This is a genomic window from Actinomadura terrae (assembly GCF_022751215.1).
GTDB lineage: Bacteria > Actinomycetota > Actinomycetes > Streptosporangiales > Streptosporangiaceae > Spirillospora > Spirillospora terrae.
On sequence record NZ_JAICDG010000001.1, the window covers coordinates 2,176,820 to 2,233,862 of the forward strand.

50 protein-coding genes and 1 pseudogene (2 of these 51 cut by a window edge) are annotated in these 57,043 nt (G+C 71.7%); 19 read left to right on the forward strand and 32 right to left on the reverse strand.

Features of this window, described 5'->3' with window-relative positions; all coding sequences use genetic code 11:
* The 3 genes from K2F47_RS09595 to K2F47_RS09605 form a co-directional block, all read right to left on the reverse strand.
* Nucleotides 1-628 carry the 5' portion of a Sco1979 family transcriptional regulator gene (locus K2F47_RS09595; RefSeq protein WP_372490827.1) on the reverse strand. Its footprint begins 296 nt before the window's first position, so 628 of the gene's 924 nt are visible here — the first part of the coding sequence; its start codon is at nt 626-628; the stop codon falls past the left edge of the window.
* A gap of 694 nt (nt 629-1,322) precedes the next feature.
* On the reverse strand, nt 1,323-2,102 hold the full coding sequence (locus K2F47_RS09600) for an ABC transporter permease subunit (RefSeq protein ID WP_242902410.1): 780 nt from the start codon (nt 2,100-2,102) through the stop codon (nt 1,323-1,325).
* A complete protein-coding gene (locus K2F47_RS09605; RefSeq protein WP_242902411.1) occupies nt 2,099-3,208 on the reverse strand; it encodes an ABC transporter ATP-binding protein in 1,110 nt (369 codons plus the stop codon). Before K2F47_RS09605 ends, K2F47_RS09600 begins: the two co-directional genes overlap by 4 nt.
* 168 nt (nt 3,209-3,376) lie before the next feature.
* Between K2F47_RS09605 and K2F47_RS09610 the strand changes: the two genes are divergently transcribed.
* Nucleotides 3,377-4,546 carry a sensor histidine kinase gene (locus K2F47_RS09610; RefSeq protein WP_242902412.1) on the forward strand — a complete coding sequence of 390 codons (1,170 nt, stop codon included), beginning with the start codon at nt 3,377-3,379 and terminating at the stop codon, nt 4,544-4,546.
* Between the two features lie 2 nt (nt 4,547-4,548).
* Nucleotides 4,549-5,211, forward strand: coding sequence for a response regulator (locus K2F47_RS09615; RefSeq protein ID WP_242902413.1), 663 nt, complete (start codon nt 4,549-4,551; stop codon nt 5,209-5,211).
* A gap of 897 nt (nt 5,212-6,108) precedes the next feature.
* Here K2F47_RS09615 and K2F47_RS09620 read toward each other — a convergent pair.
* Nucleotides 6,109-7,011, reverse strand: coding sequence for a TIGR03620 family F420-dependent LLM class oxidoreductase (locus K2F47_RS09620; RefSeq protein ID WP_242902414.1), 903 nt, complete (start codon nt 7,009-7,011; stop codon nt 6,109-6,111).
* 92 nt (nt 7,012-7,103) lie between these two features.
* On the opposite strand from K2F47_RS09620, the gene K2F47_RS09625 reads away from it, so the two are divergent.
* Nucleotides 7,104-8,510 (forward strand): DUF4291 family protein, encoded by a 1,407-nt coding sequence (locus tag K2F47_RS09625; protein ID WP_242902415.1) that lies wholly within the window; start codon nt 7,104-7,106, stop codon nt 8,508-8,510.
* Between the two features lie 390 nt (nt 8,511-8,900).
* Here K2F47_RS09625 and K2F47_RS09630 read toward each other — a convergent pair whose 3' ends face one another.
* The 3 genes from K2F47_RS09630 to K2F47_RS09640 form a co-directional block, all read right to left on the reverse strand.
* Entirely contained in the window at nt 8,901-9,560 is a 660-nt protein-coding gene (locus K2F47_RS09630) for a nucleoside triphosphate pyrophosphohydrolase (RefSeq protein ID WP_242902416.1), read from the reverse strand.
* A gap of 84 nt (nt 9,561-9,644) precedes the next feature.
* Complete coding sequence (locus K2F47_RS09635) at nt 9,645-10,547, reverse strand: hypothetical protein (protein ID WP_242902417.1); 903 nt, start codon at nt 10,545-10,547, stop codon at nt 9,645-9,647.
* A 589-nt stretch (nt 10,548-11,136) separates the two neighbouring features.
* Nucleotides 11,137-12,420 carry a citrate synthase gene (locus K2F47_RS09640; RefSeq protein ID WP_242902418.1) on the reverse strand — a complete coding sequence of 428 codons (1,284 nt, stop codon included), beginning with the start codon at nt 12,418-12,420 and terminating at the stop codon, nt 11,137-11,139.
* A gap of 130 nt (nt 12,421-12,550) precedes the next feature.
* Between K2F47_RS09640 and K2F47_RS09645 the strand changes: the two genes are divergently transcribed.
* Nucleotides 12,551-13,213 (forward strand): thiaminase II/PqqC family protein, encoded by a 663-nt coding sequence (locus K2F47_RS09645; RefSeq protein WP_242902419.1) that lies wholly within the window; start codon nt 12,551-12,553, stop codon nt 13,211-13,213.
* A 74-nt stretch (nt 13,214-13,287) separates the two neighbouring features.
* Here K2F47_RS09645 and K2F47_RS09650 read toward each other — a convergent pair whose 3' ends face one another.
* On the reverse strand, nt 13,288-14,151 hold the full coding sequence (locus K2F47_RS09650) for a serine/threonine-protein kinase (RefSeq protein WP_242902420.1): 864 nt from the start codon (nt 14,149-14,151) through the stop codon (nt 13,288-13,290).
* A 560-nt stretch (nt 14,152-14,711) separates the two neighbouring features.
* Here K2F47_RS09650 and K2F47_RS09655 point away from each other — a divergent pair.
* Nucleotides 14,712-15,497 (forward strand): hypothetical protein, encoded by a 786-nt coding sequence (locus K2F47_RS09655; protein WP_242902421.1) that lies wholly within the window; start codon nt 14,712-14,714, stop codon nt 15,495-15,497.
* Between the two features lie 1,638 nt (nt 15,498-17,135).
* Here K2F47_RS09655 and K2F47_RS09660 read toward each other — a convergent pair.
* From K2F47_RS09660 to K2F47_RS09735, 16 genes are all read right to left on the reverse strand, one after another.
* Nucleotides 17,136-17,981 carry a hypothetical protein gene (locus tag K2F47_RS09660; RefSeq protein WP_242902422.1) on the reverse strand — a complete coding sequence of 282 codons (846 nt, stop codon included), beginning with the start codon at nt 17,979-17,981 and terminating at the stop codon, nt 17,136-17,138.
* A 499-nt stretch (nt 17,982-18,480) separates the two neighbouring features.
* On the reverse strand, nt 18,481-18,948 hold the full coding sequence (locus K2F47_RS09665) for an excalibur calcium-binding domain-containing protein (protein ID WP_242902423.1): 468 nt from the start codon (nt 18,946-18,948) through the stop codon (nt 18,481-18,483).
* 640 nt (nt 18,949-19,588) lie between these two features.
* Entirely contained in the window at nt 19,589-20,896 is a 1,308-nt protein-coding gene (locus tag K2F47_RS09670) for an amidohydrolase/deacetylase family metallohydrolase (protein ID WP_242902424.1), read from the reverse strand.
* A gap of 28 nt (nt 20,897-20,924) precedes the next feature.
* Nucleotides 20,925-21,407, reverse strand: a complete 483-nt coding sequence (locus tag K2F47_RS09675) for a RidA family protein (protein ID WP_242902425.1) — start codon at nt 21,405-21,407, stop codon at nt 20,925-20,927.
* Nucleotides 21,408-21,466: 59 nt separating this feature from the next.
* Nucleotides 21,467-23,059 carry an aminotransferase class V-fold PLP-dependent enzyme gene (locus K2F47_RS09680; RefSeq protein WP_242902426.1) on the reverse strand — a complete coding sequence of 531 codons (1,593 nt, stop codon included), beginning with the start codon at nt 23,057-23,059 and terminating at the stop codon, nt 21,467-21,469.
* A 275-nt stretch (nt 23,060-23,334) separates the two neighbouring features.
* On the reverse strand, nt 23,335-24,297 hold the full coding sequence (locus tag K2F47_RS09685) for a LysR family transcriptional regulator (RefSeq protein WP_242902427.1): 963 nt from the start codon (nt 24,295-24,297) through the stop codon (nt 23,335-23,337).
* Nucleotides 24,298-24,556: 259 nt separating this feature from the next.
* Nucleotides 24,557-24,925, reverse strand: a complete 369-nt coding sequence (locus K2F47_RS09690; protein ID WP_242902428.1) for a hypothetical protein — start codon at nt 24,923-24,925, stop codon at nt 24,557-24,559.
* A 4-nt stretch (nt 24,926-24,929) separates the two neighbouring features.
* Nucleotides 24,930-25,775, reverse strand: a complete 846-nt coding sequence (locus K2F47_RS09695) for an ABC transporter ATP-binding protein (RefSeq protein ID WP_242902429.1) — start codon at nt 25,773-25,775, stop codon at nt 24,930-24,932.
* Nucleotides 25,772-26,656 carry an ABC transporter permease gene (locus K2F47_RS09700; RefSeq protein ID WP_242902430.1) on the reverse strand — a complete coding sequence of 295 codons (885 nt, stop codon included), beginning with the start codon at nt 26,654-26,656 and terminating at the stop codon, nt 25,772-25,774. The genes K2F47_RS09695 and K2F47_RS09700 overlap by 4 nt, the downstream gene beginning before the upstream one ends.
* A complete protein-coding gene (locus tag K2F47_RS09705) occupies nt 26,656-27,510 on the reverse strand; it encodes an ABC transporter permease (RefSeq protein WP_242902431.1) in 855 nt (284 codons plus the stop codon). Before K2F47_RS09705 ends, K2F47_RS09700 begins: the two co-directional genes overlap by 1 nt.
* A complete protein-coding gene (locus K2F47_RS09710) occupies nt 27,507-28,643 on the reverse strand; it encodes an ABC transporter substrate-binding protein (protein ID WP_242902432.1) in 1,137 nt (378 codons plus the stop codon). Before K2F47_RS09710 ends, K2F47_RS09705 begins: the two co-directional genes overlap by 4 nt.
* Nucleotides 28,644-28,646: 3 nt before the next feature.
* Entirely contained in the window at nt 28,647-29,615 is a 969-nt protein-coding gene (locus tag K2F47_RS09715; protein WP_242902433.1) for a sugar kinase, read from the reverse strand.
* A 3-nt stretch (nt 29,616-29,618) separates the two neighbouring features.
* Nucleotides 29,619-30,278, reverse strand: coding sequence for an RraA family protein (locus K2F47_RS09720; RefSeq protein WP_242902434.1), 660 nt, complete (start codon nt 30,276-30,278; stop codon nt 29,619-29,621).
* A 173-nt stretch (nt 30,279-30,451) separates the two neighbouring features.
* Complete coding sequence (locus tag K2F47_RS09725) at nt 30,452-31,498, reverse strand: LysR family transcriptional regulator (protein ID WP_242902435.1); 1,047 nt, start codon at nt 31,496-31,498, stop codon at nt 30,452-30,454.
* Nucleotides 31,499-31,594: 96 nt separating this feature from the next.
* Nucleotides 31,595-32,083 carry a 2,4'-dihydroxyacetophenone dioxygenase family protein gene (locus K2F47_RS09730; RefSeq protein WP_242902436.1) on the reverse strand — a complete coding sequence of 163 codons (489 nt, stop codon included), beginning with the start codon at nt 32,081-32,083 and terminating at the stop codon, nt 31,595-31,597.
* Nucleotides 32,084-32,125: 42 nt separating this feature from the next.
* A complete protein-coding gene (locus K2F47_RS09735; protein ID WP_242902437.1) occupies nt 32,126-32,854 on the reverse strand; it encodes an SDR family NAD(P)-dependent oxidoreductase in 729 nt (242 codons plus the stop codon).
* Nucleotides 32,855-33,104: 250 nt separating this feature from the next.
* Here K2F47_RS09735 and K2F47_RS09740 point away from each other — a divergent pair, with 250 nt between their 5' ends.
* The 4 genes from K2F47_RS09740 to K2F47_RS09755 all read left to right on the forward strand — a co-directional run bounded on the left by K2F47_RS09740 (nt 33,105) and on the right by K2F47_RS09755 (nt 38,112).
* Entirely contained in the window at nt 33,105-34,613 is a 1,509-nt protein-coding gene (locus tag K2F47_RS09740; protein WP_272496464.1) for a cryptochrome/photolyase family protein, read from the forward strand.
* 132 nt (nt 34,614-34,745) lie between these two features.
* The gene (locus tag K2F47_RS09745; protein ID WP_242902439.1) at nt 34,746-35,534 is read left to right on the forward strand and encodes a carotenoid biosynthesis protein; all 789 of its coding nucleotides are present in this window, start codon (nt 34,746-34,748) and stop codon (nt 35,532-35,534) included.
* On the forward strand, nt 35,522-36,988 hold the full coding sequence (locus K2F47_RS09750; RefSeq protein WP_242902440.1) for a phytoene desaturase family protein: 1,467 nt from the start codon (nt 35,522-35,524) through the stop codon (nt 36,986-36,988). The genes K2F47_RS09745 and K2F47_RS09750 overlap by 13 nt, the downstream gene beginning before the upstream one ends.
* On the forward strand, nt 36,988-38,112 hold the full coding sequence (locus K2F47_RS09755; protein ID WP_242902441.1) for a glycosyltransferase family 2 protein: 1,125 nt from the start codon (nt 36,988-36,990) through the stop codon (nt 38,110-38,112). Before K2F47_RS09750 ends, K2F47_RS09755 begins: the two co-directional genes overlap by 1 nt.
* Here the strand turns inward: K2F47_RS09755 and K2F47_RS09760 are convergent.
* A complete protein-coding gene (locus tag K2F47_RS09760) occupies nt 38,063-38,659 on the reverse strand; it encodes a glycerol-3-phosphate acyltransferase (RefSeq protein ID WP_242902442.1) in 597 nt (198 codons plus the stop codon). The genes K2F47_RS09755 and K2F47_RS09760 overlap by 50 nt on opposite strands.
* On the opposite strand from K2F47_RS09760, the gene K2F47_RS09765 reads away from it, so the two are divergent.
* Nucleotides 38,634-39,353 (forward strand): spheroidene monooxygenase, encoded by a 720-nt coding sequence (locus K2F47_RS09765; RefSeq protein ID WP_242902443.1) that lies wholly within the window; start codon nt 38,634-38,636, stop codon nt 39,351-39,353. The two genes, K2F47_RS09760 and K2F47_RS09765, sit on opposite strands and share 26 nt — an antisense overlap.
* Nucleotides 39,354-39,358: 5 nt before the next feature.
* Here K2F47_RS09765 and K2F47_RS09770 read toward each other — a convergent pair whose 3' ends face one another.
* The 3 genes from K2F47_RS09770 to crtI are packed head-to-tail and all read right to left on the reverse strand — an operon-like array spanning nt 39,359 to nt 42,736.
* Entirely contained in the window at nt 39,359-40,333 is a 975-nt protein-coding gene (locus K2F47_RS09770; protein ID WP_242902444.1) for a phosphate acyltransferase, read from the reverse strand.
* 1 nt (nt 40,334) lies between these two features.
* Nucleotides 40,335-41,240: a phytoene/squalene synthase family protein gene (locus K2F47_RS09775; RefSeq protein WP_242902445.1), complete on the reverse strand. Its 906-nt coding sequence runs from the start codon at nt 41,238-41,240 to the stop codon at nt 40,335-40,337.
* Nucleotides 41,237-42,736 (reverse strand): phytoene desaturase family protein, encoded by a 1,500-nt coding sequence (gene crtI, locus K2F47_RS09780; protein ID WP_242902446.1) that lies wholly within the window; start codon nt 42,734-42,736, stop codon nt 41,237-41,239. Before crtI ends, K2F47_RS09775 begins: the two co-directional genes overlap by 4 nt.
* A gap of 402 nt (nt 42,737-43,138) precedes the next feature.
* On the opposite strand from crtI, the gene K2F47_RS09785 reads away from it, so the two are divergent.
* The 7 genes from K2F47_RS09785 to K2F47_RS09815 all read left to right on the forward strand — a co-directional run bounded on the left by K2F47_RS09785 (nt 43,139) and on the right by K2F47_RS09815 (nt 49,053).
* Nucleotides 43,139-44,059 (forward strand): MerR family transcriptional regulator, encoded by a 921-nt coding sequence (locus tag K2F47_RS09785; protein WP_242902447.1) that lies wholly within the window; start codon nt 43,139-43,141, stop codon nt 44,057-44,059.
* Nucleotides 44,060-44,162: 103 nt separating this feature from the next.
* Complete coding sequence (locus tag K2F47_RS09790; RefSeq protein ID WP_242902448.1) at nt 44,163-44,660, forward strand: RNA polymerase sigma factor; 498 nt, start codon at nt 44,163-44,165, stop codon at nt 44,658-44,660.
* Nucleotides 44,657-45,625 carry a YbgA family protein gene (locus K2F47_RS09795; RefSeq protein ID WP_242902449.1) on the forward strand — a complete coding sequence of 323 codons (969 nt, stop codon included), beginning with the start codon at nt 44,657-44,659 and terminating at the stop codon, nt 45,623-45,625. The genes K2F47_RS09790 and K2F47_RS09795 overlap by 4 nt, the downstream gene beginning before the upstream one ends.
* Nucleotides 45,626-45,710: 85 nt before the next feature.
* Entirely contained in the window at nt 45,711-46,325 is a 615-nt protein-coding gene (locus K2F47_RS09800) for a TetR/AcrR family transcriptional regulator (protein ID WP_242902450.1), read from the forward strand.
* Nucleotides 46,322-47,233, forward strand: coding sequence for an SDR family oxidoreductase (locus K2F47_RS09805; RefSeq protein WP_242902451.1), 912 nt, complete (start codon nt 46,322-46,324; stop codon nt 47,231-47,233). Before K2F47_RS09800 ends, K2F47_RS09805 begins: the two co-directional genes overlap by 4 nt.
* A gap of 81 nt (nt 47,234-47,314) precedes the next feature.
* Complete coding sequence (locus tag K2F47_RS09810) at nt 47,315-48,385, forward strand: hypothetical protein (protein WP_242902452.1); 1,071 nt, start codon at nt 47,315-47,317, stop codon at nt 48,383-48,385.
* A gap of 17 nt (nt 48,386-48,402) precedes the next feature.
* Entirely contained in the window at nt 48,403-49,053 is a 651-nt protein-coding gene (locus K2F47_RS09815; RefSeq protein WP_242902453.1) for a sensor histidine kinase, read from the forward strand.
* On the opposite strand, the gene K2F47_RS09820 is transcribed toward K2F47_RS09815, so the two are convergent.
* Nucleotides 49,034-49,678, reverse strand: coding sequence for a response regulator transcription factor (locus K2F47_RS09820; RefSeq protein ID WP_242902454.1), 645 nt, complete (start codon nt 49,676-49,678; stop codon nt 49,034-49,036). The two genes, K2F47_RS09815 and K2F47_RS09820, sit on opposite strands and share 20 nt — an antisense overlap.
* A 90-nt stretch (nt 49,679-49,768) precedes the next feature.
* Here K2F47_RS09820 and K2F47_RS09825 point away from each other — a divergent pair.
* Nucleotides 49,769-50,519 (forward strand): annotated as a pseudogene (locus tag K2F47_RS09825) (ABC transporter ATP-binding protein).
* Nucleotides 50,520-50,523: 4 nt separating this feature from the next.
* Nucleotides 50,524-53,082 (forward strand): FtsX-like permease family protein, encoded by a 2,559-nt coding sequence (locus K2F47_RS09830; RefSeq protein WP_242902455.1) that lies wholly within the window; start codon nt 50,524-50,526, stop codon nt 53,080-53,082.
* A 144-nt stretch (nt 53,083-53,226) separates the two neighbouring features.
* Here K2F47_RS09830 and K2F47_RS09835 read toward each other — a convergent pair whose 3' ends face one another.
* From K2F47_RS09835 to K2F47_RS09845, 3 genes are all read right to left on the reverse strand, one after another.
* Complete coding sequence (locus K2F47_RS09835) at nt 53,227-54,516, reverse strand: FAD-dependent oxidoreductase (protein ID WP_242902456.1); 1,290 nt, start codon at nt 54,514-54,516, stop codon at nt 53,227-53,229.
* Nucleotides 54,517-54,595: 79 nt separating this feature from the next.
* A complete protein-coding gene (locus tag K2F47_RS09840) occupies nt 54,596-55,561 on the reverse strand; it encodes a phosphotriesterase family protein (RefSeq protein ID WP_242902457.1) in 966 nt (321 codons plus the stop codon).
* Nucleotides 55,562-55,659: 98 nt separating this feature from the next.
* Nucleotides 55,660-57,043, reverse strand: the 3' portion of a protein-coding gene (locus K2F47_RS09845; RefSeq protein WP_242902458.1) for a flavin-containing monooxygenase. Its footprint extends 113 nt past the window's final position; 1,384 of the gene's 1,497 nt are visible here — the last part of the coding sequence; its start codon lies off the right edge, out of view — the gene reads right to left on this strand; the stop codon is at nt 55,660-55,662.

Consider the following 57,043-nt stretch of genomic DNA (forward strand, 5'->3'; position numbering starts at 1 on the left):
TCACCGCGCGCCCGCCGAGCGGCCGCCGCACGACCGCCTCGTCCAGGACGGCCCACAGTGTCGGCGCTCCGGGCGAGGTGAACCGCTCCTGGCGGGTCGTGCGGACCTGCACGCGCCGCTCGACCTCCTCCTCGGAGGCGTCGGAGAAGCCGAGGCGCACGACCGCGCGCGCGTAGTCCTCGGTCTGCAACAGTCCCGGGACGAACTGCAACTCGTAGGTGCGCAGCAGCGACGCCGCCTCCTCCAGGCCGAGGTAGACCTCGAACCAGCTCGGCAGGACGTCGCCGTACCGGTGCCACCAGCCCGGGGTGTTGGCCTCCTTGGCCAGCTCCAGCAGGGTCGCGCGGTCGCCGGGGTCGGTCACGCCGTAGAGCGTGAGCAGGTCGGCGACGTCGCGCTCCTTGAAGCCGACGCGGCCCAGCTCCATGCGGCTGATCTTGGAGTGCGAGCCGCGGATCTCATACCCGGCCTGCTCGGTGGAGATGCCGCGCGCCTCCCGGAGCCGCCGCAGCTGCGCGCCGAGCAGGATGCGCAGCACCGTGGGCCCGCCGCGCCGGGGATAGTCGATCAGCCGTCCGGCCGGATCGCTCTCGGCCGAAGGTGTGTGTGCAGCTGAATCCTGGGGCAAAGGGGTCACCAGCCAGTCGACGTGTCTGCTCAGGGGCGGAACGGCATCGCCCTATGTTAGAGGATGAACCCCTGTTTTTGGGAAGGATGAATTACGTGTCTGCGGACGCCGGACCCTACCGCGCAGAAGGGTCGCCGCGTCGCGGGAGCCGTCCGCTCGCCGCATCCCGAGGGTACCTCCGTCCGCGTTGTGCGGACGCCGCGCCGGGAGCCGGGGACCTCGCCGACCGGTCGGTCGGACCGTCTTGATCGGCCGTGACCAGTGCAGTCGGTGTCGGGACGGGTGCGGAACGTGGGGGGAATCCCGCCCGCCGGCGGCCTTTTCGAGATGGCGCGGCGGCCGCCGCGCAAACCCCTCGTGTGCGAATTGCCCGGCGTTCTTCCGGTTTGATGATGACGAAAGTCACCCGCTTTTCTCGGCCCTTCCCATGACACGGGAATGACGGCTGCCTGACAACTTGGAGAATGTTCCTCGCGGCGGGTCCGGGCGTGCGGGGCCCCTCGTCCTGGTACGGGCTGCCGCTGGGCGCCGCCGGTGCCCGCCCCGGCGCCTCCTCGCCGAGGCGCCGCCGTTCCTCGAATCACGCGCCCGGCGTTGGCGCAGGTGGCGGGCCGAGTGATCGTTTCCGGCGCCGGCTATTTCGTCGAGGTATTGGCCCGGTGCTTTCCCGGCGTCCTCCGTGTTTCGGCCGGCCTCAGGCGTCGCGGCGGGTGAAGGCGAACGCGGCCAGGGCGAGCGGCACGAGCGCGTACGCCAGCATCACCGCCACCGCGACCGGCACGGGCAGCAGATCGCCGTAGATGGAGTCGCCCGCGCCCAGCCCGGAGACCTCCGAGGCCAGGCCGCTGAGCATCACCGAGCCGACCCGCGCGTCCCACGGCGCGGGCAGGTGGAAGACGAGCAGCGGCAGGACGTGCCACAGCAGCACGACCGCCGTGATCGCGCCCGCCGCCGACCGGGTGAGGAGCCCGAGCGCGAGCCCGAGCAGCGCGAACACCGCCACCGACGCGCCCTCCACGGCGAACGCGGGAAGGTCGTGGCAGACCGAGCCGTCCTGGTCGACGAAGGACCGCCCGCCGATCACCAGCCGGGGCCCGAGGCAGGACGCGAACGCGACCGCCTCGCCCGCGGCGAGCCCCACCGCCGCGACCACGACCGCCTTCGCCGCGACCAGCCGACCCCGGCGCGGGACGGCGGCGAGGCTCGTCCCGATCGTCCCGCTCCGGTACTCCGACGTCACGGACAGGACGCCGAGGACCGCCAGGCACAGCGAGGCGACCCACGGCCCCATCAACTGGAGCGGACGCAACGGCAGGTCGCCGCGCTCCTGGGCGGACAACCCGTCCCAGACCCGCGCCTCCTGCACCGCGATCAGCATCAGCACGAGCACGAACCCGCCCGCGACCGACAACGTCCACCGGGTCGAGCGGACCGAGCGGAGCTTCCACCACTCCGCCGCCACCGCGTCGATCACGACGCCGCCCCGAACTCGACACTGCCCGAGGTCAACGCCATGTAGGCCTCCTCAAGGGACGCGTTGCGCGGCGTCACCTCGTACAGCGGAATCCCGTGCGCCGCGGCGTGCTCACCGATGGCCTCCACACCCAACCCGCTCACGACCAGCACACCGCTGCCCCACTCCCCGGCTGCCGCCGCACCGCCTTCGGCCGTCGTCCTGCCGTCTCCACCTGTGGCCGTGCCGCCGTGGGATGCCGCGGCGAGGCGCACGCTCGTCGCCCCCGCCCTTCCATCCGCCACCGCGCCGCCGTCTCCGCGTGCGGTCACGCTGCCTTCGACTGTCGTCCTGCCGCCTTCGAGCGCGGAGCCGGTGGCTGTTCCGTTCGCGCTTTCGACGGTGCCCCCGGCTGCCACGAGCACCCGCGTCAGCTCGTCCGGACGGGGCGAACGCACACGTACGCCGCGTCCGAAGCGGTCCGCCAGCTCGCGCACCGACGTGTCGGCGATCAACCGGCCGCGTCCGATGACGACCAGCCGGTCGGCGGTCAGCTCCATCTCGCTCATCAGATGGCTGGAGACCAGCACCGTGCGCCCCTCGGCGGCCAGCGCGCGCATCAGCTCGCGGATCCAGCGGACGCCGTCCGGGTCCAGGCCGTTCACCGGCTCGTCGAAGATCAGCACGCCGGGATCGCCGAGCAGCGCCGCCGCGATCCCGAGCCGCTGCCGCATGCCCAGCGAGAACCCGCCGACCCGCCTGCGCGCGACGCCCGCCAGGCCCACCCGTTCCAGCACCTCGGCGACCCGCCGCGTCCCGACCCCGTTGCTGCGCGCCAGCCACCCGAGATGGTCGAACGCCGTCCGTCCGCCATGCACGGCGCTCGCGTCCAGCAGCGCCCCGACATCCAGCATGGGTCGCCGCAGAGACGCGTAACGGCGGCCGTTCACCAGCGCCTCACCGGACGACGCGGCGTCCAGTCCGAGCAGCACCCGCATCGTCGTCGACTTGCCTGCCCCATTCGGTCCGAGGAAGCCGGTGACGCTCCCGGGCCTGACCTCGAACGACAGCCGGTCCACGGCCACCGTCCGGCCGAACCGCTTCGTCAGCTCGCGTACCTCGATCACACCACCACCCTCGCCGGGACGGACCTCCCCGCACATCGGAGCCAGCTCCGGGTTTCGCGCCCGGCGCCGCCTCCGCCCGTGCTCCGAGGACGGCGCGCCGTATCGAACCCAGGGATGACGTCCACCGGCCCGACGCGATCACGGCGACGCCCCCGCTACCGTCGTGACGTGGACGAATCCGAGCGCCCCCTCCTCGTCCGGCGCATGAGCCGGCGTCGGCTGATCGGCCTGGACGTCGCCGCGGCACTCCTCTACACGCTCCTGACGACGGTGCTCTCGGGCGGGGACGCCCCGGCCCTGCTCGCCTGCACGGCCGCCGTCGCCACCGGCCTCCCGCTGGCGGTGCGCCGGTTGTGGCCGGTGCCGGTGTTCGTGGCCGTCCTCACCGTGTCCGCCCTCGCCTTCCTTCTCGACCTGCCCTGGGACTCCTTCGCCGCCGCCGCGTACGCGCTGTACACGGTCGCGCTCACCGAGCCGCGCCGCCGCTGGATCCCGACCTCGCTGATCGGAGGCCTCAGCGCCCTGGTCATCCTCGGCGGAGCCGTCGCCGGTCCCGGGAGCTGGCACACCCGGCGCGTCGCCGCGCTCGTGCTCGGCCTCGCCGTCCTCGGCGCCTCGTGGGCCCTCGGACGCGCCGTCCGCGAGCGTCGCGCCCAGGCCGACCGGGCCGCCCGCCAGCTCGCCGACCGCGCCGTCGGCGACGAGCGGCTGCGCATCGCCCGCGAACTCCACGACGTCGTCGCGCACAGCATGAGCCTGATCGCCGTCAAGGCGGGCGTCGCCGTCCACGTCGCCGAGGCCCGTCCGGAGGAGGCGCTGGACGCCCTCCGCGTCATCGAGACCACCAGCCGCGGCTCCCTCGCCGAGATGCGTCACCTCCTCGGCGTCCTGCGCGCGGGCTCCGTCCCCGACACCGACCCGGTCTCCGCGCCGGACCTGGCCCCCTCGCCCGGCCTCGACGAGCTGCCCGCCCTGGCCGAGCGCGCCGCCATGGCCGGGGTCCGCGTCGAGCTGGACGTCCGCGCCGGTGACCTCCCCGAGGTCGTGGCCCTCTCCACCTACCGCATCGTCCAGGAGGCGGTCACCAACGTCGTCAAACACGCCGCGCCCGCCCGATGCCGGGTCCGTGTGGAGGCGGACGGCCACCGGATGCGCATCGACGTCACCGACGACGGCCCCGGCGTCCGCGTCCTGCCCGGCGGCGCCGCGCCGGGGGAGGGGCACGGCCTGGTCGGCATGCGCGAGCGGGTCGTGATGTACGGCGGCGACTTCACCGCGGGCCCGCGTCCGGGAGGCGGCTTCGCGGTCTCGGCCCGCTTCCCCTACGATCCGGCGTGACCATGACCGATCCCATCCGCGTCCTCGTGGCCGACGACCAGGCGTTGCTGCGCGGCAGCTTCCGCGTCCTGGTCGACACCGCGCCTGGCCTGCTCACCGTGGGCGAGGCGGGCACCGGAGCCGAGGCGGTCGAACTCGCCGCCTCCGAGGCTCCCGACGTCGTCCTCATGGACGTCCGGATGCCCGAGATGGACGGCATCGAGGCGACCCGCCGCATCTGCGCCGACCTGCCGGACGTCCGCGTCCTGATCCTCACCACGTTCGACCTGGACACCTACGTCTACTCGGCGCTGCGCGCCGGGGCGAGCGGGTTTCTGTTGAAGGACACCCCGCCCGCCGACCTGCTGTCGGCCATCCGTGTCGTCGCCTCGGGGGAGTCCCTCCTCGCCCCGACCGTGACCCGCCGCCTGATCGCCGAGTTCGTCCGGCGCCCCGGCCCCGTCCAGCCCCCTCCCACCGGACTGGACGGGGTCACCGACCGCGAACGCGAGGTCCTCACCCTCATCGCCCGCGGCCTCTCGAACACCGAGCTCGCCGCGCACCTGCACCTGAGCCCGGCGACGGTGAAGACGCATATCGGGCACCTGCTCGCCAAACTCCAGGCCCGCGACCGAGCCCAACTCGTCATCGCCGCCTACGAAACCGGCCTGGTCACGCCCCGCTGACCCGCACCGCACGAAGACGGAAGCAGCGCACCCACATGCGAGCCGCAAAGCGACCTCGCACACGCCAGGCCCCGGGCACCGTCCGAGCCACGCCGCCTTATAAACCAGCCTGGCCACACCATCCATAACTGTCGGTCGGACCTAGTGGACACAGGCAGGATGTGGACCGTACGTAGGACGAACAACCTCCTCGGTCTTGCCTGACAGGCCCATGGGGCCGCTGAAGCTGAACCCCGAGCACCGCAAGCGCCCAGCCGAATGCGAACCCCTGGACGTCCGCCGAGTGGTGTTAGTGGACAGGCTCCTTCGGCCTTTGCCTAGCAGCGCCTGTGTGCGCTGATTGAGCCGCTACTGCCAAACCTCGAGCGCCAAAGCGCTAACCGGGAGATGAACGGCTGGCCGCTCGCCAAGGGTGTTGATGGACGTGCTCCTTCAACCTTGCTCGGGCAGCGCCTGCGTCAGCCGATCGAGCCGCTGCCGACGCACCTCCAGCGCCCGTAAGCGCTAAGCCCGACGCGAACGGCTGGACGTCCGCCCAGTGCAGCTAGTAGACAAGCTCGTTCAGCTGTCCCCCGCCCCCGGCCTGTTTGAGCCGATCGGGCCGCTGACGCTGAATCCCGACCGCCGCCAGCGCTGAGCCGGGCGCGAATGCCTGGACGCCAGCCACCAGCTGTTAGCAAGCAGCCTCCTTCAGCCTTGCCGACAAGGCCTGTGAGCTGATTGAGCCACTGCCTCCGAACACCGAACGCCAAGCGCTGTACGCGCTCAGCCGGACGCAAACGCGTGGACGCCCGCAAGGAGTGGTTAGCGAACGCGGCCGTCAAGCGAGGGCCCTGGCGGAAAGGCGAGAACACGGGCGACGGGCGAGGACGGTGTGCGGGGCTCTCGAGTCTCTGCCTAGAGCAAGGTGGGGGCGAGCCGTTCGAGGTGGTCGGCCGTCGAGGGGAGGTCCGGGGCGAACACCGAGGCGACGACATGGTCGGCCCCCGCGTCGAGGTGGTCCTGGAACCGCCGGGAGATCGCGGCCTCGTCGCCCCAGTTGAAGCACAGGTCGACGACCTCGTCCGACCCGCCGTCCGCCAGGTCGGCGTCGCCGTAGCCCATCTCCCTGAGCATGCGGGCGTAGGGCGATCCAGGCATGAGGATCCCCGGCGCCTGGCGTGCGATGGCGCGTGCCTTCGCGGGGTCTGCCTCGGGAATCACGGTCTGAAGAGTGATCAGCAGCTTGTCCGGGCCGAGCGCTTCCCGCACGCGCCGCGTGTGCTCGGCGGGCATCAGCGCGGGGAGTGCGCCGTCCGCCCGCTCGCGGGCGACCGCCTGCATCTTCGGACCGAGGGCGGCGATCAACCTGGGGAAGGGGACGGACGGCACCGGAGCGGCCTCGACAGCCGCGTCCATACCGTCCAGATATCCGCGCATCTTCGCGAGCGGGCTGGTCCACTGCTGCCCGCTCTGCTCGACGATCGGCCCCATGCTGACGCCGATCCCGAGCGCCAACCGGCCCGGATAGGCGTCGGCCAGCACCGACGCGGCCCCCTGCATCGTGGCCGGATGCCGTGCCCACAGGTTCGCGATGCCCGAGCCGAGGACGATCCAGTCGGTCGCCGCGAGCATCACGCCGAGCTGGGTGAACACCTCACGTCCGCCGACGGCCTCGTTCACCCAGATCGAACCGTAGCCCGCCTTCTCGACGCGCACGGCGGCCGCCCGCCATTCGTCGGCGGGGGCGAGCGGGGTCATCAGCGTGGCCCCGATCCGCCCGAGCCTCTTACGCGCCTCGTCCACGGCGGTGATCTTCATCCTGCCTCCTCGAAAGAGCCCTACAATCGGAATCGTTAGCCCGCTTAGGACAGTACCGGAACGATCGCCCCGTTTGTCAAAGGAGGACGCGGATGGCCGCCGACCCGCTGGTCCCCCGGCGCTCGGACGCGCTGCGCAACCGGGAGAGGATCATGCAGGCCGCGCTGGAGGCCTTCGCCGCCGACGGCAGTCTCGCCCCCCTGGACGACATCGCACGCCGCGCCCGGGTCGGGGCCGGGACCGTCTACCGCAACTTCCCGACCAAGGAGGCGCTGTTCAAGGCCGTCATCGCCGACCGCCTCGAACGGGTCGTGGACGAGGCGAGGTCCCTTGCCGACGCCGAAGAACCGGTGGAAACGTTCTACGGTTTCGTTATGCGAGTGGTGGAGCGCGCCATGGTCAACCACGCGCTCTGCGAGGCGATCGCGCTGGACGAGGGGATGCGCGCCTTCGAGGGCAGCGGCTTGGAGCAGGCGTTCAACGACGCCCTCGGGCTGCTGCTCAGAAGGGCACAGGGGGCGGGCGGTGTCCGGCCTGACGTCGACATAGCGGATATCAGGGCGCTCCTGACCGGGTGCCTGATCATGGAACGCCAGCGACGCACGACCGGCCCGCCCGGACGCATGACGGCGCTCGCGTGCGACTCGCTCCGCCCGCACCAGCAAGAGCCTTTGAAGGCACGTAACGAAACTCGCCACGCGTCACGTAACGAAACGTGCGAGATCTGCGGCACCCCGCTCATGGCCGCCCGGACAGGTCGCCCCGCCCGCTACTGCGGCGCGGCGTGCCGCCAGAAGGCCCACCGCCGTCGCTCGCTCGTCCGCCTGACACGAAATCCGGTTGATCAGCCGATCCAGCCCACGGGACGCTTGGGCTTCGCCTTTCGCATGGGGAGCCAGCCCTTGATGACGTCCACCCGGGAGATCCGTGCCGACTTCGACCGCGACTCGATCACGGTCTACCAGGCGTACGGCCCGGAGATCGCCGGTCCAGCAGCGCGGCACGGCACGTTCGTCCCCCCGTTCTCCCGTGGCCGCATGACCTGGATCAAGCCGTCCTTCCTGTGGCTGATGGCGCGCAGCGGCTGGGCGCGCAAACCGGGCCAGGAGCGCGTGCTCGCCATCCGGATCAGCCGCGCGGGCTGGGAGGAGGCCCTCGGCCTGGCCGTCCCCACGGCCCCGGACCACCGCGTCTTCCGGGGCCCGGACGAGTGGCGCCAACGATTCGCGGACGCGGTCGTCCACGTCCAGTGGGACCCGGAACGATCCCTGCGCGGCCAGAAGCTGGAGGCACGGAGCATCCAGATCGGTCTCAGCCGCCACGTCATCGGCCGCTATGTCGACGACTGGATCATGGAGATCGAAGACCGCACGCCCCTCGTCCACAAACTGCATCGCCTCGTCCAGGACGGCCAGGCGAGCAAGGCCAAAAAGCTGCTCCCACCAGAACGCCCGTACCCGCTGCCCCCCGAACTGGCCCAGCGCATCGGCGCCGACTGACCCCGACCGGCCCCGCGCCACCCCAACCCCCCGAGCCCCACCCCATCCAGCCCCCAGGGAGACCCTGCCGGTCGCCAGAACAGTCCAGACGACCGCCGAAGACGGCCCAGCCGGGCGCCGAGGACGGCCCGGCCGGGCGCCGAGGACGGTCCTGCCGAGCGCGGAAGACGGCCCGGCCGGGCGCGGAAGACGGCCCGTGCTCGGCGGTCACCAGTGCCGCTGCGGTCGCCGACGCCGCCGGTGCGGACACTCCCAGGGTCCACGCGACAAGTTCGGGGCGATGCGCTCGGTGAAGGCGGTCACGGTCAGATCGATCGCTTGGCCTTGCCCTGGTGTGTTCGTCAGGGACTGGGGCCGTCGCGGTCACTGACGCTGCTGGGGCGGACGGTTCTAGGGTTCGGTCGGCAGGCTCAGGACGAGGCGCTCGGTGAAGCCGCCCCGCCTTTCCCGTTTGGCCGCGCGTCGCTCCTCCAGTTCGTCCGGCGTCATTCCGTGGATCGCTGCCAACGCGTGCAGAACCTCCAGGAGGTCGGCGAGTTCGTCCGGGTCGCCGCTGGAGGCGTACTCCCCGGCCTCCTCGTAGAGCTTGGCGCGCAGCAACGGCTGGTACTCCTCCGTTTCGGCGATACGGGTCTCAGCGCTGCGTCCGGTGGCCTGAATGATCTCGGGAATCCGGTCGCGGACCAGCTTCTCCGTCAGCCCGTCACCCGAGCCGGTGTGGTGCATCAGTCCGCCATGTCGCCGGTCCAGCGACTGGACCCACTTCACAGCCACCGCCGCCGTCTGGACGAGTTCCTCCCGGAGCCTCGCGGGCGCCGACTCGGCAAGGGCCTCGTAGAACTCCTCTGTGAGCACATGGCGCCAGGTCAGCTCTCCGCGCTTCCACGCTTCAGCACATTCGCGCTTGGCCTCCTCCGCGTGCTCGGTGAACTCCGGTCCGCTTCCATCGGGAAACTCCTGGACGCCCCACATCCGATCCTGGGCATCTCGTTCGGCCGCGATGTCCGACAGCACCCTCGCCAGCGAACCCGGCACTCCCTCGTCTTCCATGCGCCGAAGGTAACCATCGCGCCTGCCCTGCGCGTGCGTTCCGAACAAGTGCCACTGGACGCCAACCTAGGGGTGCGGGCTTGGCTAGGTCGGGCCAGGATCATCCGGTTCGGAGCTCAGCAACTCGTGCATCACGGGAGGTATCTCGTCCCAGAGCCACTCGTTCATCGTTCCGGGAAAGTCATCCGGAGCCTCGATGCCCAGACGGAGAGGGCCCGCCTCGACCAGCCGGACCGGAACGGGATCGCCTTCCCATAACTGTTCCCGGCTGCCCCAGAAGGCAGCGAAATCGTCGCTCGTCAGCCGCAGTTCCATGGGGAGCAGATGCGAGCCAGGGTGCCGTCCGAGTGGGAGCAGATGCTGCGCGGTCGTGCGCAGGACGTTCAAGGCCGCCAGATCATGCGCGCAGGCTACATCGGCGATCTCCAGCTCCGGCAGTCCGAAGCGGCACAGTCCACGTGTGCTGATGCGGACACACGTGCAGCCGTCGATGTCGCCTGTGCCGACCTGGCACTCGCCGCCGTTGCGGTAAGGCGGTAGGGAGGCGCCGATCCAATCGTCGGCGAGGATGAAATTCCCGGAGTCTTCAAAGTAGAGGCCAGGCAGCACGCGATCGGTGCTGAGATCGACGGGGATGCCGCAGAGGGATTCGGCGAGTGCTTCGGCGGCCGTGCGCGCGAGATGGAGACCGGACGGAAGGTCGGTGGTTTCCAGTTCGGACAGCACGCCGACGTGGCGGGTCGCCTCGCGAGCCTGCTTGCTGTCCTCCTCGTCGACGGCAGTCGTCCTGCTCAGATCCCAGGGAGAATCCGATGCCTGATATTCGGCTATCTGGAGTCGGGTTGTGCCCAGGCGCTCCAGCACCGGCTCCGTGAACTGTGCCGGCAGGTTCTGGCGGATCATGGTCGGGAGGTCGTGGACGACGCGGTTCGTCGCGACGACGAAACCTGCACTGACCTTCTCGGGAACCGTGATGGTGACGGGCATGGCAGCCTCCTCGGGCCGTCGGTGGGCCGGTGTGTGCGGTCCAGCCTCGGGGAAGCGCTCCGGCAACAAAAGTGGAATCGCGTTCTGTGGATAAGCTCGCTGTGAGCGTGTCGCAAACGCCCGAAATGATGCCATTAGGCGGAGTTTGAGAGAGTGGCGGCAGGAGCAGAACCGCTCAATCAGGCTGCCGCGCTGGTAGAAGGCATGGCGGCGGCGCGCAGACCCATGGACGTCCAGGCATACTTCGTGGGGCCTTGCTAAGACGCGGCCCCGGAAATGACCACTACTCCACTTGGTGCAGATCGGTGTGAGGTCGATCGCCAAACCTCATCATGCGTATACGCGATCACAGCGTCGGACGCCATGCTGGCCAACCGAATGCCCAGGCGTGCCGACCGGGCTCACTGAAATGCCTCTGCGAATATCCGTGAGGAGACCGACTCCGGGGTTCCAGGCACAACCGCCCGCACCCGTCCAGCAAAACTCAAGGCCGGGAGCATCGCTCCCGGCCTTTGAGTCATTCGCGTTCGTCGTTCATACGGCGGCCATACAGGCATCACGTCACCCGCGACGGCCAGCCAGTGTTGTGTCAGCGAGAGGGAAGGTCCACGTAGTGGCGCTCGCCCGGGCCCACGTACACCTGGCGCGGACGGCCGATCTTCGTCGTGGAGTCGTTCATCATCTCGCGCCACTGGGCGATCCAGCCGGGCAGCCGTCCGAGCGCGAACAGAACGGTGAAGGCGTTGGTGGGGAAGCCCATCGCCTTGTAGATGACGCCGGTGTAGAAGTCGACGTTCGGGTACAGCTTGCGCTCCACGAAGTAGTCGTCGCTCAGCGCGACCTCTTCGAGGCGCATGGCCAGGTCCAGCAGCGGGTCCGATTTGCCCAGCGCGTCCAGGACCTTGCCGGTGGCCTGCTTCACCACGGCGGCGCGCGGGTCGTAATTGCGGTAGACGCGGTGGCCGAAGCCCATCAGCTTGACGCCCGGCTCCTTGTCCTTCACGCGCCGGACGAACGAGTCGACGTCGTCGCCGTTCTCGTGAATGCGCTCGAGCATCTCCAGGACGGCCTGGTTGGCACCCCCGTGCAGGGGACCGAACAGCGCGTCGACGCCCGCGGACACCGACGAGAACAGGTTCGCCTGGCTGGAGCCCACCAGCCGTACGGTCGAGGTGGAACAGTTCTGCTCATGGTCGGCGTGCAGGACGAACAGCATGTCCAGGACGCGCACGATCTCGGGGTCGATCTCGTACGCCTGCGTGGGCAGGCCGAACGTCATGCGTAGGAAGTTCTCCACGTACCCCAGGGAGTTGTCCGGGTAGAGCAGCGGCTGACCGATGGAGGTCTTGTACGCGTACGCCGCGATCGTGGGCAGTTTGGCGATGAGCCGGATGCTGGACAGGTCGACCTGCTCGGGGTCGAACGGGTCGAGGCTGTCCTGGTAGAAGGTCGACAACGCGCTGACCGCGGACGACAGGACCGCCATCGGGTGCGCCCGCCGGGGGAACGCGGAGAAGAACGCGCGGAACTTCTCGTCCAGCAGCGTGTGGTTGCGGACGCTGTGGGTGAACTCGTCCAGCCGGTCGGCGGACGGCAGCTCGCCGTAGATCAGCAGGTAGGCGACCTCGAGGAAGGAGGACTTCTCCGCCAGTTCCTCGATCGGGTAGCCGCGGTACCGCAGGATGCCCGCCTCACCGTCGATATAGGTGATCGAGGACGTGGTGGAGGCGGTGTTGGTAAACCCGGGATCGAGCGTGACATGCCCCGTCTCCTTGAGCAGCTTGCCCACGCCCAGGCCGGAAGGACCCTCGGTGGCCTCCGTCACCTCCAGAGGCATGCGGCCGCTCACGTGGTTGAGCTCGAAATCCGACATACTCGCTCGCTCCCAACTCCGTCCACACCTGCGCAGACGCTCCGTTCTTCATCGTATCCACGTGATCACACGGGCTCATCCGGGCCTGTCCCGTTGACGAGTGGCCGCGCGGGGTGCTCCGGTGGGGTACATGAGCGACCACATCGCCGCCGAACTTCTCGCACGTGCCCGCCGGGAGATCGCGGACGCGACGTCCGAGAACCGCTTCCTCGATCTCCTCGAAACCGGTCGGGTGCCCCGGGAACGCCTGGTCTGGCTGGTTGGAGAGGAGTTTCGGATCGTCAGTAGCGACCGGCGAAGTTTCGCCCTGTTGGCCGCGCGCTATCCGGATTCACCGGCCGGCGAGCTGTTTCTGCGGCTTGCCCAGGGTGAGACCCGGGCGCTCGGTCTCCTGAACGATCTCGCCTCGGCCCTGGGGGAAAGTGAGAAGAATCTCAGAGCGTACGAGCCACGTCCGTTCGCCCAGACCTACCCCGCATATCTCGCGCAGCGTGCCGTCTTCGGCACGGCCAGTGAGGTCGCTCTGGCCATGCTGGCCAACCTGGAAGAGTGGGGCGCGTACTGCTCCCGTGCCGCCGACGCCCTCCGCAGCGCCTACGACATGGACGACGCCGCAGTGGCCTTCTTCAGCTTCTTCGCCGAATCGCCACCCGGCTTCGAGGACCAGGCCCTGTCCGTCGTCGCCGCAGGACTGGAGGCAGGTGACGACCCGGAGGAGATCGCCCTTGCGGCGCGTCTCCTGCACGCCTACGAGACGGCCTTCTGGGACGCCCTGGCCGAGGGCCTGACCTGATCGCGGGACGTGCGGGCCTCCTGCACATCCCGACACGCCCCCGCCCGGGGACGATCCCGCCCGTGCAAAGTCCGCTACCAGGCCTCTTCGCGGAGCGTCGGGGGTTCGCCGGTGACCTCGATCAGCGTGCGTTCCTGGACGCCGATGAGCTCCGCGACGTCCGAGGGCAGCCACTCCTCGCCGTAGTGCGCGTCCAGCAACGTGGACAGCGCGACGAGCACCTGTTCTGGCGAGGGCCGCTCCACTGGTTCCTTCACTAGGCACCGCGTGACGAGGCCGCGCATGGGGTCAGGCAAACGGCTGAGATCGGGCTTTCCGTGGACGATGCGTCCGCGCACCTTGTGGCCGCCACCGAACGGAGCAGCACCCGCCGCCGCGAACACGAGCGTCGCGCCGAGCGAGAACACGTCGCTCTGCGCCGTCACCTGCTCGCCGAGGGCCTGCTCGGGCGACATGTATGCGGGTGTCCCCAGAACCTCCGAGCGTGAGAGGGGCAGCGCGTCCAGAGGGCGCGCGATACCGAAGTCGATGACCCGTGGCCCATCCGAGGCCAGCAGGACATTCGACGGCTTCAAGTCCCGGTGGACGATTCCCGCGCGATGGATCGCGATCAGGGCCTCCGCCAACCCGGCTCCCAACCTGCACGCCGCCTGCTCCGGGAGCGGTCCCTTCTCACGCACCGCCGCGGAGAGGCTCACCCCACGGATGAACTGAGTCGCGAGCCATGGACGGTCCGCGTCCGGATCCGCATCGACCACGGGAGCCGTATAGAACCCGCTGACCGACCGTGCCGAGTTCACCTCGCGCCGGAACCGCGCCCGCCACTTGGGGTCGCCCAGCAGCTCCGACCTGATCACTTTCACCGCGACCAGCCGCCTGCTCGCCGACGTCGCGAGGAAGACCTCTCCCATCCCGCCGGAGCCGAGCCGTGCGACCACCCGGTAGGGGCCGATCATCTGTGGGGAGTCAGGCTGCATGGGCACGAGTTCCGATCATGGTGGGCGCGCTTCATCGTGCCACGAACCGCCCCTGCGTCTGGTGGGGAGCGGCCGCCACCCACAAGGGCCGCTTCCACTCGGCCCCGTGACCTGGTCGGCGTCCGGTTCCATCGAACCTTCATCACCTCTACACCTCGTCTGAGCACCGCCCGGGTAAGACGATGATCTCGTAGGAGACCGCGCTCACCGCGGCACCCGGGCATGCGGCTGCATCAGGTTTCTGGGTCGAGTTGCTCCATGGGAAGCCCGTTTTAGGCGGAGCTTTCTTGAGTAGGGCGTGTAGCTCCGCCCTTCGTCCACCCAGAGGCCGCCTCCCTTGTTCCCCCGGATGCGTTGCGCATATCGCCGAACTTGCAATCAAAACCCCCATTCGAGACAAACAACACCCTTGTGACAGCCGCCCGCGTAGTTATCCACAGAACGCAGTTCTACTATCCTTGGTCGGCGTCGTGGGTCAGGCTTCACCTTGTCAGCGTTCAATCAGGACAAGGAGGCAGAAGATGCCGGAACAGACCATTCGTCGCGACTTCGGCGTGCACCAGTTCGCTCGCCACCTGGGCCTCAACCACTGGCAACTGCGGCTCGGGCGCGAACACGGCATCGTCCCTACCCCGGACGTCGCAGGGGAACGATGGTCCGCCCAACTCGCCGAAGCCGCGAGGGACAAAGGGGAAAAAGTCATCGCCATGTTCGGAAGCGAGCCGCCCATCGGATCCACCAAGGCGGCGGCGCGGCTGGCCTGCCGAGTAAGTCTCGATGTAGAGCGTGGAGACATCGAGGTCTTGGTGGCCCGGGGAGAACTCGACGTCATCAGCAACTTCCGCGGGTACCCCGTCTATCTCGTTCGGGACCTGGACCGGCTCGACCAGGAGTCGGTTCGCGCGGTGGTACTTGCCCGCAAGGGGCCTCTCTTCGACAGCGTCGATGCCGGCGGCGCCGCAATGATCCTCGACTGGCCAAAGAAGTCCTTTGACCGTGTCGCCTTCGATCGCCAACTGCCCGTGGACCAGCTCGGACGCTACGCCCTCGCCGACATCCACGCTCTCGCCTCGGAGGCGCATCTCATGCAACAGATCCTCGAAGAGAAACGTCAGCTGGCACTCGCCAGAGCAAGGAGGGCAGAGATCAAGATCGAGGATGTGGTTCGCGGTTGGCTTCTCCGCTGCACCGCATACGTCGACCGCGCCGCCGACCAGCCACCGGACCCCACCGCCATCCGCCGGGCACTTCGCGCCCTCGCCGCCGCCAGAGCGGCGGGCACCGAACACGAGTACAGCAGCACCTGAGGGCCCCCGACTGTCAGCAGCACACGACCGTGGCAGCGATCTTCCTACATAGCCCACGATCCAGCGTCCGGTCACCCTCGGAGTTCCTGCGCAGAAGAAGCGATCACCAATGCCATACCGAATCCCCCAACTCGCGCCACCGAGCCCCACCCCGCCGCACCCCGGTGCGGCGCCGCCGCGGGCCACACGGGCCCGGGGCCGACCAGCCTGACGCGGGGCGGCGCGGCCTGCCACGGGCCGGGAGGCCGACGCGTGCCGACGCGGACTGGTGCGGTGCTGACCTGGGCTGGTGCGGTGCTGACGCGGGTTGGTGTGGTGCCGACGTGGGCTGACGCGGTCTAACGCGGGCTTGAGGGGCCCGATGCGTGCCGCGCGGGCCCGGTGTGGCGCTGACGCGGCTGGTGTGGGGCCAGCGCGTGCCGACGGGCCAGCCCAGCTGACGCGGGGCGCCGAGGCCTGACGCGGGACGGTGTGGCCTGATCGGGGCCGAGGGCCGTGTCAACGCGGCCCGGTGCGGTTTTGACACGGGCTAGTGCGGTGCCGGTGCGGTGCTGCCGCAAGCTGGCGTGCCCTGACCCGCCGATGGGCTGACGGATGCTGACGCATGCTGACTCGGGGCGCCGGTGATGGCGGGTGTTGGCGTGGGCTGACGCGGGCCGGCGTGGTCTGAGGCGGCCCCGAGGGGACGATGGATGCTGACGTAGCCCGATGTGGTGCTGATGCGGCGCGGCGGCGTTGACGTGGTCCGGTGTGGTGCCGGTGCGGTGTCGACGCGGGCCACGCGTGCCGACGCGGCCTACCACGGGGCCGACGTGGCCGAACGCGGGGCGGTGTGGTCTGACGCGGGGCGATTGGCGTGTCACGGGTCGAGGGTGACGCGTGCCGACGTGGGCTGATGTGGGCTGATGTGATGTCGACGTGGGGCATGTGGCCGACGTGGTCGGACACGGGTCGACGTGGCCTGACGTGGGGTGGTGTGGCCTGACAGGGGTCGAGGGCGTGGCGCGTGTCGACGTGGGGTGGTGCGGTGCTGACGTGGGTTGGGGTGGTGGCCATGCGGGTCGGCGCGGGCCCACGCCCCAGGGGCCTTACGTGAAGCGGCGTGGCTGCGGGGCTCATACGGGCCGAGGACGTGCCGACGTGGGCTGGTGCGGGGTGGGCGCGGGCTGGGGTGGCGTTGGTGCGGCCTGTTCTGGTGTCGGGGCAGGGTGCTGTGGTGTTGATGTGGGGCGAGGTGGGCTGGGGGGTGGCGCGTGCTGATTCGTCGGTGGGGCGACGGGTGTTGAGGGGGCTGACTTGGGGCGACGGGCTGGCGTTGGGGGTGAGTTCGTGGGGCGGGAGCGTGTGCGGAGGCTTGGTCGTTCTGGCGCGGTTGTGCATGGTGCTGGGCCTCGCGGTGCCTGATCGGGGAGGGGCGTATCAGGGCAGCGCGTCGCGAGGGGGTGGGGGACTGCGGCTGCGATCAGCTTCGGGGGTGAGGTGGAGTGGACTTGGTCGCAAGGGGCGGCGGTTTGGGTGCCGTTTTGGGGCTGGAGTGGTCTCGAGGGTTTGGGTGGCTTGCCCGCAGGTGGTGCTGGGGGCGACAGGTCGGGTTTTGAGAGGTTCGAGGGTGGCCTCTGAGGTGATGGGGGCATGGGGTCAGTTTCGTTTGGGGCTGCTGCGGCGTCCTGATGGACGCCTTCGCTCGTGGTCGTGGTTCTCGATGGCCGCGAGGAGGCGGTCGCGGGCCTCGGTGCGGGACATGGCCGGCAGGCGGTCCGGGAAGTGGTTCGCGAGGCCGGGGGACGGGTCGAACAGCCCGTCGTCGTCGACGACGATGTGTTCGCCCGTCCAGTTGCCGAGGAGGATCGCGCAGACCTCTCCCGGGTAGTGGGCGAGGAGCCTGCGGATCCGCTCGGACTCGTCCTCGCAGTCGGCCACCAGGAGCAGGCGCCGCGCGTCCGTGATGCCGGTGGTTCGGCGGATGGAGAGTTCTGTCTCCAGGTACGCCAGGGCGGCGTCGAGGTTGCCGGGGATGAACAGCCCCGGGGCGGACTCGTCCAGCAGTTCGTCCTCGGCCAGCCCGAACAGGGCCGTGGCATCGGAGCGGGGGAGCACCGTGAGCGAGGTGTCGCCGTGCTGGTCGAGCGCGGTGAGGGCGAGCACGCGCGCGGTCGCGACCGCGCCCGAGCCCGAGAGGCCCAGGGCGGGCACGGCGAACGGGTCGAGGGGCGGCCGGTAGGTGACGTGGACGACGTCCTCCGCCGACCCGCCGCCGTCCACCGGAACGGCGGCCGTCAACGTTCCGGCGGCGGCCGCGGAGATGCGATGGCGGAACGGGTAGCAGATCGCTGCCGCGACGGGAACGAGCAGACCCAGTAGCAGGATCGGTTGCAGCGGCCTCGACTGCGACTCTTCGCCGCCGGCCTGTTCGTGGAGGGCGGGGAGTTCCGGGGTGCTGCCGGTCGTCGGTGAAGGGGGTACGGTCGTGGGACGCTCCGGCATGGGCGGGCGGGGGCTCGGCTTGTCCGGGGCCTCCGGCGAGGGAGGCCGCCGGTCGCGTTTCGGGGGTCGCTCCCGATTCGCGCGATTCGTCCGCCGAGGTGAGTTGCCGTCGCGCCTCCGACCGTGGGTCCTTTTTCGGGGTTCTTCGTACATTGCCAGCCATCTCTCCTTGCACAACCGGGCCGCATACCAGTTGGTGATGCCCGTCGGGTGGCGGCAGATGGTCGGTATCGACCGCCGAGAATCCGGATCGGCCGGCGCCGCGTCCGCCGGCGTGGTCACGCCGAGGAAGATGGCGCCGGCCATCGCCGTACAACCCAGAAGTCCGCATGTGCCGCGGAGGATGCCGCCGATCATGGCGGCGGGCCTGGGATCTGCCAGGAAACGGTTCATCTTCGCCCCGGGGATCGCGTTGGTCACCGTCAGAATGCCGATCGTAGTCAATTCAGCTACGCAGCGTTGAACAATGGTGACAGTCGTTCCGACGCGTTCCGCGGGATCACTCGCAGCCGACGCCGTCGCCGTCCCGGTCGAGATGGCGGGCGTAGCCCGGTTCGCCCTGATGTATGGGTGCTTTTCCGGCCGCCCGGACGGCGGCGCAGTTCCTGTAGTACACGGGCGCCTGTACTGGTGGTTTACGAACATGTCGCTTGCTCGGACGCGGCCTGGGCTTGCGGGACACCGCCGGACGCTTCGACTTTCTGGGGAGCTGCGTCCTGCTCGGCGTGGGGAGGGGTGTCGCGTCGGGGCCAGGCTCGTCCGGCGGTGTCGAAGGCGCGGTGGGGCCTGGCGTGGTGGGTGTGGACGACGCCGTGGACGACGCGGTGCTGGAGTCGCCGGAGTCCAGCGCCGCCAGACAGCCGCCGAGGAGGGCGAGGCAGAGGATGAGACCGCATCCGCAACCGGCGAGGTTGCGCCCGACATTCGACTTCTGGCCTCCCCGCTGAGGGGGACCGGGTTGGTGCATGCGCGTCTCCTGACATAACGGTTTGAGGGTGAGACGCGCAATTTGGTGGAACGGGTTACGGTTGCGTGAACTCCAGGTGGCGGCGACGTCCAGGTCGTCGTGGGGAGAGTGGGCGTTCCGCTTGTTGTTTTCGCAGGTCAGTGGGGTGCCGTCGGTCGGTGGTGGACAGTTGCGGCCGCCGTGATTGACGACTGCTTGGCCTGACGTGGACAAAGACCCGATTTCGGGTGGAGCGCTCTTATCTATGGCTAGAGTTGGACTTTTTGTGCGCCATGGGTAGAGCGATCTTTTCTTTCTGCCTCTTGGCGAGTCGTGTCGGGTAGCGGTTGAAGATCAGGCCTTCTCTGTTCCCGAAGGCCTTCCAGCTGATTGCTTGCGGCGGCCTAGTGCCTACCTGGCGAAGTACACCAAGATTTGCTGCGGCGCAGGCGGTCGTACCAGAAGAAGCGATCGACAGCCCTCCGGGCAGGCCCGGCTCGCATCGCCTTGATCTGCAATTCTCCGGGCACGTCGGTCCAGCCGATGTGCACGGCTGCTCGTTGGTTAAGGCTGGGCTGGGCGAGCGGGCGGCCGCATATGGGTGAGGGGCGGGGCGGCGGGCGCTGTGCCCGGTGTCCCCCCCGCCCCTCGTCCGCTCGGGTCAGTGCCCGTCCTCCCGTCCTCCCAGCCGGCTCGGGTCCGGGGTCCATTTCTCGGCGGACTTGCCGTTCAGGTCCCAGACCACCTTTCCGGCGCGGACCGTCAGCTCGGTCGACAGCTTCCGCTTGCCGTCGATGCGGTAGCCGAAGCTGTCCACGAACCCGAACTTGCCCTTCTCGAGCGTGAACACCGCGAGGTCGGCGGGCGCGCCCACCGAGAGGTGGCCCAGGTCGGGCCGCTTGATCGCCTTCGCGGACGCCCAGGTCGAGGCGTTGACGACGTCGTTCAGCGGCAGGCCCGCCGCCAGGAACTTCGACATGACGTTGGACTGGTCCTTCATGCCCGCGTTCATGCTGGTGATGTGCAGGTCGGTGGAGATCGTGTCGGGGGTGAAGCCCTCCTTCAGCGCCGGGACGGCGACGTCCCACGCGAAGCTGCCGCCGCCGTGGCCCACGTCGAACAGCACGCCGCGCTTGCGGCCCTCCCGCATGCCCGGGTTGAGCTTGCCGTCGGGGCCCAGCTCGCCGCGGAGCCCGGAGTAGGCGTGCGAGTAGATGTCGCCGGAGCGGAGCTTCTCGGTGAGGAGGGTCTTCAACGGGCGCTCCGGGCGGTTGGCGCCGAAGTCGACCATCACCGGGATGTCCGCTTCCGTGCCCGCCTTCACCGAGTTCTCGACCGGCGTCCACTCCGGCCCCTCGTAGTGGGCCGTCTTGATGCCGACGATCGTTTCCGGGTGCTCCTTGGCCTTCGCCGCGGCCAGCCCCGGGTCCATGTCGGCGAGGTTCTGTTCGTACTTCCCGCCCGCCATGCCCTCGCCGACGATGTTGAGGAAGGCCAGGACGCGGGTCTTCGAGCGGTCGATGACGTTCTTCTTGAACAGGTCGAAGCTCTTCGCGCCCGACGAGCCCGCGTCCACCGCCGTGGTGACGCCGGAGCGGAAGGTGAAGCCGTCGGGCGCCACGCCCGCCCAGCCGTTCCGGTACTCGCTCTCCGGGCCGGTGAAGAGGTGGGCGTGCAGGTCGATGAGGCCCGGGGTGACGTACTCCCCGGACGCGTCGACGGTCTTCTTCGCGGCCGTGGCGTCGATCCGCCTCGCGACCTTGGCGATCTTCCCGTCCTTGACGGCGATGTCGCGCCTGGCGTCGAGCTGGTTCTTCGGGTCGATGACGTGGCCGCGCTGGATGACCAGGTCGTAGGCTTCGGCGGCGGACGGTGCGCCGCCCGGGGACAGGGCGCCGAGGGTGGCGCCGACGGTCAGGGTGAGGGTGGCAGGAAGAATCCGCCGACGGAACAGGGCTCTCGCGTGCATCCGGGCTCCAGTTTCAGCTGACGGCGGCTCAGCGGACGGCGATGCAGTCGATCTCGACGAGCGAGTCGCCGGGAATGCCCCCGGCGGCGGCGATGGTGGTGCGCACGCCGGGCTTGCGGCCCCAGCGTCCCAGGAAGACCGCGTTCATGCCGTCGTAGTCGTCCAGCGAGTTGAGGTAGACGTTGACCTTCAGCACCTTCTCCATGGAGGAGCCGACGGACTCCAGGTAGCGCTCGACCTCGTTGAGGACGTGGTCGGTGTGGGCGCGGATGTCGCCCTCGAAGTGCGCTCCGATGCCGGAGATGTAGACCATGTCACCGTAGGTGACGATCGGGCTGAACAGCGGGTTCTTCGGCGGCTGCTGGCCGCCCGGGTAGTGGACCTCCTTGCGCGGCCGGTGGCCGCGCCCGCTGTCGGCGGACGCGGGGGCGGCGCCCGCCACGACCGGTACGGCGGCGACGGCCGCCACTGCCGGGGCCTTGCGGATGAAGTCCCGTCGGTTCGAGGACACGGTTCCTCCAGAGCTGGTGCGGGTGGGACGTGGTGCGGTGCGGGAAACGGGTGCTGTCGTCAGGACTTCCGGGTGGCGGACCAGGACGCCCCCAGGTACTCGCCCATACTGAGCTCGCCGCTGATGCGGTCGCCCTTGAGCACGCCGGTGAAGGTGAAGTCGAGGGCGTCGCCGTGCTCCTCGCCGTAGTGGCTGCGGACGGTCACCTCCGCGCCGCTGACGCTGCCGGTCACCGGACGGCTCACGAACTCGCCCTTGTGGGTGCCGGTGATCTTGGCGCCCTCCTGGCTCAGCTTCAGCTCGTGCGCGGTGGACCTGCTGGCCGTGTACTTGATGTCCAGCGCCCAGGTACCGGACGCGTCGACGGTGGGCGGCTTGGGCGGCTCGGGCGCCGGCGGCGGGTCCCGGAGCAGCTTGACGAGCTCGTGGGCGATGGTCTTCGCGTTGCCGGGCTCCAGCATGTACGGGGTGATGGACACGCCGGTCTGCCCTGGGCCGCCGCCCGCGGCGTTGATGGCGATGCGCGGCTCCCCGTCCCACAGGGCGTCCACGATGGTCTGGCCGGTGACGCCGAACTTCTTGGCGTCCCACAGGATCGTCAGGCTCGGGGTGCGGTTGGAGAGCCCCTCCGGCTGAACGATCTTCGTGCTCAGGCCGCGGACCACCGAGACCCGGCGGGTGATGTCCTTCAGCCAGGAGGTCCACCTCGCGTACTCGGCCCTGTGGTCGCGCTGCACCCACATCTCCACGGCGGCGAGCATCCCCATCGCCTCCTCCTTGCCCACCTTGAACCCGCGGGCCCAGCCGTGGTGCGGCGCGCTGTGCACCCAGGCGGCCCGCACCAGGTCCTCGCGGCCGAGCAGGATTCCGGCCGACTGGGGTCCGCGCAGGCACTTGCCGCCGCTGTAGGCCACGAGGTCGGCGCCCCGCTGGAGATGGACGTTCGGGATCGTGAGGATCTCCGCGGCGGCGTCGACCAGCACCGGCACGTTCGCGGCGTGGGCGAGTTCGGCGATCGTCCTGGTGTTGAGCTCGTGCTTGTCGACGCGGGGCATGGCGAAGATGTAGACGAGCGCGGTCTGCGGCCCGAGCGCCGCCTTCAGCTCCTCGCGGGTGTCCACCTCGACGATCTTGAGCCCGGTGGCGCTGACCGCCGCCTCGTACACGTTGCGGGAGTGCTTCGGAATGATCGCTTCGGTCTTCTTGAAGCCGGTCAGGTCCGGCAGCCGCACGTGGAGGTCGGGGTTGCCGCCCGCCACGCACGCGGCGCTCGCGTGCCCCAGCGCCGCCGAGGCGCCGGAGCTGACCATCCCGAACTCGGCCTTGGTCAGCTCCCCGAGCCGCTTGCCGATGGCGTCGGCCAGCTCGTCCAGCTGGACGTACTTCCGCGACGCCCGGTCGATCGCGTCGCGCACCTCGGGCAGCATCAGCGAGCCGCTGAGCACGGTGTAGGTGCCGCGCCCGTTGATCAGCGGGCGGACGCCGATCGCCTCGTAACCGCTCTTCCCGCCCTTCGCGGCGGCGCCGGCGGCGGCGTTCCCGTCCGGTGCCGCCACCGCCTCGCCGCCCAGTAGTGGCCCCAAGGTCAGCGCGCCGCCGACGGCCGCGCCGCGCCCGAGCATCGTCCGCCGTGATATTCCCTCAGTTCGCATACGGCCACTCCAGGCGACTCGTGGTTCGTGGTGCGTCACACGGTAAAGCGAGCGGAAGCGGGCGTTAAGGTCGTAATTCGGATGGTGGTATTCGTAACTCGGATGGCGGCGGGCCGGTCGATACTCGGCGTGCCGAGGGAAACGCGAACGGTTCCCACGGACGGTCATTGCCGCGAAGTCGCGGCGCTGAAGAAGTGCGAATCCCGCGGAGTCGTAATGGCGCATCGAATGCCTCCCGGAACGCCGGCGGTTCGGGTACCGGTGCCGCCCGGACGTCACCCGGCGGGCTGCGGCTGCCTGCTCGCCGCGGTCAGCCTCGTGGTTCCGACGGGGATCTCCGACACCTCGATCTCGCGCAGGAGCGTGCGCGCCGGCGGTGTCAGCGGGTTGGTCGTGCTCCAGTAGACGGCGACGCGGCGGCCGCAGGGGACGTCGAGGCGGCGGGCCACCACGCCGCTGGTGTTGGCGGTGGCGACCGCCAGGAAGTTGATGACGCCGATGCCGAGGCCGCTGCGGACCAGGGAGACGAGGGTCTGCGGCTGGTTCGTCGCCTGGACGGCGTTCGGTTCGAGGCCGTAGTCGTGGAAGGCGCGGTAGGGCTCGAAGCCCGTCTCCTGCGGCGAGCCGAGCCGCCCGATCGTGATGACCGGGTACTTGGCGACCTCGGCCACCGGCAGCGGCTCGGGCAGGCCGGCCAGCGGGTGGTCCGGGCGGTGCACGACGATCAGGCCCTCCCGCCACAGTGGCCGGTACTCCACCGACGGCCCGGCCGGCGGCGCCATCGGCCGCAGGCAGATGTCCACCTCGCCCGCGGCCAGCGCCCCGTCGAGCTCCAGCGTGGAGCGCTCGACGAGAATCACCTTGATCGCGGGACGGGTCCGCGCCATCCGCTCCAGCAGCTGCGACACGAACGCCGCGCTGGCGCTGGGGTAGCTGCCGAGCGTCACCACCCCGCGGGCGGCGCCGCGGTACCCGGCCATGGCGGCCTCCGCGCCGGCCAGCTGCCGCAGTATCGTCCGGGCGTGCTCGGCGAGCACCACGCCGGCGTCGGTGAGCGACACGGGCCGGCGGTCCCGGTCGAACAGCGAGACGCCCGCCTCCCGTTCCAGGGCGGCCACGTGCATGCTCACCCGGGGCTGGGAGCGGTGGATGACCTCCGCCGCGGCGCTGAAGCTTCCGGTTTCGACGACGGTGAGGAACGATACGAGCCATTCGAGGCGCAGGTCGGTACGGAGCATGCCTTTGCTCTACCGTCGCGCCCGGTGGCGGACAATCCTGGTCGTGGTTTCGGTGGGGGGCCGATCCGCATTCCGAATAGCCGTGCGGTTTACGGCCGCCGGCGTGCGCACCATGTTCTCGGCTATTGGCCGCGGTCCGGTGCGAACGCCGGTCGGACGGGCGAGCCCGGCAAGGCGGGGGAGGCGGAGCGGCCGTGCGGCGGTCGGACGGGTGCAGCGGAGCGGACGGGTCGGACGCGGCGGCCGTGCGGCGGTCAGGTCACGATCCTCGTTTCGGGACCTCGATGTGCTTGATCCAGTACTCGCGGGCCAGCGCGTCCACCCCCGCCGGCGCCACGCCCCGCAGGTGCACGACATGGCCGTCGGTGCCCGCGATGCGGCCGTGTTTCTGAAGGCGCAGGATGTGGAAGCGCTCCGGCGCGAAGCCGAGCTCCACGTCGACCGCGAACCGGCCGCGGCCGTCGCGCTCCGCGCCGACACCGGGGCCGACCTTGCCGTGGGCCTGGACGACCAGCCAGAGCTGGTAGGCGAGCACGATCGCGATCACCACGGCGATCTTGCGGAGCGCCGGGCTCTTGGCGGCCCGGCGCGGCAGCGACGGCCTGGCCGGTATCGTCCTGGCCGGCATCGTGCTAGGCGGCATCGGGCTCGCCCCCCGCGTGCTCGCCCCGCGCGCCGCCGTCTCCAGCTTCCGCGCCGTCGCCGCCTGCGCCCTCGTCGTCGCCCAGCAGCTCGTTGACCCGGTTCGCGATGCGGCGGAACTCCGGGAGTTCCAGCGCCTCCTGCCAGCGGCGCGGACGGGGCAGCGTCACGTCCACGATCTCGCGCACGCGGCTGGGCCGCCGGGACAGCACCACGATCCGGTCGGAGAGGAACACCGCCTCGTCGACGTCGTGGGTGACGAAGAAGACCGTCGGGCGGCGGTTCTCGAAGATGCCCGTCAGGTCCTCCTGGAGTCTGCGGCGCGTCTGCGCGTCGATGCTGGCGAACGGCTCGTCCATGAGCATCACGGCCGGCTCGTTGGCCAGCACCCGGGCCACGCCGAGGCGCTGCTGCATGCCGCCGGACAGCTCGTGCGGGTACCGGTGCGCGAAGCCGTCGAGGCCGACGAGCTTCAGGAACTCCTCCCCCCTGGCGTTGCGCTCGGCCCGCGGCACCTTGCGCATGCGCAGCCCGAAGACCACGTTGCCCAGCACCGTCTTCCACGGGAAGAGCGCGTGGCTCTGGAACACCACGCCGCGGTCCGGCCCCGGCCCGTCGACGGGGCGGCCGTCGACGACGACCGTCCCGCCGGACTGCCGGACGAAGCCCGCGACGATGTTGAGCACGGTGGTCTTGCCGCAGCCGCTGGGGCCCAGCACGGAGACGAACTCTCCCTTCCGCACCGCGAAGGAGACGTCGTCGATGGCCGTGACCTCCTCACCGGTGTAGGCGTCGGTGTAGACCTTGTTCAGTCGGTCGATCTCCAGCGCGGTCATCCATCCGCCTCCATCGCGCGAACCATTCCCCAGCGTTCGACGGTCGCCCGCTCGAACGGGGCCAGAATCAGGGCGTCGAGCGCGTACCAGAGCGTGCCGAGCACCACCATGCCCAGGAACACCTGGCTCACGTCGCCGACGCGGCGGGCGTCGAACATCATGAAGCCGACGCCGCTGGTGCCGACGATGATCTCGGCGGCCACCAGCGCCCGCCAGCCGTAGCCGAGCCCGGTGCGGATGCCGCCGGCCACCGACGGCAGCGCCCCGGGCACGATCACCTCCAGGAACACCCGCAGGCGCCCGGCGCCGAGGCTGCGCGCCGCCCGGACGAGCTCGTGCGGCACCTGCTCCACCCCGGCGACGACGCTGAGCATCAGCGGGAAGACGATCGTGTAGACGAGGACGAACGTGACCGTGGTGAGGCTGAAGCCGTACCAGACGATGACGATCGGCAGCCACGCGATGTCCGCGACGGCCTGGAAGAACAGCAGGATCGGCCAGAAGGCGCGGCGCATCGGGCGGCTCATCGCCACGACGAAGCCCAGCGGGAGGCCGATGAGCAGGCCGAAGCCGACGCCGTAGCAGAGCCGGGTGAGCGAGTCGGTGAGATAGCCGGGCAGGATGCCCTTCTCCATCAGCTCGCCGAACTTGTCCACCACGGCGGGCGGGCCGACGAAGAAGGACTCGGGGAACACCTCCAGCGCGTCCAGCAGCCACCACAGGGCGACGACCGGCACGAAGGGCCCCAGCGTGCGGAACGTGCCGCTCCGCAGGCACCGGTGCCACAGCCGCCATGCCAGGCCGCGGCCGGCGCCCCGTCCGCGCCGGCCGGGTCCGCGGCCCGCGCGCTTCTCGTCCGTCGGGAAGGTGGTCGAGGTCATCAGCTCCGCGCTCCCGTCATCCCCCAGCGCTCGACCGTGCGCCGCTCCAGCGGCGCCAGCAGGAGCCGGTCCATCAGCAGCCACAGCACGCCGATGATCAGCATCGACGCGATGATCACGTCGGTCTGGAAGTACTTCTGCGCCTGGAACAGGGCGTATCCGAGGCCCGCGTTGGTCGCGATGATCTCGGCCGCCACCAGGCCGCGCCATCCGTAGCCGAGGCCGACCCGCAGGCCGGTGACGATGCTGGGCAGGGCGCCGGGGAGCAGGACCTCCCAGAACATCCGCAGCCGGCCCGTGCCCATGCTGCGGGCGGCCCGCAGCACCTCGGTCGGGATCTGCCGGACGCCGAGCATCGCGTTGTAGGTCAGCGCGAAGAACATCGCGTTCCACACGATGAAGATCACGGCCCGGTCGCCGTAGCCGAACCACAGCGTCGCGATCGGGATCCAGGCGATGCCGGCGAGCGCCACCGAGAACCGCAGCAGCGGCAGGAAGAACGCGGACAGCACGCGGCTGGCCCCCAGGGCGATGCCGAACGGCAGGCCGGTGACCAGCGCCAGCACCATCCCCAGGCCGGCCCGTCGCAGGCTGGCGCCCAGATGCCGGAAGAGGTCCCCGCTCGACCACATGTCGCCCAGCGCCCTGAGGACGTCGGTGACCTGCGGGAAGACCCGCATCGGCGCCCCCGACACCTGCACCGCGACCGCCCACACCGCCACCAGCGCCGCGAGCGGGCCCAGGAACCACAGCGCGCCCGTGGCGGTGTCGCGGAGGCCGCGCCTCCGCATGGTCAGGATGCCGGGCCGCCGCGCGGTCAGGGGGCCGCGCCGCCGTGCGGTCGGCGCGGTCACGACGGGCACGCCTTCTCGGCCGCCGTCCGCTCGAAGGTGTAGCCGTCCTGGATCCTCGCGGACGCCGGCGTCGCGGGCAGGTCCTGGAAGAGCTTCGGGTCCCCGGCCATCACCTTGAGGATCGGGCCGGGCCGGAAGAGCTTGTTGACGTCGAAGCCGGCCTTGACCTTGCCCTGCGCGGCCAGCAGCCGGGCGACGGTGTCGAGCGCGAGGTAGTTGCAGGCGGAGAAGCGCGGGTCGAGCTGCTTGACGTTGTGCTTCATCGCCTCGACGGCCACCTCCTTCTTCGTGCCGGGCAGCCACCGGGTCGCGGCGTCGGCGGCCTTGTCCGGGTTCTGGCGCATCCACTGGTCGGCGGTCGCCCGCGCGGTGAGGAAGCGGCTGACGACGTCGGGGTGCTCCTGGGCGTACTTGGGCGTGGTGACGAGGTAGCCGACGAACGGGATGTGCCCGCCGCCGCGCAGCACCTCCCGCGCGCCGTCCACCTGCTGCGCGATGGTGATCGGGAACGGGTCCCAGACGATGGCGACGTCGATGCCGCCGGACCTGAGCGCCACCGCCATGTCCGGCGGCTCGGTGTTCACGATCTTGACGTCGCTCGCCTTCAGACCGGTCTTCTCCAGCAGCCCGAGCAGGTACAGGTGGTTGATGGAGCCCTCGGAGACGCCGATGCGCTTGCCCCGCAGCGTCGTGAGGTTCTTCCCGTCGACGCCGGACTTGCCGCTCGCCACCACGGCCATCGTGTCGTCGATGCTGAGCCTGCTGGCGGAGCCGGTGTAGTTGCCCACCAGCACCAGGTCGAGGCCCTTCTGGGCGGCGGCGATGGCCGGCGTGCCGACCTGCACGAAGTCCACCTGGCCCGCCTGGAGCGCGTTGAGCGCGTCCACGCCCGTCGGGAACGGGTCGGCGAGCTTCACGTTGAGGTTCTGGTCGTCGAAGTAGCCGGCCTCGACCCCGGCCGGAAGGCCGAGCTGGTCGATGGCCGAGACATATCCCGCGGACACCTTGGTCGGGGCGTCCGCGCCGCCGCCGCCCGCGTCGTCATCGACGGTGGACCCGCCGGAACACCCCGCGAGCAATGACACGATGCCCGAGCAGGCCACCACGGCGAGGTGGCGTTTCACGCGCAACATGACTCATCTCCTGATCGGTCTGGAAGGTCGGACGAGTCGGGGGTCCCCGGCGAGCACGGCGTCGACGGCGTCGCGGTGGGGGATGGGGGTGACCGCGCCGGGGCCGGTCGTGGTGAGCGCCGCCGCCACCGCCGCGTAGCGGGCGGCCTCGGGCGCCGACGCGCCGTCCAGCAGCCGGGCCGCGAACGCGCCGTCGAAGGTGTCGCCCGCCCCGGTGGGATCGACCTGCCGGACGGGGTGCGGGTCGACGCGGGTGACCGTGCCCTCGTGGGCCAGCAGCGCGCCCCGCGCGCCCATCTTCAGCACCACGATCGCCGGCCCGCGCCGGACGAAGGCGTCCAGCACCTCCCGCGGGTCGTCCGCCCCGGTGAGCGCCCGGCCCTCGGTGAGGTTCGGCAGCGCGATATCGCACAGCTCGACGGCCCGCATGATCACCGCGCGGGCGCGCTCGGCCGGCCAGAGGGCGGGCCGCAGGTTCGGGTCGTAGCTGACCAGCGCGCCGGCCCGCCGCGCCAGCTCCATGGCGTGGAACCCCGCGTCGCAGGCCGACGGGCTGATCGCCTGGGTGATCCCGGTGACGTGGACGAGCCGCGCCCGGCTGACGGCGTCGACCGGGATGTCCTCCGGCGCGAGACGGCTGGCGGGGGAGTGCGCGCGGTAGTAGACGAAGCGGCTCTCCGCCTCCGTCCGGGAGACGAAGTAGATGCCGGTCCGCCCACCGGCCTCGCGCACGACGTGGTCGGTGCCGACCCCCTCCCGCTCCCACATGTGCAGGAGCGCCGTGCCGAAGTCGTCGTCGCCGATCCGGGTGACGTAGCCGGCCCGGGCGCCCGACCGGGCCGCGGCCACGGCGAAGTTGGAGGTGTCGCCGCCGTAGCCGGCGGTGAACGCGTCGTCTTCCCGGATCGGCCGGGCGCCGTCGATCCGGGCGTTGAACTCCAGGAGCGGCTCGCCCACCGCGAGGATGTCCACCGCTCAGATCCGGCCGTGCTTCTCGATGCCGCCGCGCAGCGAACCCGACTCGAGGATCAGCGCGGTCTGCTCCCGCTCCCGCCGCTCGATCTCCAGCGCCGCTTCGAGCACCGAGGCGACGCTCTCCGAGGGCACGCACACCACCCCGTCGGCGTCGGCGACGATGAGGTCGCCGGGACGCACCGCCACGCCGCCCATCTCCACCGGCTCGTTCAGCGACACCGTGCGGTAGCGGCCCACCGTGGTCGCGGGCACGCTGCCCCGGGCGTAGATGGGAAAGTCCGGGTAGTCGCGGCGGATCTCCTCGACGTCGCGGACGCCCGCGTCGAGCACCGCGCCGGCGACCCGGTTGGCCACGGCCCCCGCCGCCATCAGGCCGCCCCACACGGCGACGTCCGCACCACCCGCGGCGATGCAGACGACGCTGCCCGGCTCCGACTCGTCGATGGCCCGCAACGCGTGCTCCGGCGGGGCCGGCTCGGGCGAGGGCACCTCCAGCACCGTCGCCGCCGGGCCGACGAGCCGGCCCGCGCCCGGGAGCATCTGCCGGACGCTGCCGGACAGGTAGCCGCGGCGCCCGCCCAGCTCCACCGCGTCGGCCACCGAGGCGGTCGCGATGCCCCGGAATGCGGTGATGATATCGGCGGAAAGCGTCGTGGTCATGGTGGGCTCCGTTCTCTGCAAAAGCGTTCCCGGTAGGGCGCCGCATTCCGGAGACGGAATTCGCCGGGCATTACTGGCCCGGTGAAGCGGCTACAGGAAACTGTAGAAGCGGATTGTCGGAGCGGTTAAGACTGGAGCTCGAATGCGGGTATTCGACAAATGGATGCCGACCGCTATACGGCGGTCGGCAGGGAGGGCGGGGCGGCGCCCGGTCGGCCGCCGGCGATGCCCGCCGGGCCCTTGGTCGTGGACGCCGGGCCGCCGGCGGTGCCCGTCCGGCGCTCGGGGGCGTCCGGCCACGGCCACACGGGCGGGGCGAGCCGGCTCAGGCAGTCCCGTACCGCCTTCACGGCGGGCGACTCGCTCTCGCCCTGCCGCCACCAGAGCGCGACGACGCGGTCGAAGCCCACGCCGGCGAGCGGGACCAGGCAGACGCCGTCGGTGTTGGCGGTGGTCATGGCGAGCGCGTTCGTGATGCCGACGCCCAGGCCGTGGCGGACCAGGGAGATCAGCGTCTGCGGCTGGTTGGTGCGTTCGCTGATCACCGGGTGCAGCCCGTGGTTGGCGAACGCGAGGTTGGTCTCGTACTGCCGGCCGTGGCCGTCGTCGATCTCCCCGATGCTGATCACCGGCAGCCTGGCGGCCTGCGCCAGCGTCACCTCCGGCTCGCGGGCCAGCGGGTGGTCGGCGCGGAACACGGCGACGAGCGGTTCGCGCCACAGCACTTCGCTGGTCACCCGGTCGGAGTTGACCAGCGGGTGCAGCGGACGCGCGGCGAGGTCGACGCCACCGTCCGCGAGCCGCTCGCCGATGTCGAGGCTGGTGCCCTCGTGCAGCACCAGGCGTACCTGCGGATGGGCCTCCCGCAGCGCCCGTACCGCCCGGGGGTACAGGAACGCCGCGACGCTGGGGTAGCAGCCCAGGCGCACCGTTCCGCACACGCTCCCCGCCGCCGTCTCGGCGAGCAGGCCGAGCCGGCGGATGATCTCCTCGGCGTGCGGCAGCAGGCCGCGGCCTTCGGGGGTGAGGATGGACGGCTGAACGGAACGGTCCACAAGACGCCGGCCGACCAGCTGCTCCAGGGCGGCGACATGGCTGCTGACACGTGGTTGGGAGCGGTAGAGAGTCCGGGCGGCGGCGGAGAAGCTGCCGTGGCGGGCCACCGCCACGAAGCTCGCGATCCAGTCGATGCGGTAGTGATGCGCGCTGTTGAGGTCCATGGCACGTCCTCCCAAACCGAGATCGTCGAGAACCTTACATGCGGCGCACGGATAGTTAAATGGTGCAGATCGGTTGTTGAGACCCCTGGGGTGCCGTCAACGGACGAACTGGTCGGCGTAGTCGGCGCCGAGGCCGTTCCGCGCGTAGTGGGCCCGGCACATGTCTATCTTCGTGAACGTGTCCTCGTAGCCGATCTGCTCACCGTGCTCGTCGACGTAGGCCATGGCGCCCGTGATGTTGAAGAAGGTGATCATCTCGGCGCAGTCCGGGGGCACCTCCAGCGTGTGGATCTCGCCGGGGGGCTCGTAGACGAAGTGCCCGGCCTCGGCGACCCACTCGTGCTCGTGGTACTGCCACTTGCCCTTGACGACGTAACCGAAGACGACCCCCGGATGCCGGTGCCGGGAGACGATGCCGGCGGCGGTCACCTTGAGCAGGTTGCACCACTGCCCGGTCACGGTGTTGAACATCAGCGGGCGGAACCACACGTTCGGCGCCTGCGGCACCCAGACCCGGTCGTCGTCGGGCACCGCGGCCACGGCGATCTCCGGCGGCACGGCGGAGGACATCGGAATGGCGGCCATGACATCGGTCCTTTCTCGGAATTCAGGAAATGGAAAGCCCACTCACGCGGCCAGATATCCGCCGTCGACCGCTAGCACGGCGCCGGTGATGAACGCGGCGTCGGGGCCGGCGAGGAACGACACGGCGCCGGCGATGTCCGCGGGCATCCCCCAGCGCCCCATCGGCGTGCGGTCGAGGATGCGGCGGCTGGTCTCGGCGCTCTCGTGCAACTCCTGGGTCATTCCGGTGCGGATCCAGCCCGGCGCGACGGCGTTCACCCGGATCCCCTCGTCCGCCCAGGCCACGGCGAGGGACTTGGTCAGTTGCAGCACACCGCCCTTGCTGGCGCTGTAGGCCGGGACCCGGCCACCGCCGAAGAAGCTCAGCATGGACGCGATGTTGACGATGCAGCCGTCCGAGCCGGCCAGCGCCTCGCGGGCGGCGAGGCAGCTCTGCATGGTGCCGGTGAGGTTGACCCCGACGACGTCGGCGAACACCTCGGGCTCGAACTCCCGTCCGCGCGCGATGATTCCGACCGCGTTGATGAGGACGTGCAGTTCCCCGAAAGCGCCCAGGAATCGGCGAAGCTCGTCCTCCCGCCGGACGTCGAGCTCCACTCTCCTCACCTTTTCGGGCAGTTCGCGCGCGGCGCTCCCGGCGTCGAGTCCGGCTGCGACGACGTCGTCCCCGTCGGCGGAGAAACGGCCGGCGATCGCGGCGCCGATCCCGCTGGTCCCGCCGATCACCACCACGGTCCGTCCCCCGGGCCCCGCAACGCGGTCATCGTGCACGGCTGTCTCCTCCAGTGTTCGGCTCCGATACGACGAACCCAAGTGAACACAGGCGAGGAACGGCCGTCAGTCCCCATACGAGAGGGGAATGAGGGTCATTCGCATGCCCTCGCACCACCCGCCGCCCCGCGACCCGTGGCCGCCCTGCGCCCGCGAGATGATGTCGGCCCCGCTGGTTGGCGCGCCGCCTTCTCGCGGCGCGGGTCATGCTCCAGACTGGGCCGGGGGTCCAGGTATTCGGGGGAATCGCATGGGGGCTCACGACCGTTCGCAGGCCGCGTTCCACTGGTTGTTGGGGGACCAGCTGGGTCCGCACTTCCTTCGGCCGAACAGTGACATCGTCATGATCGAGTCGCGGGGGGTCTTCCGGCGGCGCCGCTTTCACCGCGCCAAGGCGCACCTGATGCTGTCCGCGATGCGGCACCGCGCGGCCGAACTCGGCGACCGGGTGCGCTACGTCCAGGCGGACACCTACCGCGACGGCCTGGTGCAGGCGGTGGGCGACGCGCACGCGACCGTCCACCATCCCACCTCGCACGCCGCCCTCCGCTTCGTTCAGGGCCTGCGGCAGATCGAGGTGCTGCCACCGCGCGGTTTCCTCGTCCAGCCGGAGGCCTTCGCCCGGTGGGCGGGGTCGGTCCGCGGCGAGCGGTTGCGGATGGAGGACTTCTACCGGCGGGTGCGCCGGGAGCACGACCTGCTGATGGACGGCGACCAGCCCGCGGGCGGCAGGTGGAATCTGGACGCCGAGAACCGTGAGCCTCCGCCCAAGAACACGGACGCACTGCCGGTGCCGGCCCCCTATCGGCCCCGGGAAGACGCCATCGACGAGCAGGTCAGGGCCGATCTGGACCGGTGGGAGCGGAGCGGGGAGGTGGCGTTCGTCGGCCGGGACGGGCCGCGCGGGTTCCCCGCCACCCGCGCCGAGGCCCGGCGAGCGCTGCGCACGTTCGTGACCAGGCGCCTGCCCACCTTCGGCCGGTGGGAGGACGCGGTACTGGCCGGGGACTGGGCGATGAGCCACAGCATGCTCTCCTCCTCGCTCAACCTCGGGCTGCTGGACCCGGCCGAGTGCGTCGAGGCCGCCGAGGCCGCCTACCGCGCGGGCGAGGCGCCGCTCAACTCCGTCGAGGGCTATGTCCGGCAGGTCGCCGGGTGGCGCGAGTACATGTGGAACCTCTACTGGTACCTCGGCCCCGGCTACCGCGAGTCCAACGCCCTGGGGCACCGCGCGCCGGTGCCGGAGTGGTTCGCGGAGCTGGACGCCGACGCCGTCCGGGCGCGCTGCCTGTCGGCCACGCTGGCGCAGGTCCGCGACCGGGGCTGGGTCCACCACATCCCCCGGCTGATGATCCTGGGCAACCACGCCCTGCAACGCGGCTGGGATCCGGCGGCGGTGACCGACTGGTTCCACCGCTGCTTCGTCGACGGCTACGACTGGGTGATGCTCACCAACGTGATCGGCATGTCCCAGTTCGCCGACGGCGGCCGCGTCACCACCAAGCCGTACGCCTCCGGCGGCGCCTACATCAACACCATGAGCGACCTGTGCGGCCCCTGCGCGTACCGCCCCGCCGAACGTACCGGTGAGCGGGCCTGCCCCTACACCGCCGGCTACTGGGAGTTCGTCCACCGGCACCGTGAACGGCTGGCGCACAACCACCGCACCGCCCGCGCCGTCAAGCAGCTTGAGCGCCTCGGCGACCTCGACGAGGTGCTGCGACAGGCGCGGCGGCGCGACCCGGACGCGGCGCCCTGACAGCGCCGCGCCGACTCCGAACGGTGCCGGACGCTTGCCGTGACGCCTTCCTGGGAAGCCGGAAAGCGGCGTTTCGTCGTGGAATGTCGGACGGGTGCGTCCGCGGAGCCGTCGGGCTCCGAAGGATGGTGTGTGGGATACGTGCGGAGAAGCCGGGACGAGGCGGCGCCGACGGCCCTCTGGCCGGTCGGGGTCGGGTTCCTGGGCGCGATGGTGGCCGCGCAGGTCGCGTCCGGAGTGCGGGCGGAGCCGGTCCGGCTGACCAGCGTGGTCGTGGTGTTGCTGGCGGCGAGCGCGGTGGCGTTCCTGGCGGACCGGTGCGGTCTTCGCCGGGCGGGCGGCGCCTTCCTCGCGGTGGCGCTCGCGGGGTACACGGCCGAGTGGATCGGCGTGCGCACAGGCCTGCCGTTCGGGGAGTACTCCTACACGTCGGTGCTGAAGCCGCAGGTCGGGGGTGTGCCGGTCGTCGTGGCGGCGGCCTGGGGCGGTATGGGTCTGGCGGCGCACGCGGTCGCGGCGGCCCTGGCGCCGAACCACCGCTGGCGGCGATGGTCCCTCGGGGCCGCGGCCCTGACGGCGTGGGACCTGTTCCTCGACCCGCAGATGCTGCGGCTGGGGTTGTGGACGTGGGCGGACGGCGGCGCCTACCGGGGCGTGCCGCTCAGCAACTTCGCCGGGTGGCTGCTGGTCTCCTTCCTGGTCATGGTGGTGATCGATGTGGTCGTCGGGCCGGGGGCCGCGGGCGTGTCCCGCGGGCTCGTCGCGCTGTACGCCGTGATGGCGGCGATGGAGACGCTGGCGTTCGCGGCGGTGTTCGAGCCGCGGGACGCGGTCGTGGCGGCGACCGGGGGCGTGTCGATGGGGACGTTCGCCGTCCTCGCGTGGAGGCGGACCTGGTGGAGGCGGGCATGGCGGAGGTGATCGTGGTCGGCGGCGGTGTCGGCGGGATGGTCACCGCACTGCTGCTCGCGCGGAACGGGCACGAGGTCCGGTTGTTCGAGCGGCTCGACCGGCTCGGCGGGAAGCTCGCGGAGCACGAGCGGGAGGGGTTCGTGTTCTCGCTCGGACCGTCGCTGCTCACGATGCCCGGGCTCTTCAGAGACCTGGGGGTCGGGTGCGCGATGGTCGAGCCGGAGGAGTTGTGCCGCTACCACTTCGCTGACGGATCGCGCCTGCGCGCGTTGCGCGATCCGGTGCGGATGGAGGAGCAGGTCGAGTCGCTGGCCGCGGGGCAGGGGCGCGCGTGGCGGGCCTTCTACGGCTGGGCGCGGGAGTGCCTCGCCGCGTCGCGGCGGACGTTCTTCGCCGGGCCGCTGGGCCGCCCGCCTCAGCAGGCCCGGCTCGGTGACCTGCGCGCCGTCGCGCCGGGCCGGACGCTGGACGGGCTGGCGCGGCGCTTCTTCGGCGACCCGCGGCTGCGCCAGTACGTGGACCGGTACGCGACGTACGCGGGGTCGAGCCCGTACCGGGCGCCGGCCGCGCTGGGCTGCGTCCCGGCGATCGAGCACGGGGAGGGCGGCTGGTACGTGCCGGGCGGGCTGCCGCGGATCGCCGGGGACCTCGGCGGGCTGCTGGCGGCGGCGGGCGCCGAGGTCCACCTCGGCGCCGAGGTGACCGAGGTGGTCGCCGACCGGGCCGCCGTGTCCGGCGTACGGCTCGCCTCGGGCGAGCGGGTGACCGCGGACGCCGTGGTGGTCAACGCCGACGCGGCGGCGCTCTACGGCCGGCTGCTGCCGGACCGGCGGAGGCTGCGCCGGATCGCCGGGCTCGGCCTGTCGTCGTCGGCGCTGCTGCTGCTCGCCGGTGTGGAGGGCCGGACGCCGGGGCTGCCGCACCATTCCGTCGTCTTCTCGGCCGACTACCGGCGGGAGTTCGACGACATCTTCCGGCACCGCAGGCCCGCGCGGGACCCCACCGTCTACGTCGGCTGCTCGGCGGTGGACGACCCGGCGCAGGCGCCCGCCGGGGCCGAGAACTGGGCGATGCTGGTCAACGTCCCGGCGGGGGACCCGGGCCGGTGGCCGATGCCGGTCGAGTCCTACCGGGACCTGGTGCTGGAGCTCCTGGCGCGGCGCGGGCACGACCTGTCGGGACGCCTGCGGTTCGTGGACCTGTTCACGCCGGCGGACCTGCGCGACCGGTACGGAGCGTGGGGCGGGGCGGTCTACGGCAGCGCCTACGGGGGCCGCCTCGCGCCGTTCCGCAGGCCCGGGAACCGGGGGCCGCGGCACGGGTTGTACCTGGTGGGCGGGTCGGCGCATCCCGGCGGCGGGCTCCCGCTGGTCGCGATGGGCGGGCGGATCGTCGCCTCCCTCGTCGAGGAGGACTTCGGCCGCGCCCGCCGTCCCGCCCGCTCGGGTGAGGCGACGCCGTGATGGGCCCGCTGACCATGGCGCAGGCGGCGGCCGCCGGGATCGTGGCGGCGAGGCTCGCCCGGGGGCGCGACCGTCCGGCGCCGCTGGCGCCCGGGACCTCCAGACCGCCGCGGGAGCCGGTGTCGGTGGTGATCCCGGCGCGTGACGAGGAGTCCCGCCTCGGGGACTGCGTGGCGCCGCTGCTCGCCGACCCGGCGGTCAGCGAGGTCATCGTCGTGGACGACGAGTCCCGCGACGGCACGGCGCGGTCGGCGAAGGGGCTGGGCGCCGTCGTCGTCACCGGCGCGCCGCCGCCGGACGGGTGGGTCGGCAAGCAGTGGGCGCTGCACCAAGGCGTGCGCGCGGCGGCCGGGCCGATCGTGGTCCTGCTGGACGCGGACACGCGTCCGAAGCCGGGGCTGTGCTCGGAGTTGGCGGCGCTGCTGGACGCCCACGACCTGGTGAGCGCGGGGCCACGGTTCATCTGCGGCGGCGCGCTCGAGCAGGCGTTGCACGCCTCGCTGCTGGCCACGCTCGTCTACCGGTTCGGCCCCGTCGGGCCGACGGCGCGGCACCCGGACCGGCTGCTCGTCAACGGCCAGTGCCTGGCCTTCCGGAAGGAGCGGATGGTGGAGGCCGACGGGTTCGCGCGGGTCCGCCGCCATCTGACCGACGACGTGGCGCTCGGGCGGTTGCTCGCGCGCGACGGCTGGCGGGTCGCGTTCCGGGACGCGGGAGCACTGCTGGAGGTGGACATGCACGAGTCGGCCGCCGGTGTCTGGCGTGAGTGGGGCCGGTCGATCGGGCTGCGGGACGTGACCTCGGTGCCCCGCCTGGCGGGCGACCTGGGCGTGGTCTGGCTGACCTTGGGGCTGCCCGTCCTGCGGTTGGCGGCGGGTCGCGCCACCGCGCTCGACCTCGGGCTGCTGGCGCAGCGGTTCCTTCTCGTGGCCGCGCTGCGCGGAAGCTACGCGCGCCCGGGGCCGGGCCTGGCGGCGTCTCCGCTGCTGGACGCGGCCGCGGCCGTCCGGCTGACGTGGTCGGTGCTGGCGCCGCCGCGGACCTGGCGCGGTCGCCGCTACGGCCGCGCGGCGGTCAGGCCCGGCGGCCGGCCAGCGCGGCCTGACCGAACCGCAGTCCGATGAGGCACATCAGCGCCCCGGTGCCCGCGACCTGCTCGACCGGCGCGAACAGCAGTTGCAGCACCGGCAGGGAGAACACCGCCAGGCGGACGCCCCACGCGAACGACCGGAAGGCCAGCGCGCCCCCGGTGAGCAGAGCGACACCGAGCGCGAACGCCGGAGGGCAGACCACGGCGAACCCGCCGGCGAACGCGAGGACGGAGCGCCCGCCCCGCCACCCGGCGAACACCGGCCAGGAGTGCCCGGCCATCGCCGCCGCCACCGCCGCGTACACCGGCACGGCGCTCGCGCCGTCCGGCACGCCGAGAGCGCCCGTCTCGGCCCCGCTCACCAGCAGCCCGGCCAGCCCGGCCGCCGTCCCCTTGAGCATGTCGCCGGCGAAGACGGGGACGGCGGCCTTCCAGCCGAGCCGTTCCCTCACGTTCCAGAAGCCGGGGTTGCGGTCGCCGACGTCGCGCGGATCGAAGCCGTGGGCGCGTCCGACGAGCACCGCGACCGGCACCGAGCCGAGCAGGTAGCCGCCGATGACCGCCACGAGCACGGGGATCATCGCCTCGTTTCACCTCATCAGATACGCGGGACTGGACGCCATGCGGCACATGGCGTTCGATCGTCCGGTGCTGCGCGGCACCGGCGGGCTGCGGTTCTGGCGGCTCCTCGGCACGGGGCGGGGCCGGTCCATGAGCCCGGGCGCCGACCTGCGCCGCTGGGCGCTGTTCGCGGTGTGGGACGGGGAGCCCGCGCTGGAGCGCTTCCTGGAGCGCTCGCCGGTGGCCGCGCGCTGGCGGGACGAATCCGAGGAGGCCTGGCACGTCCGCCTCGCACCCCTGTGCTCCCGCGGCGGCTGGGGCGGGGCCGATCCCCTCGCCGCGGCGACGGGCACCTCGCGCGCGGCCCCGCCCGGGCCGGTGGCCGTGCTGACCAGGGCGTCGATCCGCCCTCGGCGGCTGGTGGGGTTCTACCGCTCGGTTCCCGAGGTCGACCGCCTGCTGCTCCGCCAGGACGGCTGCCTCGCCTCGGTCGGTGCGGGCGAGTGGCCGCTCGCCCGGCAGGCGACCTTCTCGCTGTGGGACGGTGCGCCGGCCGTGGGCCGCTTCGCCTACCGGTCGTCCGCGCACCGCGACGTCATCGGGCGCGTCCGTCGCGAGGACTGGTACAGCGAGGAGCTCTTCGCGCGTTTCGTCCCGTTCGGGAGCGAGGGCGCCTGGGACGGCCGCGATCCGCTGCGTCCCGTCCGGGCATGACCCGTTCACGTGGTCGACCCCGTGGCGCGACGGCCGTCCACCGGGGTCGGTGCCTCCCCGGCGGCTAGGTCGCACGCCACCACGCACGCGCGCGCGATGGCGGCCGCGTCCGACGCACCGTGCGCGACGACGACCGTCCCGGTCAACCCCAGCAGCGCGGCGCCCCCGTGGGTCTCGGCCGCGTAGAGGCGCGCGACCTTCTCCAGCACGCCGGGGTCGCTCGTCCCGGTGCGGAGCGCCAGCGCGCGGACGGTGCGGACACAGCCCTCGATGTTCTTCAGCACGACGTTCCCGGTGAACCCGTCGGTCACGACCACATCGACGGTCCCCGCGAGAACGTCGTGTCCCTCCACGTTGCCGTGGAAACGGATCGGCATGTCCGGTAGCAGCCTGGCGGCGTCCCGGACGAGGCGGTTCCCCTTGCCGGGCTCGGAACCGATGGACAGCAGGCCGACCGCCGGGTCGCGCACGCCGAGGACGTCGCGCGCGTAGGCGGCGCCCAGCGTCGCGAACTGCGCGAGCATCTCCGCCGTGGGATCGGCGGTGCCGCCCGCGTCGACCAGGACGGTGGAACCGGACGTGGTCGGGATCGCCACGGCCAGCGCCGGACGCCGGACCCCCTCGCGCCGCCCCAACGTGCGGACCGCGGCGGCCACCACCGCTCCGCTGGACCCGGCGGACACGAACGCGAGCCCCTCGCGCCTGGCCAGCTCGCAGCCCACCATCAGGCTCGATCTCCGCCGGGAGGCGGTGTGCCCGCCCCGCTCGGCCATGGGGACGACCTCGTCGGCGTGCCGTACCTCCACCTCGTCGGCGGCGCCGAACCGTCGCAGGCTCCGCCGGATCTCGGCGGCCCGCCCCACCAGGACCACCGGTACGCCGTGCTCGCGGTACGCCGCCAGCGCTCCCGGCACCGTTGCGTCCGGCCCGTGGTCGCCGCCCATCGCGTCCAGCACGACCCGTGCCCGTCGCCCGGCCATGTCAGGCGGTCCCGGCGGGGGAGCGCCGCTCGGCCCGGACCGCGGCGGACGCCGCGAGCAGGTGCCGCGCGTAGATCGCGGCGCGCCGCCGCCGGGGCACCCGGGCCCGTGCGGCCAGCACGTCGTGTCCGGCCGCGGCGATCTGGCCCAAGATGCCGCCGTACAGCTCATACGCGGCGCGGATGCAGGGGCGGGAGGACGGCGCCAGCAGCTTCACGCCGTCCAGGGCTCGGCGGTAATGGCCGCGGGCCCGGTCGGCCTCGAAGGCCACGAGCTCGCGCACGGCGCGGGTGCAGGCGCCCCTCGCGAGCTCGGATTCGGTCACGCCGAACTCGACCAGATCCTCTTGAGGCAGGTAGACGCGGCCTCGTTCCAGGTCCTCGGCGACGTCCCGGATGAAGTTGGTGAGCTGGAAGGCGCGTCCCAGTTCGCGGGCGGGCTCCCGCGCGGTCTGCTCGGCGCCTGGCACGGTCTCCAGGACGGGCAGCATCATCAGTCCGATCGCGGCGGCCGACCCCTCCATGTAGGCGAGGAGGTCCTCGTATGTGGCGTACCGGGTGACGGTCAGGTCGCTGCGCATCGAGGCCAGGAACGCGTCGATGTCGGCGCGTTCCACCCCGAAGGAACGCACGGTGTGCACGAACGCGGGCAGCACCGGGTCGTTCACCGGCTCGCCCGCCGTGGCGGCGTGCAGCCGTGCGGTGACCTGGTCGAGCGCGGCGGCCCGCACGGCCGGGTCGGCGGCCCCGTGCTCGTCGACGATGTCGTCGACATGGCGGGCGAAGCCGTACAGCGCGTGCACATGCCGGCGTTTCCACCCCGGGAGCAGCAGCGTGGCCAGATAGAACGAGCGGCCGTGCCGGGCGTTGAGGCGCCGGCAGTGCTCGTAGCTCGTGGTCAGCGTCATCGGCCGCCCTCCATGACGCGGGCGGCGGCCAACCTTCCGGAGATCAGAACGGGGGGCACGCCCACCCCGGGCGCGGTGTGCATCCCGGCGAAATGCAGGCCGGGGACGCGGCGGCTGCGGCCCGACGGCCGCAACCACGCCGTCTGCCGGAAGCGGTGGTCCAGCGCGAACGGCGTGCCCGCCGAATGGCCGAGGCGGGCCCACGCCGGCGGGTCGAAGGTCGTGCGCGGGGCCGACGACAGGTCCCCGTAGCCGAGGTCGGCCAGCCGGCCCAGCAGGCGTTCCACCAGCCGAGGGCCGAGCCGGTCCCAGTCGGCCCCGCTCGCCATGTTGGGGGCCGGTTCCAGGACGCTCAGCGTCGCGTGACCCGCGGGCGCGGAGGTGCCGTCGGGGGACGGGCAGGTGACCAGCAGGCTCGGATCGGGCTGCGGGCGCCCGGCCGCCAGCGCGTCGAACGTGCCGGCCCACCGGCGGCCGAAATGCAGGGTGTGGTGCGCCCGGTCCGGCGGCCGCCGGTCGATCCCGAAGTGCATGACCAGGCAGGACGGGGAGTACCGCGGTCTGCGCAGCCGCCAGTCGCGGGCCGCCTCCGGGAGCAGTCCGGCGTGCGCCCGCGGCAGGTCGCAGGCGACGACGACCTGGCTCGCCGGCAGCCGCTCGCCCCCGGCCAGCCGCACCGCCGTCACTCCGGACGCGCCGGTCTCCACCCGCTCGGCGCGCACGCCGTACCTGAACGACGCGCCGGCCTTCTCGGCCACGGTCGCCATCGCCTGCGGGATGGCGCGCATGCCGCCGCTGGAGGGGAAGTACACGCCGCCGACGGTGTCCATGTGCGCGATGACGGCGTAGATGGCGAGCGCCTTGTGCGGAGGCAGCCCGACGTACAGCGACTGGAAGGTGTGCGCCCGGACGAGCCGCTCGTCGGTCAGGTGGGCGGCCACGTAGCGGTCGAGGCGCCGGAACCCGCCCGCCGCCGCCAGCTTGAGCAGCGCGTAGGGGCGGGCCATTCCGCGGAGCCGGGTCATGTCCGCGTCGATGAACGACGACCATTCCGCGTCGAACATCTTCCCCAGTTCCCGCCGGAACCGCAGATACCGCGCGGCCTCCGCCGGGCCGCACAGGTCCCGGACGTTGCCCGCCATCCGCTGCGCGCCGGCCACGACGTCCAGGCGCGATCCGTCATGGAAGGCCAGCCGGTAGAACGGGTCCAGACGCCGCAGCGGCAGGACGTCCTCCAGGTCCTCGCCCGCCGCGCCGAACGTCTCGGCGAGCACGTCCGGCATCGTCAGCACCGAGGGGCCGGTGTCGAACCGGTAGGGACCGGCCTGCGCCGTGCCGCAGCATCCGCCCGGCTCGTCCCGAGCCTCGACCACGACCACCTCGCGTCCCCGCGCCGCCAGGTGGAGGGCCGCCGACAGCCCGCCCAGCCCGGCCCCGACCACCACGACCGGATGCCGCGCCGCCATCAGCGCCGCCCGCACGGGCCGGCGTCCCATGCCATACGAAGTCGGAAACGCACTGTTCCTCCATCGCCGTCCGAATAGGTTGTGCAGAGTCCTTCGGAACCCGGCGGCCGGCCGGTTGCATCCGCGCGGCGAACGGCCCGCCGGCCACTGCCGTCGTGGCCGCTCACGGCGCCCGGTGCGGTGCGTCGATCAGCGCTTCGTTTCGATCGGCCGCCCTGTACCCGGCGCCGATGCGGGCAAGCACGCGATGCCGGAGCCTTGCCCCCGCGCATGCCCGCCGATTACCGGGCCGCAGCCGCGACGCCGCTCGGAGCCGATGCGATGGTCGGGCCGGAAGCGCAACCGCGGGGAGCGGTTCCGGCGAAGTTCTGGGAGATCGTACGCTGTGCGGTCAGAACGGCGGCGCGGAGACCGGAACGCGGGAGCGGGACGATGGATCGGGAGCCCGGACTGGGTGTGGGCGCGGTGGCGCGGCACCTGGGCGTGGCGGCCGCCACCCTGCGCACCTGGGACCGCCGGTACGGCATCGGCCCCAGCGGGCGCAGCCCCGGCGGCCACCGCCGGTACACGCCCACCGACCTCGCGCGACTGGAGGCGATGCAGCGGTCGATCATCGCGGGCGCCCCTCCGGCGGAAGCGGCCCGGGCCGCGTTGGACGAGCCGCGCGGCGAGCCGCCGTCCAGCCGCGGGCACGGCGCCGGCGGCAACCGGGTCCCGCTGGGAGACCTGCCCGCCGGATCCGATCCGGCCGAGGTGCGGGGTCTCGCCCGGGCCGCGATGGCCATGGACGCACCGGCGATGACCCTGGCGGTCCGGGCGGCGATCGCGCGCGAAGGGGTCGTGGGGGCGTGGGACCGCCTGATCGTCCCGGTGCTGAGGGGGATCGGCCGCAAGAACGCGGCGTCCGGCGAATGCGTGGAGGTCGAGCACCTGCTGTCGACGGTGCTGCTCGCCTGCCTGGCGGAGGTGGCGCCGCCCGCCGAGCCGTTGAACGCCCGTCCCGTGCTGCTGGCCTGCGCGCCGGAGGAGCAGCACAGCCTGCCGGTGCACGCGCTGGCCGCCGCGCTCGCCCAGGCCGGTGTCGCGGTCGCCCTGCTCGGCGCGCGGGTACCGGCGCCCGCCCTGGCCGCCGCGATCCGGCGGACCGGACCGAACGCCGTCCTCGTCTGGTCGCAGACCGCGCGGACCGGCGACCCCGGTTGGCTGTCCGGACTCCCGGGCTCTCGACCGGCGGTGCGTCTCCTGGTCGGCGGGCCGGGGTGGAACCGGCGCCGGCTTCCCTCCACTACGCGGCTCGTGACCGACCTGTCCGAGGCGGTCGCCGCGATCAGCTCAGCGTTCACCCGTCCCTGACCTGCGGAAAGATTCCGCCATCTTTAGGGTGTCGGGATTGCCTTCGCTGGCCGGATCGACTATGAACAAGTTTTGAAGCGGTTTTGCCGGGCAGGTGGGGGCCATGACGCTCGGACAGCGACTCGGCCAGGGTGACGAGACGGCCCTTGAGGAGTGCTACGCCGTTCTCGGACCCCTGGTCCGCCGCCATGTCCTCCGGGTGGTGCCCGGTCACGCCGTGGACGACGTCGTCCAGCTCGTCTTCCTGGAGGTCTGGCGGTCGCGGCGACGCTTCGACCCCGCACGCGCCCTGGAACCCTGGGTGCTGGCCATCGCCCGCAAGCGCGCCATCGACCAGTTGCGCGCCGAGTCGCGCCACTCCCGCAGGGCGGTGCCGCTGGACGACGCCGTCGGGGTGCCCGACGCCACCCCCGCCGTGGACACCGCGTGCGACGTCCGCAAGGCGTTGGACGGACTCCCGGCTCCGCAGCGGCAGGCCATCATGCTGGCCCACTACGGGCAGCTGACCCAGCGGGAGATCGCCGACCTGCTGGCCGTCCCGCTCGGCACCGTCAAGGCGCGCACCGCCCGCGGCCTGCACCGGATGAGGGACCTGCTGTGACCGCCGCGCACCCGCGCCCCCGGCTCGCGGTGTCCAGCTGCCTGCTGGGCGCCCCCGTCCGCTACAACGGCGGCCACAGCCGCGACCGGTTCCTCACCGACGTGCTCGCACCCCACGTCGACTGGGTGCCCGTCTGTCCCGAGATGGAGATCGGGCTGGGCGCACCCCGTCCCACGCTGCGCCTGCACACCGGCGGACGCATCGTCACCAAGGACGGCGCGGCGGACCACACCCAGGCGATGGCGGCACTGGCCGAGAACCGCATTCCCGATCTCACCGGCCTCGACGGATACGTGCTCAAGTCACGCTCGCCCAGCTGCGGGCTGACGGGCCTGCCGCGCTACGCATCCGGACGGCCCGGCGAGCGCACCGACGGTCAGCCGGTGGACCGCCGCGGCCGCGGCGCGTTCGCCGAGCTCGTCACCCGCGCCCTCCCGGACCTGCCCGCCGAGGAGGACGGCCGGCTCCACGACTCCGTCCTCCGCGAGCACTTCGTCGAACGCGTCTTCGCGCACGCCCGGCTCCGCGTCTTCTTCTCCACCGACTGGCGTCCCCGGGACCTCGTCGCCTTCCACAGCCGCCACAAACTGCAACTCCTGGCGCACGACCCGTCCGCCTACCGTGTGCTCGGCCGGATCGTCGCCCAAGCGGGCACCGCCTCCCGCGACGACCTGGAGACCGACTACGGCCGCCACTTCAACGAGGCGTTGGCCGTCCGCCCCAAACGCGGCCGCCACGTCAACGCGCTCCAGCACATCCTCGGGATGTTGAGCGAGCACCTGAACGACACCCGCCGGCACGACATCCTGAACGCCATCGAGACCTACCGGCGGGGACGGGCGCCTCTGAGCATCCCCATCGCCCTCCTCCTCCACCACGCCGAAGGCGAGGGTGTCGACTACCTCGCCCAGCAGACCTACCTCGACCCCTACCCCGCCGACCTCGTGCTCCGCCACCACCTGTAGGCGACGGCCGTCGCGGCGTCCGCTTGGGGGACGGGCTCTGGTACGGTTAATAAACGAACGTACATTTATTAACGAGGGAACAGCGGTGGCACGACCCCGGGGGGTCGAGGACGCGGTGATCCTGCGCGCGGCGGTGCGGGTCATGGGCCGGGCGGGTCCCGCGGGACTCACGTTGGCCGCCGTCGCGCGCGAGGTCGGTTTGGCACCGGCGACCCTGGTGCAGCGGTTCGGTTCCAAGCACGGCCTGCTCCTGGCACTCGCCGACCGGTCCGAGACGGACGCGAGCGAGATGGCCGGGCGGGTACGCCGGTCGCACGGCTCGGCGCTCGAAGCCCTGGCGGCGTTGACGGTGGAGTCGATGGCCGAGATGACAACCCCAGAGACCTTCGCCAACCACCTGGCGTTCCTGTGCATGGACCTGGGAGATCCGCAGCTCTACGAGCGCGCGCTGGCCATTCACCGGACCCAGACGCGGGCGATCGAGGACCTGCTGGCGGAGGCGGCCGGTACGGGCGAGCTCCGCGCCGGAACCGACGCCGCGGCGCTGGCCCGCTCGGTACAGGCGATCATCGCCGGTGCGGGGCTGACTTGGGCACTGGAGCGCGAAGGCGCCCTCGAACAGCGGCTCCGGCACGAGCTCCATGTCGTGCTGTCCCCCCACCTCCCGTCCCGGCACGCCCACGACCTGGAGGAATCATGACGACCGACGCGCGCCCGCTCGCCGGCAGGGTGGCCCTGGTCGCCGGCGGCACCCGGGGCGGCGGACGGGGCATCGCCGTCGAGCTCGGCGCCGCCGGCGCGACGGTGTACGTCACCGGCCGGAGCGGCAACGGAGAACACTCCGTCCTGGCGCGGCCGGAGACGATCGAGCAGACCGCCGAGCAGGTCACCGCCGCGGGCGGCCTGGGCATTGCCGTCCGCGTCGACCACAGCCGTCCCGGCGAGGTCAAATCCCTCGTCGACAGGATCGGCGCCGAACAGGCCGGACGGCTCGACATCCTGGTCAACTCCGTGTGGGGCGGGGATCCGCTGACCGACTGGGAGCACCCGCTGTGGGAGCAGGATCTGGACACCGGTCTGCGGCTGCTGCGGCAGGCGGTGGAGACCCACGTCATCACCAGCCGGTTCGCGCTTCCCCTCATGGTCGCCCGCGAGAGCGGCCTGGTCGTGGAGGTCACCGACGGCAACACCGCCCGCTACCGCGGCACGTTCTTCTACGACCTGGCGAAGTCCGCGGTCATCCGCCTCGCCGTCGCCCAGGCCGCCGAGCTCAAGCCCCATGGCGTCGCGGCCGTGGCCATCACACCCGGCTTCCTGCGCTCGGAGGCCGTGCTGGAGCATTTCGGCGTCACCGAGGCGAACTGGACCGACGCCGTCGCCCAGGACCCGAACTTCGCCCACTCCGAGACCCCGGCCTACCTCGGACGAGCCGTCGCCGCCCTGGCAGCCGACCCCGACATCATGGCGAAGACCGGCCGGGCCCTCGCCACCTGGGGCCTGTACCGGGAGTACGGCTTCACCGACGCCGACGGCACCCGACCGGACTTCGCCGCCCACTGGGCCAAGAGCCTGGAAGAGCAGTACGGACCCCTCGGAGATCCGCTGTGACTCCGGCGTCCGGTCGCGCCGGTTGGCGCCGCCCGCCCCTCCGGGCGGCTTCCCGCCCGTCGCCTATGTGATCCTTTGGGGATGCGGCCATGGTTGCGGACGGGCATCGTCGTGCTCGCCGTCCTTCTCGCCGTACCGCCCGCCGTCGCGCTGCTGACGGGCCCGGACGTGGCGGCCGAGGGCCTTCCGCTGCTGGTGGTCGGCGTCATGACCGGGGGCAGCTTCGTCGGCGCCGGCCTGCTGGCCTGGACGTTGCGCCCGGCGAACCGGACCGGGCGCCTGGTCGTCCTCGTCGGGCTGCTGCTCCTGCTGTCGGGAACGCAGTACTTCGACGGCAGGGCGGCGCTCGCGGTCGGCAACGCGTTCGGCATGGCGACGCTCGCCGTGCTCGCGCACCTCGTGCTGGTCGTTCCGGAGGGGACCGCGCGCTCGCGCGGCGAACGGGTGCTGGTGGTGCTCGCCTACGCCGTGCACGGCCTGCTGCTCGTGGTGTGGCTGCGGTTCGGGCGCACGGACGAGGGGGAGTGCGTTTGCGCGGCGGTCCTGCCGGACGCGCCGGAGCGTCCGTTGCTGGCCGGCGGGGCGCTGGTGCTGTGGTCGTACGCGCTGCTGCTCGCCTCGGCCCTGGTCAGGCGGTGGGCGTCGGGTGTCCCCGGGCCGCGGCGGCACGTCTTCGCGCCCGTGATGTACGGCGGGGTGCCCGCGGTGCTGGTGCTGGGCGCGCGCGAAGGGCTGCTGATGGCGCCCGGCGGGCCCCACGAACCGATGCAGAGCCTGCTCGGCACGGCCGCGCTCTTCCTGCTGCTGCTGTGGCCGCTCGGACTGATCGCGGGATTCGTCCGGGCCCGGCTCGACCACGCGGCCGTGGCCGGGCTGGCCGGCACGCTCGCGACGCCGCTGCCACCGCGTTCGTTGGAGGCGGCGCTCGGCGTGGTGCTGCACGACCCGACCCTGCGCCTGGTCTACGGCACGGGCGACGCGGCGGGTGCGTCGACGGCGACGGGAGGCCGGTCCGCCTTCCGCTGCCCGGCTCGGGTCAGACGGTCACGCACCTGGAGACCGCGACCGGTCCCGCCGCCGCGCTGGTGCACGACGCGACGCTCGCGGCCGAACCGGACCTGGTCAGGTCGGCCGCGGCGGTCGCCCGGCTGACGGTTGAGAACGAGCACATGCGCGCGGAACTCGCCGAGCAGCTCGCGCAGGTCCGGGCCTCGCGGGCGCGCATCGTCGAGGCGGCCGACGCCGAGCGCCGCCGGATGGAGCGCAACCTGCACGACGGCGCGCAGCAGCGCCTGGTGAACCTCGCCTTCATCGTGGCCCGGATCCGCGGCCGCGCCGCGTCCGAGTTGGCGGGGGACCTGGACGAGGCGGCGGCCGAGCTGCGGGGCATCCTGGACGAGGTGCGGGAGATCGCACGCGGGCTGCACCCGGCGATCCTCAGCGAGGCCGGTCTGGGCGCCGCGCTGGTCTCGCTCGCGGACCGGTCGCCGGTTCCGGTGACCGTGCGGGGCGGCGTCGCGGGCCGCCTTCCCGAGCCGGTCGAGCAGGCGGCCTACTTCGCGGCGGCCGAGGCCGCCGCCAACGCGCTCAAGCACGCCGCGCCAGACCGCCTCACGGTCTCGGTCGGCCTGACCGGCGGCGTGCTGCGGCTGTCGGTCGGCGACGACGGCCGCGGCGGGGCCGACCCGTCCGCCGGCACCGGGTTGCTCGGGCTCGCCGACCGCGCGGCGGCGCTCGGCGGCCGGCTCACGGTCGACTCCCCGGCCGGCCGGGGAACGACGGTGACCGTCGAGCTGCCGGTCACGACCGCAGGTAGCTGAGCACGGCGAGGACCCGCCGGTGGTCGTCGGAGCTGTCGGGCAGCCTCAGCCGCCGGAAGATGCTGCGCACGTGGGTCTCCACCGTCTTCGGGCTGAGCGACAGCGACCGGCAGATCGCCTGGTTGGAACGTCCCTCCGCCATCAGCCCGAGCACCTCCAGCTCCCGTTCGCTGAGCCTCGCCAGCGGCCCGCCGGGGCGCCGCCTGCCCACCAGCGGCGCCACCAGCGCCGGATCCACCACCGCGCCGCCCGCGGCGATCCGCGCCAGCGCGCCGGTGAGCTCCGACAGCTCGGCGATGCGGTCCTTGAGCAGGTAGCCGACGCCGCGCGGGTCGTCCCCGAGCAGCCGCACCGCGTGCTGGGCCTCGATGTGGTGGGAGAGCACGAGCAGGCCGACCTCGGGACGTTCCGCGCGGATCCGCAGCGCCGCGTCCAGTCCCTCCAGCCGGAACCCGGGCGGCATCCGCACGTCCAGGATCGCGACCTCGGGCGGATCGGCGCGGACGGCGGCCAGGATCGCCGGGGCGTCGCCCACCGCCGCCGCGACGGCGACGCCGGCGTCCTCCAGGAGCCGCGTCAGCCCCTGCCGGAAGATCGCGCCGTCCTCGGCCAGCATGACTCGCATGCCGCGCAGACTAACGCTCAGGGCAGACCCTGACCGGGACCGGGGAAGGCCCTGTAGATCGCGCCCGGCCGGGGGCGGCAGCGTGGGGCCATGACCGAGACCGAGAGCCCGGCGGCCGTGCGGGCGGCCGTCCGGCTGGACCGGGTGACCAAGCGCTACGGCAGGGGACGCGCGGCCGTCGAGGCCCTGCGCGGGGTGTCGCTGGAGCTCCCCGCGGGCTCCTTCACCGCGATCATGGGGCCGTCGGGCTCCGGCAAGAGCACCTTCCTGCACTGCGCGGCGGGGCTGGACCGGCCCACGTCCGGGCGGGTGCTGCTGGAGGGCACCGACCTGGCGGAGCTGCGCGAGGCCCGGCTGACCCGGCTGCGCCGCGACCGGATCGGCTTCGTCTTCCAGTCGTTCAACCTCGTCCCGTCGCTGACCGCGGCCCAGAACATCGCCCTGCCGCAGCGGCTCGCGCGACGGCGCGGACCGGGAGTGGACGCGCGAGGTGGTGGACCGGGTCGGCCTGTCCGGCCGGCTCAGCCACCGGCCGGGGGAGTTGTCGGGCGGCCAGCAGCAGCGGGTCGCGATCGCGCGGGCGCTGGTCGCGAGGCCCGCGGTCGTGTTCGCCGACGAGCCCACCGGCGCCCTCGACCTCACCACGGGCCGCGACATCCTCACCCTGCTCCGCGCCGTCGTCGACGCCTGGCGGCAGACCCTGGTGATGGTCACCCACGACCCGGCCGCCGCCTCCTACGTCGACCGGGTCCTCTTCCTCGCCGACGGTGTGATCGTCGACTCGATGCGGCGGCCGGACGCCGCCCGGATCGCCGACCGCATGACGGCCCTAGGGGCGTGACGCCGTGCTGTGCCTGGCCCTCAGCACGGTCCGCACCCGCCGGTTCGGCTTCGCGGGCTCCTTCGTCGCCGTCGTGCTCGCCGTCGCCCTCGTGTTCGCCTGGTTCACGTTGCTCATCTCGGGAAAGCGCTCGGCTCCGGCCGCCGACCGGTTCGGCGCGGCGGCCGCGGTCGTCCGGATGGACCCCGCGCTGACCGTTCTCACCGGATCCGGTGAGAACGTCGACCGGGAGCGGCTGCCGCTCGATCAGCCGCCGCGCCTGCCGGGCGGCGTCGCCGAACGGCTGCGCACGGTGCCGGGCGTACGGTCGGTCATCGCCGACACCCCCTTCTACGCGCAGGTGGTGGACCGGCACGGCACCCCGCTCGCCGGACCGCGCGGCGGCCCCTCGTCCGGGCACGCCTGGCAGGCCGCCGAGCTCACCCCGTTCCGGCTTCGGACGGGCCGGGCGCCACGCGGTCCGGACGAGGTCGTCCTCGACGCGGACGCCGCCCGGCGCGCCGGGACCGGCCCGGGGGACGCCGTGCGCGTCGTCACCGCCCAGGGCGTCCGGAACCTGCGGGTCTCCGGGGTCGCCTCGCCGCCGGGCGCCCCCGGACTGCCCAGCCGGACCACGCTGTTCTTCGCCGGGCCGGTTCAGGAACGGCCGCGGTTCCTCGGGGTGATCGCCGAACCGGGGACGCCGCCCGGAGCGCTGGCGGGACGGGTACGGGCGGCGCTCCGCGACCCCGGAGCGCCGCGGGGCGCGCAGGTGCTCAGCGGCCGGGACGCCTCGCGGGCCGGGTCGCCCGAGGTCGGCGAGCGGCTGGAGTACGCGACCCAGTTCCTCGGCCCCATGGGCGGCATCGGGCTCTTCCTGGCCGTCTTCGTGATCGCGGGCACGTTCGGCCTGTCGATCCTGCAACGGAGCCGGGAGATCGCCCTGCTGCGCGCGGTGGGCTCGACGCCGTGGCAGATCCGCCGGCTGCTGGTGGCCGAGGCGTTCGCGGTCTCGCTGGCGGCCGGCCTGCCGGGCTGCCTGCTCGGCCTTCCGGTGGCGCACCTGGTGCGCCGGCTGATGGTCGGCAACTCGATCGCGCCACCGGACCTGCGTCTCCAGGTCGGCCCCGCGCCGTTCGCGATCGCGATCGGAGCGGGCCTGCTGGTGACGCTGCCCGCGGTGCTGCTCTCGGCGCACCACGCCGCGCGGGTGCGCGCCACCGAGGCCCTCCGCGAGGCCGCCGCGCCCCGGCGGATTATCTCCGTGCCGCGGCTGCTGCTCGCGCTGGCGGCGCTGGCCGGCGCGACGGCGGTCCACGCGCTGTCGCAGCACGTCGGCGGCGAGGTGGGGGTCGCCTTCCAGTACCTCACCGTCATGATCCTGATGGCCGCGGCTGCGCTGGCGTCCCCGCTCCTCACGCGCGTGCTGACGCCGCCGGTCGGCGCCCTGCTGCGCGCGGTGTCGCGCGACAGCGGCTGGCTGGCGGCGGCCGCCGCGCGCGCCGAGGTACGCCGCGTCGCCTCCGCCGCCGCCTCGGTCATGATGTGCGCCGCGCTGGGCAGCGCCGCGCTGCTGATCTCCGCGTCCATCGAGTCCACGGCGGTCGGGCAGAGCCAGCGGCGCGTCGTCGCCGACCGGGTCCTGACCGCCCGCGACGCGCCCGGGCTGCCCGCGGCGACGGCCGCCGGGGTGCGCGGGCTGCCCGGCGTCGCGGCCGCCTCGCCGCCCCGTTCGACCACGTTCGTCTCCACCGTGCTCGGCTCGCCCGACACACTGGTCGCGCAGGGCGTCGACCCCGCCTCGATAGGGCAGGTGCTGGACCCGGGGGTGCGCGCGGGCTCGCTCGCCGCGCTCGCCGGGCCCGGCACGGTCGCCGTCAGCCGTACGCACGCCCGTGAACGCGACTGGGGGTTGGGCGACCGCGTGCGGGGATGGCTCGGCGACGGCACACCGGTGGACCTCAGGATCGTCGCCGTCTACGACCGCTCGCTCGGCCTGGGCGACTTCCTGATCGCCCGTACCGCGCTGGACGGGCACCTGCACGAACCCCTGGACGACGCGGTGCTGGTCCGCGGCCGCCCGGGCGTCGACCTGGACCGCGCGCTGCACGGCATCGCCGCCGCCACGCCCACGGTCCGGGTGATGGACGCCCCCGCGTACGCGCGCCTGTCGCGCAGCGGGTTGTCGCAGAGCACCACGCACGTCTACATCGTCCTCGGACTACTGGTCGCCTTCTCGGCCGTCTCCATCGTCAACACCTCCATCATGGGCACGGCCGAACGGGCGAGGGAGTTCGCCCTGCTGCGCCTGGTCGGCGCCTCGCGCGGGCAGGTCGTCCGCACGATCTGCATGGAGACCGCCGCCGCCGCACTGATCGGGACCATCGTCGGCTCGCTGATCGGCCTGGTCGCGCTCGCCGGCGCCACCGGCGCGCTGACCGGAACGCCCAGCCTGCACGTGCCCCTGGCGCGCTACGCCCTCGTGCCCGCCGGGGTCGCCCTCCTCGGCCTGCTGGTGAGCGCCCTGCCGTCCGCGATGGTCCTGCGCTACCGCCCCGTGGAGGCCCTAGGCCGCCGCGAATGACGTGTTCGACGTTCAGCGGTCAGAGGGCCGATCACCACCCGCGACCATGCCAGGGACATCACCCGCGAGGTCGGCCACACGCGACCTGGAGCCGCGGCTCGGAACTTTCCGCCGTCAGCTTGACGCACCGCTTGTCGGCCGGGGTCACGGCTGATCGCACCAGGGGTGGAAGGTGCCGGTTCGCATGTCCCGCAGGCCACCGCTGGAACTGCCGCCCAGAAGGAGGCTGGCTGCCTTGAGGCCCGAGTACAGGGCGTTCTCGTGTCCTGTGTCGCCGAAGTAGGCACCGGCGAAGGCGAGCGTGCTGTCGCTGATCTGCGGCAGCTTCTGCTGGGCCGCGACTGCTTCGGGGGTGATGATGGCGATGCCGTGGACGGTGGTCTCAAGGGCGCTCGCGGGGTCGGGCGGTGGCCCGCCGTGGGTGCTTGTGGACACGTACTGGATCGGCCCGGGAATCCTCTGCGGGGGGTTGTGAAGCAGGTTGATGTGTACGGCGGCGTTGGTGCAGTCGGCCATTTGGTAATGCAGGACGCTGTTGCTGGTCTCCACGGAGGGGTCGGTGTGAAGAGTCCAGGAGGTGTAGTCGTAGGGAAAGGCCGCCAGCACTTCACGCTGGAGTGCCGTCGGCGAAGTGAGCATGGCCAGGGCTCGGTCCGCCGAAACGGCGATGATTGCCTTGTCGAATTCGTAAGTCGCGCCGGTACTGTCGCGAAGGGTCACGCCATCGACGCCACGGCTGACCGCCTGGATCGCCGTGCCCACTCGCAGGTCGGGAATGGCTGCGGCGAGCCGGTCGATGTACGTCTTTGTGCCGCCCTTGACCGTGTAGTAGTCGCGGAGGGGATCGCCGAGTTGCAGTCCCACATCGGCGAGGGCCCTGAGCATTGCCGTGGCCGAGCAGCGCCGGGCGGCGGCGGGAGACATGACAAAGGCGCCCGCGATCGCGGGTACGACCACATGTTCGACGAAGTACTCCGAGAATCCTTCGGTGGCCACGAGTTCGTACGAGGTCAGTGCGATGCTCCCACTGGCGACCAGGTTGCCTAGGCGCTGATAGTCGTCGACGAGGCGACTCCAGGTGTCGTCGCCGACGTGGGGACGCCGCGGAAGGCCGTTCTCGAGTTCTGAGGTGTCGAACCCGCATCGGGTGCACCTGATGGTGAGGTAGGTCAGATCGGCGGGTGGAGACACATGTGCGATGTCGAGTTCGTCGAACAGCGGCGGTGTGGACGGTTCGTGGAGGACGGTCACTCCGGTGTCGATGTCCACCGCGTTCGGCTGGTTCGCATGGGCTGCGGCGGTTACGGTGTGGGCGTTCCCGCCGACCCGCTTCTGCGCTTCGAACAAGGTGACGGGGTGGCTGTGGCGAAGTGCGTGGGCCGCTGCCAGTCCACTGATCCCGCCGCCGATGACTGCTACTGGTCCGCCTGCCATGACCGGTGTTCCTTTCGTTTGCGAGGTGAGCCCCACTGCCCGGGTACTGGGCTTCGTCCCACAGAGCCGTCAATTTCGTTCAACCGCGCTCGAAGTAGCGGCGCGGGTTGTCCTCGAGCATCGCCGTGATCTGCTCCTCGGTGACGTCGCGTTCGCGCAGTGCCGGCAGGACGTCGTCGCTGACATGGGTGTAGTGCCAGTTCGGTGCTACCGCGGCCCGTTGCTCTGGAGAGAACCAGTCGATGTAGCAGGCCGAGTCCTGGGACAGCACCATTCGGTTCGCGTAACCACGCCGCGCGAGTTCGGCGACGGTGTCCACACGCTGGTCGAAGGGGAGGAAGGCGTCGAGGCCGAACCGGTCCATGCCCAGCAGCGACCCCGAGTCGGCCAGTTGAACGAGGTAGTCGAGGTCCGCGCTGTCCCCGGCGTGGCCGATGACCACTCTCGTCAGGTCGACCCCTTCCTCGGCGAGCAGCCGCTGTGCGAGCAGCCCGGTTCGGCTCTGAGCATCGGTGTGCACGGTGATGGGCGCACCGGTTCGTATGTGGGCTTTGGCGACCGCGCGCATCACCCGTTCCACGCCGGGTGTCATCCCCTGGGCATCGATGGCGCACTTGAGGAGTTCCGCTTTCACCGATGTATCCGCTATGCCCTCGGTGATGTCGTGGACGAACAGCTCGACCATCGGCTCGGACGTGTCGAACAGCAGACCGGGTCCCTGGTAGTGGAAATGGAACGGCACGTCGTTGTAGGTGTACAGGCCGGTCGCCGCGATGATGTTGATGTCCACCTGCTCGTTGATCCGTTGCAGGCGGGGGATGTACCGGCCCATCCCGATAAGGGTCGGATCGACGATCGTGGAGATGCCGCGGGCGGCCAGGTCCTTCAGTTTCCGCACGGCATCGGCGACACGTTCCTCCTCGTCCCAGTAGTTGGGGTAGTTCTGTCGGATCTCTTCGCTCAGCACAAAGACGTGCTCGTGCATGAGCACTTTGCCCAGCGCGGTCGAGTCGATCTGACCTCGTACCGACTGCACCGTTGCCATGGCGCTCTCCATTCGTCATCGGTGATCAGGTGAAGTTATCGGTGCCGGCTGCGCTGCCAGCGTCCGCCGGTACGCGTCCGAGTGCGGGGGATGCGGCACTATTTCAATTCGAAATCGCCCTCGTCGGGGGAGCTCAGTGCGGCGATGTGTGCCTCGGGTCGCCATGGCCAGACGTTCGGTGTCCCGTTCGAGTCCAGGTACCAGCTGCGGCAACCAGTCGCCCAGACGGTCTGGGGCATCTGTTCGTGCAGGCGTCGGTAGAACTCGTCGGTGGCGGTGCGCGTGGGCGCGGCGGCGGTGAAGGCTCCCCGCTGCCACGCATGAATCCATTGGAGGGCGAAGTCCGCCTGTGTCTCGGCGATCTCGGTTACCGAGGTGTGCCCCACGGGGCTGTGCGGGCCGACCATGATGAAGAAGTTGGGGAAGTCCGGGAGCGCGACGGTTCGGTAGGCGCGCGGACCGTCTTGCCACGCCGCGGTCAAAGTCCTTCCGTGGGCGCCGACCAGTTCGGTGGGGCGTACGTAGTCGTGAGCGCGGAAACCCGTCGCAGTGATAATTACGTCCACCTGATGGAGTACGCCGTCGGCCGTGACGACTCCATCGGGTGCGATATGGTCGATCGGTTCGGTGATGACGTCGACCGTAGGCTCTTGGACGGCGCGGTAGAAGCTGTTCGCCAGCACAATTCGCTTGCACATGGGCTCGTAGTCCGGGGTGAGTTTGCTGCGCAGTTCTGGATCGGTGACCGTGCGTAGGTTCCGTCGGCACAGCCAGCCGATGAGGTTGCGCCTCCACCCCGGTTCCACCGTCGCCCGCGAGATGATCGTGTGGTACAGCCAACGCAGGAGCCGGAACTCGGCTTCGCGGAATGCCGGTACCCTGCGGAGGGCCCTGCCGATCCCGCCGGTCTTCCAGTTGGGCATGGGGAAGATCCATTGAGGTGTGCGCTGAAAGACCAGGAGCCTGCGGGGCGCGCCGGCCAGGGCCGCGACCAGTTGCACGCCGGAGGAGCCGGTGCCGATGAGCGCGACGCGACGGTCGTGGATCCGCACACCAGGTTTCCACTGGGCGGAGTGGAAAAGGGGGCCGGAGAAAGAGCCCAACCCCGGAATGTTCGGCACGCTCGGGTGGTGGAGGAACCCGGTAGCCGAGATGAGGAAGTCGACTTCGAAGGTGGAGGAGTTCGCCGTGGTGACGCGCCAGCCGCCGTCGGCGAACCGGGCCGCCGTGACTTCTTCCCCGAACCGCAGATGAGGGCGCAGGCCATGGCGGTCGACGACATCCTCGAGGTAGGCGGCGATCTCTGCTCCCGGCGCCCTGAAATGCGACCAGTGGGGATTCAGTTCGAAGGAGTACTGGTAGAGCGCGGCGGGGATATCGCACGCCAGTCCCGGGTAGGTGTTGTCACGCCACGTCCCTCCGATGCGCTGCTCCTTCTCTATAATGGTGAAGTTGTCGATTCCGGCCTCTTTCAGTTTGAAG

Coding starts and splice junctions, on each gene's coding strand:
- K2F47_RS09615 (WP_242902413.1), top strand. CDS start 4,549: ATGACCGATCCCATCCGCGTCCTCGTGGCCGACGACCAGGCGTTGCTG.
- K2F47_RS09620 (WP_242902414.1), bottom strand. CDS start 7,011: ATGAAGATCACCGCCGTGGACGAGGCGCGTAAGAGGCTCGGGCGGATC.
- K2F47_RS09625 (WP_242902415.1), top strand. CDS start 7,104: ATGGCCGCCGACCCGCTGGTCCCCCGGCGCTCGGACGCGCTGCGCAAC.
- K2F47_RS09630 (WP_242902416.1), bottom strand. CDS start 9,560: ATGGAAGACGAGGGAGTGCCGGGTTCGCTGGCGAGGGTGCTGTCGGAC.
- K2F47_RS09635 (WP_242902417.1), bottom strand. CDS start 10,547: ATGCCCGTCACCATCACGGTTCCCGAGAAGGTCAGTGCAGGTTTCGTC.
- K2F47_RS09640 (WP_242902418.1), bottom strand. CDS start 12,420: ATGTCGGATTTCGAGCTCAACCACGTGAGCGGCCGCATGCCTCTGGAG.
- K2F47_RS09645 (WP_242902419.1), top strand. CDS start 12,551: ATGAGCGACCACATCGCCGCCGAACTTCTCGCACGTGCCCGCCGGGAG.
- K2F47_RS09655 (WP_242902421.1), top strand. CDS start 14,712: ATGCCGGAACAGACCATTCGTCGCGACTTCGGCGTGCACCAGTTCGCT.
- K2F47_RS09660 (WP_242902422.1), bottom strand. CDS start 17,981: ATGCCGGAGCGTCCCACGACCGTACCCCCTTCACCGACGACCGGCAGC.
- K2F47_RS09665 (WP_242902423.1), bottom strand. CDS start 18,948: ATGCACCAACCCGGTCCCCCTCAGCGGGGAGGCCAGAAGTCGAATGTC.
- K2F47_RS09670 (WP_242902424.1), bottom strand. CDS start 20,896: ATGCACGCGAGAGCCCTGTTCCGTCGGCGGATTCTTCCTGCCACCCTC.
- K2F47_RS09680 (WP_242902426.1), bottom strand. CDS start 23,059: ATGCGAACTGAGGGAATATCACGGCGGACGATGCTCGGGCGCGGCGCG.
- K2F47_RS09685 (WP_242902427.1), bottom strand. CDS start 24,297: ATGCTCCGTACCGACCTGCGCCTCGAATGGCTCGTATCGTTCCTCACC.
- K2F47_RS09690 (WP_242902428.1), bottom strand. CDS start 24,925: ATGCCGGCCAGGACGATACCGGCCAGGCCGTCGCTGCCGCGCCGGGCC.
- K2F47_RS09695 (WP_242902429.1), bottom strand. CDS start 25,775: ATGACCGCGCTGGAGATCGACCGACTGAACAAGGTCTACACCGACGCC.
- K2F47_RS09700 (WP_242902430.1), bottom strand. CDS start 26,656: ATGACCTCGACCACCTTCCCGACGGACGAGAAGCGCGCGGGCCGCGGA.
- K2F47_RS09710 (WP_242902432.1), bottom strand. CDS start 28,643: ATGTTGCGCGTGAAACGCCACCTCGCCGTGGTGGCCTGCTCGGGCATC.
- K2F47_RS09720 (WP_242902434.1), bottom strand. CDS start 30,278: ATGACCACGACGCTTTCCGCCGATATCATCACCGCATTCCGGGGCATC.
- K2F47_RS09725 (WP_242902435.1), bottom strand. CDS start 31,498: ATGGACCTCAACAGCGCGCATCACTACCGCATCGACTGGATCGCGAGC.
- K2F47_RS09730 (WP_242902436.1), bottom strand. CDS start 32,083: ATGGCCGCCATTCCGATGTCCTCCGCCGTGCCGCCGGAGATCGCCGTG.
- K2F47_RS09740 (WP_272496464.1), top strand. CDS start 33,105: ATGGGGGCTCACGACCGTTCGCAGGCCGCGTTCCACTGGTTGTTGGGG.
- K2F47_RS09750 (WP_242902440.1), top strand. CDS start 35,522: ATGGCGGAGGTGATCGTGGTCGGCGGCGGTGTCGGCGGGATGGTCACC.
- K2F47_RS09755 (WP_242902441.1), top strand. CDS start 36,988: ATGGGCCCGCTGACCATGGCGCAGGCGGCGGCCGCCGGGATCGTGGCG.
- K2F47_RS09765 (WP_242902443.1), top strand. CDS start 38,634: ATGACCGCCACGAGCACGGGGATCATCGCCTCGTTTCACCTCATCAGA.
- K2F47_RS09760 (WP_242902442.1), bottom strand. CDS start 38,659: ATGATCCCCGTGCTCGTGGCGGTCATCGGCGGCTACCTGCTCGGCTCG.
- K2F47_RS09770 (WP_242902444.1), bottom strand. CDS start 40,333: ATGGCCGGGCGACGGGCACGGGTCGTGCTGGACGCGATGGGCGGCGAC.
- K2F47_RS09775 (WP_242902445.1), bottom strand. CDS start 41,240: ATGACGCTGACCACGAGCTACGAGCACTGCCGGCGCCTCAACGCCCGG.
- crtI (WP_242902446.1), bottom strand. CDS start 42,736: ATGGGACGCCGGCCCGTGCGGGCGGCGCTGATGGCGGCGCGGCATCCG.
- K2F47_RS09785 (WP_242902447.1), top strand. CDS start 43,139: ATGGATCGGGAGCCCGGACTGGGTGTGGGCGCGGTGGCGCGGCACCTG.
- K2F47_RS09790 (WP_242902448.1), top strand. CDS start 44,163: ATGACGCTCGGACAGCGACTCGGCCAGGGTGACGAGACGGCCCTTGAG.
- K2F47_RS09805 (WP_242902451.1), top strand. CDS start 46,322: ATGACGACCGACGCGCGCCCGCTCGCCGGCAGGGTGGCCCTGGTCGCC.
- K2F47_RS09810 (WP_242902452.1), top strand. CDS start 47,315: ATGCGGCCATGGTTGCGGACGGGCATCGTCGTGCTCGCCGTCCTTCTC.
- K2F47_RS09815 (WP_242902453.1), top strand. CDS start 48,403: ATGCGCGCGGAACTCGCCGAGCAGCTCGCGCAGGTCCGGGCCTCGCGG.
- K2F47_RS09820 (WP_242902454.1), bottom strand. CDS start 49,678: ATGCGAGTCATGCTGGCCGAGGACGGCGCGATCTTCCGGCAGGGGCTG.
- K2F47_RS09835 (WP_242902456.1), bottom strand. CDS start 54,516: ATGGCAGGCGGACCAGTAGCAGTCATCGGCGGCGGGATCAGTGGACTG.
- K2F47_RS09840 (WP_242902457.1), bottom strand. CDS start 55,561: ATGGCAACGGTGCAGTCGGTACGAGGTCAGATCGACTCGACCGCGCTG.